The organism is Halorubrum sp. CGM4_25_10-8A (assembly GCF_005435025.1).
GTDB classification, from domain to species: Archaea; Halobacteriota; Halobacteria; order Halobacteriales; family Haloferacaceae; genus Halorubrum; species Halorubrum ezzemoulense.
This window is the reverse complement of the sequence record NZ_SGTX01000010.1, coordinates 54543-111501: the sequence shown is the minus strand read 5'-3', so window position 1 is coordinate 111501 and position 56959 is coordinate 54543. Positions and strand designations below refer to the sequence as shown.

Annotated in this window: 49 protein-coding genes and 1 tRNA gene (2 of these 50 only partly in view); 34 read left to right on the top strand and 16 right to left on the bottom strand. The window is 70.5% G+C overall.

Going from position 1 to position 56959, the window contains the following annotated elements; genetic code table 11:
- The 6 genes from EXE52_RS11930 to EXE52_RS11905 form a co-directional block, all read left to right on the top strand.
- Positions 1 to 530, top strand: the 3' portion of a protein-coding gene (locus EXE52_RS11930; protein WP_094553228.1) for a PLP-dependent cysteine synthase family protein. 388 nt of this gene lie to the left of the window's left edge; only the last 530 of its 918 coding nucleotides appear in the window; the start codon falls outside the window, past its left edge; its stop codon occupies positions 528 to 530.
- 55 nt (positions 531 to 585) lie between these two features.
- Positions 586 to 993, top strand: coding sequence for a hypothetical protein (locus EXE52_RS11925; RefSeq protein WP_086216715.1), 408 nt, complete (start codon positions 586 to 588; stop codon positions 991 to 993).
- Positions 993 to 1565 (top strand): MOSC domain-containing protein, encoded by a 573-nt coding sequence (locus EXE52_RS11920; protein ID WP_089307591.1) that lies wholly within the window; start codon positions 993 to 995, stop codon positions 1563 to 1565. Before EXE52_RS11925 ends, EXE52_RS11920 begins: the two co-directional genes overlap by 1 nt.
- A 103-nt stretch (positions 1566 to 1668) precedes the next feature.
- Positions 1669 to 2781, top strand: a complete 1113-nt coding sequence (locus EXE52_RS11915) for a DUF3179 domain-containing protein (protein ID WP_086216713.1) — start codon at positions 1669 to 1671, stop codon at positions 2779 to 2781.
- Positions 2771 to 3406 (top strand): hypothetical protein, encoded by a 636-nt coding sequence (locus EXE52_RS11910; RefSeq protein ID WP_089307592.1) that lies wholly within the window; start codon positions 2771 to 2773, stop codon positions 3404 to 3406. Before EXE52_RS11915 ends, EXE52_RS11910 begins: the two co-directional genes overlap by 11 nt.
- An 81-nt stretch (positions 3407 to 3487) precedes the next feature.
- Entirely contained in the window at positions 3488 to 4705 is a 1218-nt protein-coding gene (locus tag EXE52_RS11905) for an MFS transporter (RefSeq protein WP_089307593.1), read from the top strand.
- A 48-nt stretch (positions 4706 to 4753) separates the two neighbouring features.
- On the opposite strand, the gene EXE52_RS11900 is transcribed toward EXE52_RS11905, so the two are convergent.
- A complete protein-coding gene (locus EXE52_RS11900; RefSeq protein ID WP_089307594.1) occupies positions 4754 to 6865 on the bottom strand; it encodes a peroxidase family protein in 2112 nt (703 codons plus the stop codon).
- 180 nt (positions 6866 to 7045) lie between these two features.
- On the opposite strand from EXE52_RS11900, the gene EXE52_RS11895 reads away from it, so the two are divergent.
- Entirely contained in the window at positions 7046 to 7831 is a 786-nt protein-coding gene (locus EXE52_RS11895; RefSeq protein WP_049929439.1) for a PHP domain-containing protein, read from the top strand.
- A gap of 225 nt (positions 7832 to 8056) precedes the next feature.
- Here the strand turns inward: EXE52_RS11895 and EXE52_RS11890 are convergent, their stop codons facing one another.
- Positions 8057 to 9295, bottom strand: a complete 1239-nt coding sequence (locus EXE52_RS11890; RefSeq protein ID WP_089307595.1) for a mandelate racemase/muconate lactonizing enzyme family protein — start codon at positions 9293 to 9295, stop codon at positions 8057 to 8059.
- Positions 9296 to 9391: 96 nt separating this feature from the next.
- On the opposite strand from EXE52_RS11890, the gene EXE52_RS11885 reads away from it, so the two are divergent.
- Positions 9392 to 9871, top strand: a complete 480-nt coding sequence (locus EXE52_RS11885; protein ID WP_049929441.1) for a TRAM domain-containing protein — start codon at positions 9392 to 9394, stop codon at positions 9869 to 9871.
- Between the two features lie 39 nt (positions 9872 to 9910).
- On the opposite strand, the gene EXE52_RS11880 is transcribed toward EXE52_RS11885, so the two are convergent.
- Together EXE52_RS11880 and EXE52_RS11875 are read right to left on the bottom strand one after the other, a co-directional pair.
- Entirely contained in the window at positions 9911 to 11035 is a 1125-nt protein-coding gene (locus EXE52_RS11880) for a geranylgeranyl reductase family protein (protein ID WP_049929442.1), read from the bottom strand.
- A 58-nt stretch (positions 11036 to 11093) separates the two neighbouring features.
- A complete protein-coding gene (locus tag EXE52_RS11875; protein WP_089307596.1) occupies positions 11094 to 13340 on the bottom strand; it encodes a thioredoxin domain-containing protein in 2247 nt (748 codons plus the stop codon).
- Positions 13341 to 13481: 141 nt separating this feature from the next.
- Between EXE52_RS11875 and purD the strand changes: the two genes are divergently transcribed.
- Complete coding sequence (gene purD, locus EXE52_RS11870) at positions 13482 to 14765, top strand: phosphoribosylamine--glycine ligase (RefSeq protein WP_086216811.1); 1284 nt, start codon at positions 13482 to 13484, stop codon at positions 14763 to 14765.
- A gap of 75 nt (positions 14766 to 14840) precedes the next feature.
- Positions 14841 to 15389 (top strand): DapH/DapD/GlmU-related protein, encoded by a 549-nt coding sequence (locus EXE52_RS11865; RefSeq protein WP_049929445.1) that lies wholly within the window; start codon positions 14841 to 14843, stop codon positions 15387 to 15389.
- A 23-nt stretch (positions 15390 to 15412) separates the two neighbouring features.
- Here the strand turns inward: EXE52_RS11865 and EXE52_RS11860 are convergent, their stop codons facing one another.
- Complete coding sequence (locus EXE52_RS11860) at positions 15413 to 15712, bottom strand: DUF5798 family protein (protein WP_049929446.1); 300 nt, start codon at positions 15710 to 15712, stop codon at positions 15413 to 15415.
- A 127-nt stretch (positions 15713 to 15839) separates the two neighbouring features.
- Here EXE52_RS11860 and surE point away from each other — a divergent pair, with 127 nt between their 5' ends.
- The gene (surE, locus tag EXE52_RS11855) at positions 15840 to 16634 is read left to right on the top strand and encodes a 5'/3'-nucleotidase SurE (protein ID WP_049929447.1); all 795 of its coding nucleotides are present in this window, start codon (positions 15840 to 15842) and stop codon (positions 16632 to 16634) included.
- 13 nt (positions 16635 to 16647) lie between these two features.
- On the opposite strand, the gene grpE is transcribed toward surE, so the two are convergent.
- Positions 16648 to 17325: a nucleotide exchange factor GrpE gene (gene grpE, locus EXE52_RS11850; RefSeq protein ID WP_089307598.1), complete on the bottom strand. Its 678-nt coding sequence runs from the start codon at positions 17323 to 17325 to the stop codon at positions 16648 to 16650.
- Between the two features lie 440 nt (positions 17326 to 17765).
- Between grpE and EXE52_RS11845 the strand changes: the two genes are divergently transcribed.
- The 3 genes from EXE52_RS11845 (at position 17766) to EXE52_RS11835 (ending at position 19683) form a co-directional block, all read left to right on the top strand.
- Positions 17766 to 18704 (top strand): DUF1028 domain-containing protein, encoded by a 939-nt coding sequence (locus EXE52_RS11845; RefSeq protein ID WP_089307599.1) that lies wholly within the window; start codon positions 17766 to 17768, stop codon positions 18702 to 18704.
- A gap of 80 nt (positions 18705 to 18784) precedes the next feature.
- On the top strand, positions 18785 to 19108 hold the full coding sequence (locus EXE52_RS11840) for a BolA family protein (RefSeq protein ID WP_089307600.1): 324 nt from the start codon (positions 18785 to 18787) through the stop codon (positions 19106 to 19108).
- Positions 19109 to 19155: 47 nt separating this feature from the next.
- Entirely contained in the window at positions 19156 to 19683 is a 528-nt protein-coding gene (locus EXE52_RS11835; protein ID WP_086220323.1) for a hypothetical protein, read from the top strand.
- Positions 19684 to 19707: 24 nt separating this feature from the next.
- Here EXE52_RS11835 and EXE52_RS11830 read toward each other — a convergent pair whose 3' ends face one another.
- The gene (locus EXE52_RS11830) at positions 19708 to 20340 is read right to left on the bottom strand and encodes a hypothetical protein (RefSeq protein ID WP_089307601.1); all 633 of its coding nucleotides are present in this window, start codon (positions 20338 to 20340) and stop codon (positions 19708 to 19710) included.
- 283 nt (positions 20341 to 20623) lie between these two features.
- On the opposite strand from EXE52_RS11830, the gene EXE52_RS11825 reads away from it, so the two are divergent.
- A complete protein-coding gene (locus EXE52_RS11825) occupies positions 20624 to 22033 on the top strand; it encodes a class II fumarate hydratase (protein ID WP_086216726.1) in 1410 nt (469 codons plus the stop codon).
- 18 nt (positions 22034 to 22051) lie between these two features.
- Here EXE52_RS11825 and EXE52_RS11820 read toward each other — a convergent pair whose 3' ends face one another.
- Positions 22052 to 22435 (bottom strand): ACT domain-containing protein, encoded by a 384-nt coding sequence (locus tag EXE52_RS11820; protein ID WP_089307602.1) that lies wholly within the window; start codon positions 22433 to 22435, stop codon positions 22052 to 22054.
- A gap of 81 nt (positions 22436 to 22516) precedes the next feature.
- Between EXE52_RS11820 and sucC the strand changes: the two genes are divergently transcribed.
- The 5 genes from sucC (at position 22517) to EXE52_RS11795 (ending at position 28961) form a co-directional block, all read left to right on the top strand.
- On the top strand, positions 22517 to 23662 hold the full coding sequence (gene sucC, locus EXE52_RS11815; RefSeq protein WP_086220948.1) for an ADP-forming succinate--CoA ligase subunit beta: 1146 nt from the start codon (positions 22517 to 22519) through the stop codon (positions 23660 to 23662).
- On the top strand, positions 23659 to 24528 hold the full coding sequence (gene sucD / locus EXE52_RS11810; RefSeq protein ID WP_049929456.1) for a succinate--CoA ligase subunit alpha: 870 nt from the start codon (positions 23659 to 23661) through the stop codon (positions 24526 to 24528). The genes sucC and sucD overlap by 4 nt, the downstream gene beginning before the upstream one ends.
- 78 nt (positions 24529 to 24606) lie before the next feature.
- On the top strand, positions 24607 to 27153 hold the full coding sequence (locus EXE52_RS11805; RefSeq protein WP_089307603.1) for a GAF domain-containing protein: 2547 nt from the start codon (positions 24607 to 24609) through the stop codon (positions 27151 to 27153).
- Between the two features lie 80 nt (positions 27154 to 27233).
- Positions 27234 to 27554 (top strand): hypothetical protein, encoded by a 321-nt coding sequence (locus EXE52_RS11800; protein ID WP_049929458.1) that lies wholly within the window; start codon positions 27234 to 27236, stop codon positions 27552 to 27554.
- Between the two features lie 84 nt (positions 27555 to 27638).
- Positions 27639 to 28961 (top strand): tRNA (N(6)-L-threonylcarbamoyladenosine(37)-C(2))-methylthiotransferase, encoded by a 1323-nt coding sequence (locus EXE52_RS11795; protein ID WP_089307604.1) that lies wholly within the window; start codon positions 27639 to 27641, stop codon positions 28959 to 28961.
- 164 nt (positions 28962 to 29125) lie between these two features.
- On the opposite strand, the gene EXE52_RS11790 is transcribed toward EXE52_RS11795, so the two are convergent.
- From EXE52_RS11790 to EXE52_RS11770, 5 genes are all read right to left on the bottom strand, one after another.
- A complete protein-coding gene (locus EXE52_RS11790; protein WP_241988246.1) occupies positions 29126 to 30145 on the bottom strand; it encodes a sensor histidine kinase KdpD in 1020 nt (339 codons plus the stop codon).
- A gap of 126 nt (positions 30146 to 30271) precedes the next feature.
- A complete protein-coding gene (locus tag EXE52_RS11785) occupies positions 30272 to 32344 on the bottom strand; it encodes a long-chain fatty acid--CoA ligase (RefSeq protein ID WP_089307606.1) in 2073 nt (690 codons plus the stop codon).
- A gap of 76 nt (positions 32345 to 32420) precedes the next feature.
- Complete coding sequence (locus tag EXE52_RS11780; protein ID WP_089307607.1) at positions 32421 to 33410, bottom strand: hypothetical protein; 990 nt, start codon at positions 33408 to 33410, stop codon at positions 32421 to 32423.
- Positions 33411 to 33500: 90 nt separating this feature from the next.
- Positions 33501 to 34343 (bottom strand): translation initiation factor eIF-2B, encoded by an 843-nt coding sequence (locus EXE52_RS11775; protein ID WP_049929463.1) that lies wholly within the window; start codon positions 34341 to 34343, stop codon positions 33501 to 33503.
- A 79-nt stretch (positions 34344 to 34422) separates the two neighbouring features.
- On the bottom strand, positions 34423 to 35157 hold the full coding sequence (locus EXE52_RS11770; RefSeq protein ID WP_089307608.1) for a DUF726 domain-containing protein: 735 nt from the start codon (positions 35155 to 35157) through the stop codon (positions 34423 to 34425).
- Between the two features lie 261 nt (positions 35158 to 35418).
- Here EXE52_RS11770 and EXE52_RS11765 point away from each other — a divergent pair, with 261 nt between their 5' ends.
- The 5 genes from EXE52_RS11765 (at position 35419) to EXE52_RS19035 (ending at position 39530) form a co-directional block, all read left to right on the top strand.
- Positions 35419 to 35895, top strand: a complete 477-nt coding sequence (locus tag EXE52_RS11765; protein WP_049929465.1) for a hypothetical protein — start codon at positions 35419 to 35421, stop codon at positions 35893 to 35895.
- 400 nt (positions 35896 to 36295) lie between these two features.
- On the top strand, positions 36296 to 37234 hold the full coding sequence (gene mch / locus EXE52_RS11760) for a methenyltetrahydromethanopterin cyclohydrolase (RefSeq protein ID WP_049929466.1): 939 nt from the start codon (positions 36296 to 36298) through the stop codon (positions 37232 to 37234).
- Between the two features lie 21 nt (positions 37235 to 37255).
- Positions 37256 to 37783 (top strand): hypothetical protein, encoded by a 528-nt coding sequence (locus tag EXE52_RS11755; RefSeq protein ID WP_049929467.1) that lies wholly within the window; start codon positions 37256 to 37258, stop codon positions 37781 to 37783.
- A gap of 78 nt (positions 37784 to 37861) precedes the next feature.
- Positions 37862 to 39055: a potassium channel family protein gene (locus EXE52_RS11750; protein ID WP_049929468.1), complete on the top strand. Its 1194-nt coding sequence runs from the start codon at positions 37862 to 37864 to the stop codon at positions 39053 to 39055.
- The gene (locus EXE52_RS19035) at positions 39039 to 39530 is read left to right on the top strand and encodes a nuclear transport factor 2 family protein (RefSeq protein WP_089307609.1); all 492 of its coding nucleotides are present in this window, start codon (positions 39039 to 39041) and stop codon (positions 39528 to 39530) included. The genes EXE52_RS11750 and EXE52_RS19035 overlap by 17 nt, the downstream gene beginning before the upstream one ends.
- Positions 39531 to 39545: 15 nt before the next feature.
- Here EXE52_RS19035 and EXE52_RS11740 read toward each other — a convergent pair whose 3' ends face one another.
- Entirely contained in the window at positions 39546 to 40757 is a 1212-nt protein-coding gene (locus EXE52_RS11740; protein ID WP_089307610.1) for an iron-containing alcohol dehydrogenase family protein, read from the bottom strand.
- 127 nt (positions 40758 to 40884) lie between these two features.
- Between EXE52_RS11740 and gyrB the strand changes: the two genes are divergently transcribed.
- From gyrB to EXE52_RS11720, 3 genes are all read left to right on the top strand, one after another.
- The gene (gene gyrB, locus EXE52_RS11735) at positions 40885 to 42801 is read left to right on the top strand and encodes a DNA topoisomerase (ATP-hydrolyzing) subunit B (protein WP_089307611.1); all 1917 of its coding nucleotides are present in this window, start codon (positions 40885 to 40887) and stop codon (positions 42799 to 42801) included.
- Positions 42798 to 45293 carry a DNA gyrase subunit A gene (gene gyrA / locus EXE52_RS11730; protein WP_089307612.1) on the top strand — a complete coding sequence of 832 codons (2496 nt, stop codon included), beginning with the start codon at positions 42798 to 42800 and terminating at the stop codon, positions 45291 to 45293. Before gyrB ends, gyrA begins: the two co-directional genes overlap by 4 nt.
- Before the next feature lie 317 nt (positions 45294 to 45610).
- Entirely contained in the window at positions 45611 to 47641 is a 2031-nt protein-coding gene (locus EXE52_RS11720; protein WP_089307613.1) for an AMP-binding protein, read from the top strand.
- 35 nt (positions 47642 to 47676) lie between these two features.
- On the opposite strand, the gene EXE52_RS11715 is transcribed toward EXE52_RS11720, so the two are convergent.
- Positions 47677 to 48147, bottom strand: coding sequence for a redoxin domain-containing protein (locus EXE52_RS11715; protein ID WP_049929476.1), 471 nt, complete (start codon positions 48145 to 48147; stop codon positions 47677 to 47679).
- 149 nt (positions 48148 to 48296) lie between these two features.
- Between EXE52_RS11715 and EXE52_RS11710 the strand changes: the two genes are divergently transcribed.
- From EXE52_RS11710 to EXE52_RS11700, 3 genes are all read left to right on the top strand, one after another.
- Complete coding sequence (locus EXE52_RS11710) at positions 48297 to 49214, top strand: hypothetical protein (protein WP_089307614.1); 918 nt, start codon at positions 48297 to 48299, stop codon at positions 49212 to 49214.
- A gap of 154 nt (positions 49215 to 49368) precedes the next feature.
- Positions 49369 to 49644, top strand: coding sequence for a twin-arginine translocase TatA/TatE family subunit (locus EXE52_RS11705; RefSeq protein WP_049929478.1), 276 nt, complete (start codon positions 49369 to 49371; stop codon positions 49642 to 49644).
- Positions 49645 to 49696: 52 nt separating this feature from the next.
- Positions 49697 to 49769 (top strand) — tRNA-Arg (locus tag EXE52_RS11700).
- A 163-nt stretch (positions 49770 to 49932) separates the two neighbouring features.
- On the opposite strand, the gene EXE52_RS11695 is transcribed toward EXE52_RS11700, so the two are convergent.
- The gene (locus tag EXE52_RS11695; RefSeq protein WP_089307615.1) at positions 49933 to 50631 is read right to left on the bottom strand and encodes a DUF1405 domain-containing protein; all 699 of its coding nucleotides are present in this window, start codon (positions 50629 to 50631) and stop codon (positions 49933 to 49935) included.
- A gap of 108 nt (positions 50632 to 50739) precedes the next feature.
- On the opposite strand from EXE52_RS11695, the gene EXE52_RS11690 reads away from it, so the two are divergent.
- The 3 genes in view from EXE52_RS11690 to EXE52_RS11680 are tightly spaced (at most 27 nt apart) and all read left to right on the top strand, a layout consistent with a single transcriptional unit that may run on beyond the window.
- Positions 50740 to 54525, top strand: coding sequence for an ATPase, T2SS/T4P/T4SS family (locus EXE52_RS11690; protein ID WP_089307616.1), 3786 nt, complete (start codon positions 50740 to 50742; stop codon positions 54523 to 54525).
- A gap of 27 nt (positions 54526 to 54552) precedes the next feature.
- Entirely contained in the window at positions 54553 to 56589 is a 2037-nt protein-coding gene (locus EXE52_RS11685; RefSeq protein WP_086220380.1) for a type II secretion system F family protein, read from the top strand.
- On the top strand, positions 56579 to 56959 hold the 5' portion of the coding sequence (locus tag EXE52_RS11680) for a hypothetical protein (protein WP_089307617.1). Its footprint extends 147 nt past the window's final position; only the first 381 of its 528 coding nucleotides appear in the window; it begins with the start codon at positions 56579 to 56581; its stop codon lies off the right edge, out of view. The genes EXE52_RS11685 and EXE52_RS11680 overlap by 11 nt, the downstream gene beginning before the upstream one ends.

Here is a 56959-nt window from a genome sequence, read left to right as displayed (position 1 = left end):
CCGTCCAGCTCCGCCAGTTCGAGAACTCCGCCAACCCCCGCGCGCACTACGAGACGACCGGCCCGGAGATACTCGATCAGGTGGGCGACCGCACCGTCGACGCCCTGGTCGCCGGGGTCGGCACCGGCGGGACGATCACCGGGATCGGCCGCCGTCTCCGAGAGGCGTTCCCGGACGTCCGGATCGACGCCGTCGAGCCCGCGGACAACGCCGTCCTCTCGGGCGAGGAGCCGAGCGCCGACGACTTCCAGGGGATGGGGCCGGGCTTCGTCTCGCCGAACCTCGAGGTGGACCTGATCGACGAGGTCCACACGGTCGAACTCGGCGACGCCGAGACCGAGTGCCGCAGGCTCGCTCGCGAGGAGGGGATCCTCGTCGGCCAGTCGTCGGGCGCGTCGAACCTCGCGGCGAAGGTCGTCGCGGCCGAACTGCGCGAGAGCGGCGCGTTCGTCGGCGAGGAACCCCTCGTCGTCACCGTCTTCTGGGACAGCGGCGAGCGGTACTTGACGGCGGGGACCTTCGGCGAGTGACCGCGCCGCGGCGGTCGACCCCGGTGTTGATTAGCGTTCGGCGCCCAGATCGGGCGTGAACACGCGCGCCGAATCGGAGACGGAGCCGCCCGACCGCGACCCGGCCGACGGCGGTCCGACGGGGGGCTCGGACCGCCGCTTCGACGGACCGTGGCTCGCCGCGATAGCGGCGACCGTCGGAGCGTGGACGGTCCTGTACGCGGTCGACTGGGCGCTGCTGACGCCTGCGACCCCGGTTGGACCGGCCGTCGCCTTCGCGCACAGCTACCTGCTCGCGCCCCTGGCGACCGCAACGATCCTGCTCGACGCGCTCTCGCTCGCCGAGCGACGCGTCGCCGACCTGGGCGTCTTCAAGTGGATCTACGCGCTGGCCGCGCTCCCCGCGCCTCCGGTCGCCGCGCTCTACTACGCGCACCGCGAATGGCTGAAGCCGGACGACACGACGCTTCTCGGGGAGCCCTGATGCCGGCGGACCGGCCACCCGAATCGACCAGCGCGGACGCGACCCCCGGCGCGGTCGCCGGCCTCGTGACGGCCCCCGAGGGCGGCGCCCCGCCGGTCCGTCGCGAGGCGGTCGAGGTCTGTCCCGACGGCGTGGAGGGGGACCGCTACCGCCGCGGCGACGGCCACTTCCAACTCGACGGCTGCGCGGTCACGCTCGTCGCCGGGGAGGCGCTGACCGCGGTCCGTGAGGCGACCGGCATCGACGTGCGCGACGGCCGTCACCGTCGCAACGTGGTCGTCGAGGGGTTCGGCGCGGAGATGGACTCGCTCCTCGGCGCGACCGTCGCGGTCGGCGACGCCCTCCTGCGACCGACCCGACGGAGACCGCCGTGTGCGCACCTCGAGGAGCTCGCCGGCGAGGACGGCCTCGCGTCGGCGCTCCGGAACCGCGGCGGCCTCTGCTGTGACGTGGTCGAACCGGGGTCCGTCGCCGTCGGCGATCCGGTGACGGTGCGGGAGGCCGACCCGCGGACCGCCGGCGCGGCGATCGCCGACCGGTTGCGGGAGCGATCGTCGAGCGGTCACGAGTAGCGACCCCGCCTCGTCGGGCATCGGACTGCCGCCGGAGATCGGCTGTGCGTGTGAATTACACCCGCGCTGCGGATTTTATACGCTCGAAGCCGGAGACGACGACATGTACCGAACCCGTCGCGCGGCGCTGGCCGGGATCGCGGCGGTCGGCGGGGCGTCCCTCACCGGCTGCCTCGGGGGCCGAGCGACGGACTCCGTCACCGGAGGCGCTGAGGACACGGGTGCCGGAGCTCCCCCGCCGACCGTCGACGCCGGCTATCACCTCGCGTACGAGGCCGACACCCTCGTCTCCGAGTCGCTCGACGGCGGCGTCGGCAAGGATGGGATCCCTTCCGTCGACGACCCCGCGTTTCGGCCGATCGCGGAGGCGGATATGGCTGGCAACGAGCCGGTGTTCGGCGTCGTCCGCGGCGGCGAGGCGAAGGCGTATCCACGTCGCATCCTCTCGCACCACGAGATCGTCAACGACGAGGTCGGCGGCGAGTCGGTCGCGATCACCTACTGCCCGCTCACCGGGACGGCACAGGGGTTCCGTCGCGGCGACACGACGTTCGGCGTGTCGGGCCGGCTCGTGAACTCGAACCTGATCATGTACGACCGCGCCACCGACAGCTGGTGGCCGCAGATGCTCGCCACCGGGGTCGACGGGTCGATGGCCGACGAGACCCTCGACGAGTTCCGCGTCGTGTGGACGACCGCCGGCGAGTGGGCGACGCGACATCCCGACGCTTCCCTCATGACCGAGGAGACCGGCTACGTCCGCCGCTACGACAGCGACCCGTACGGGAGCTACGCGCCGCTGAGCGGGTACTACGTGCGGGACGGGACCAGGTTTCCGCCGCTCGCGTCCCCCGAGGACGGCCACGCGAAGTCCGTCGTCATCGGGGCGCGGACCGCGACGGGCGCGGTCGCCTTCGACAAGACCACGCTGCTCTCGGAGCGAGTGCTGACCGGGACCGTCGGCGAGGGCGGCCCCGCCGTCATCGCCGTCGCCGACCCTGCCCTTTCGACGGGGTACGTCTACCGGAACCCCGACGAGGTCGCGGTCGAACCGGACGGCGACGAGTACCGAGTCGACGGTGAGGGCGGGTTCGAGGCCGCGGACCTGCCGCTCGAACGGCTCCTCGCGTTCGACGCGATGTGGTTCGCCTGGTACGGCTTCTACCCGGACACCGCGTTCGTCGGGGAGCACACGCGAGCGGGCTATGGGGGCTGAGACCGCCGCGCCGGCCGCGTCGCCGCGCGCGTGGCTCGCCGGACTCGTTCGCCGGACGGTGTTCGCCGTCCGCGCCGCCCTCGGTCGGCGCGACGGCCGGGCGACCGCGGGTGCCGTCACCGGCGCCTATCTCGTTGCCTACCACCTCGGACTCGGCCACCTCGGTCTGCGCGCCGGCGCGGTCGAGTCGGCCGGGACGCCGCGGTTCGACCTCGTCGTCGCCGCCGACCCGGTCGCGCTCGCGACCCGGCGCGTCGCGCCGTTCCAGTACGAGCCCGTGGCGCTGCTCTCCGCGGGACCGGTCGAGTACCTCTTCGCTCCCGTCAACGCCGCCCTCGGGCTCGCGCTCGCGGTGCTCGTCGGCGTCACGCTCGCCGTCTCGGTTGTCGCGTGGCGCGGCCCCTCGGCCTGTCGGATCGGCGCCGGCGCGGGGGTCGCCGCGGGCCTTCCGGGGATCCTCTCCGGGGTCGCCTGCTGCGGCCCCGCGTTCCTGGCGGTGATCGGCCTTCAGGCCTCGGCGGGACTGCTCGCCGCGTTCCGGTGGTTCATGCCGGCGTCCGTGGCCGGGCTCCTCCTCACGCTCCTGTGGGTCGGGAGCCGGGTCGACCCGGGGGCCGTGGGCTGACCTCGCCCGACCGGCTCACGGCCTGCTGGAACCGAAAGTGTTGACGGCCGACCGCCCCGATGAGTCGCCCGTGACTGTCGGATGAACTGGCGGTACCGCCACACGGTGTTGACGCTGTGTATGCTGGCGTTCTTCGTGACGTACTTCGCGCGGCTGGCGATCAGTCCAGTCGTCCCCCTCATCATCGACGACTTCGGTGTCTCGAACACGGCGGTCGGGGTGGCGCTCTCGGGGATGTGGTTCGCCTACGGCCTCTCGCAGTTCCCGAGCGGGATCCTCGCAGACCGGTTCGGCGAGCGTCGGGTGATCCTCGTCGCCGTCGGCGGCACGACCGCGATGAGCCTCGCGCTCGCCGTCGTACCGGTCTTCCCCGCGTTCGTGCTGGCGGCGGTGCTCCTCGGGCTCGTGGCGGGGCTCCACTACGCGGTGGCGACCACGCTGCTCTCGCGGACGTTCGACGACCTCGGCACCGCGGTCGGGATCCACTCGCTCGGCGGCCCGCTCGCCGGGCTCGTGGCGCCGGTCGCCGCGACGTGGGTCGGCGTCCGCTACGGCTGGCGGCCCGGGGTCGCGCTGGCCGCGGTCGTCGGGGTTCCCATCTTCCTCCTGTTCGCGCGGCGGGTCCGGCCGACCGAGCCGCGGCGCCCCGACCAGCCGATGGCGGAGCGGCTCCAGGTCGGCCCGCTGCTCGAACTGGTCGGGCGCCGTGAGGTGCTCGTCCCGCTCGTCGTCGCCACGCTCGGCACGTACGTCGCGCAGGGCGTCATCTCTTTCCTGCCGACGTTCCTCGTGGAGCTCCGGGGGTACGACCCCGCGTTCGCCGGCGGCGTCTTCTCGGCGTTCTTCGTCGTCCGCGCCGGCGCGCAGGTCGGGCTCGGCCGGCTCTCTGACCGGCTGGGCCGCGACACGAGCATCGCCGCGGCCCTCCTCAGCGGCGCGCTCGGCCTCGGAGGGCTGGTGGCGCTCCCCGACCTCGTTCGGCTGCCGGTCCCGGTCGGGCTGCCGGCGCTGCCGACGGTCGGCGGGCTCGGGATCGTCGTGCTGCTCGCCGGGCTCGGGTCGAGCTTCTTCTCCGCCATCGACCCGCGATTCATGGACGCCCTCGGCGACGCGGAACGAGGCGCCGGGTTCGGCCTGATACGGACCGTCTACACGGTGATCGGCTCGGCCGGCTCGGTCGGCGTCGGGCTCGTCGCGGACCTGTTCGGCTGGGGCGCGTCGTTCGCCGTCATCGCCGGCATGTCGGGGGTCGCGTTCCTCGTCATCTCCGCGAACGCGCTCGTCGGCGAGCGGCGGTGAGGGATGGCGCGTCGCCGAGGTACTACCCGTTAGCCGACGTACGGCCGCCTAACCGACGTACCGCCGCCTCGTCGTGCGCTCGCCGTCGGGGGCGTACACGGTGACGACCTCGCCCTCGTCGTCGAGCGCGGGCACGTCGCGGCCGAGGTAGTGGTCGGTCGCCGTGTCCGCGCCGGCGCCGACGTGAACCGTCAGGGTCTCGTCGGGCCCGAGCGTCGCGTCCGGGAGGTCGTCGCGCTGGCCGTCGAGGTCGATGACGTACCCGGTCAGGTCGATCGGCTCCGCCGCGGCGTTCCGCAGGGTCACCGACTCGTCGAGCGCGTCGCCGGTCACGTCGCCGGCGTCACCGTTAGCTCCCGCATCGCCGCCGCTCCCCTGGCCCGCGTCGACGGCCTCGATCACCAGTCCGTCGGGGTTCGCCTCGGCCGCGAACGCCGTGATGTCCGCCAGCGTGTACCCGTCGGTCGCCGTCGGCTGCGGGAGGCTCGGCTCCCAGCCGTCGGGCGCGGCGTTGGGGTAGGCGGTCTCGTCAGCCTCGATCAGCCCGATCAGTGTCTCGGCGACGATCCGACTGCCGACCGCGCCGAGTCGCTCGCCGTCCTGCTGATAGTCCGCCTCGGCGAGCACGTAGTACCAGAGCGGCGAGTCGGGGTCTGCGCCGCGACCGTGCGCCCGCAGCGCCTCCATGATCGCCGATTCGTCGCCGAACGCCTCGTTGCGGATCGGATCGTACCCCATCCGCGCGGCGACGTCCTGTCCGGAGGCCAGGCCGAGCGCCTTCCCGCGCCGGAGGTTCCGGACGGCGAGCGAGGAGTCCCCGGCGATCGGGAGGTTGAACAGCGTCGGCGCGAGGAGGGGCTCGATCTTCCGCGAGGGCTGGTAGTCGCCGTCGCCGGTGTCGAGCAGCCGCGACCAGTCGACGACGAGGTCACTCGGGACCGGTCGGCCGCCGCGGAGGTTCCGCCCGTCCCCGGGGCCGGTCGGGAACAGCGGCACCTCGCCGACCTCGTCGTTGACGTCGAACGCGTGTCGGATCATGCTGTGGCCGAAGCGGTACGCGGCGCCTCCGAACTCGACCGGGATCGCCGGCGTGCGCCCCGGCGGCACGAAGTGTTGTCGGCCCCGCTCCTCGATGTCGGCCAGGACGTAGCGGTCGCAGATCCGGGGGAGGAAGTCGCGTCGCACGACCCACTGGTAGTGCCACCTGACGAGTCGCTGCGCGGCTTCGAGGACGGACTCGCCGTCCTCGACGAGCGACGATCCGGGACCGCGGAGGTGGTCGACGACGCGGTTGTGGAAGTTCACGAAGGCGAGCTCGAGCTGCGAGACGACGACGTTCTCGTCGTTCCGCGGGTCGCCGATCAGCGCGATCCCCTGCTCGTTCCGCTGGAGGTCCGTCCCCGGGAGCCCCGAGAGCCCGCCGCCGTCCTCGGCGTCCGGCGCGACCGCGTCGCCGGTGAGAAGCTTTCGCTCGTCCGTCTCGTGGTCGTAGAGGAACGGTGCCGCCTCCGCGTTCGTCCGGTACAGCGAGTCGAGGTCGAGCGCCGGCGTCCGGAAGTTCCGCAGCGCGGCCGGGTCGTTGCGCCGGTCGATGTCGGAGGTCGGGTCGAACGTGAGGTCGTGGTCGACGAACTGACCGAAGATGCCGTAGCCGGCCGGCGTCTCGGCGTCCCCGACCGGGTCGTCGGGCGACTCCATCATCGGCGCCCCCGCCTCGCCGTCGGCGCCGCCGAGCGTCCGGAGTAACTCCTCGTCGCGGTCGTACGGGTCCAGCTCGGGGAACTGCGTGTGGAACCGGTGGCTCCGGACCGGGCCCGCGGCCGTACACGCGGCCTCGTTCATCCCGCGGTGGTCGCTCCCGCCGTGGAGGGCGACGCTGCGCGCGTTCACCGAGAGGTGGAGCGCCGCCTCGCTCCCGTCCGGTCGCCGCCGCCGTCGGACCGGCTCCTCGGTCCCGCCCCGCGCGGGGTTCCGCACGGTGAACGAGACCTTGTCGAGGTCGGCGCCGCCGTCCGCTTCGAGGACGAAGTTCCCGTCGTCCTCGGTCATCCAGTGGCCGATGCGGTCGCCGTCCTCCCGTTCGCCGATGACTATCCGCCCCGCCAGCGGCCGGGAATCGCCGTCGACGACGCGACATGTTATCTTGTCGGTAGCACCCATGGGTTGATGTGACACACATAAGTATCAAAAAATTATCTAAATGAACTTTCAACTCGTTTCCCGGATTATATTGCTGGCTTCGCTCCCGTCGGTCGGGCGACGCGCGCTTGACGGGCCTCCGCACGCCAGCCGTTCGCACGCGACCCGAACATTCGAGTCCGCCCGAGACGAACTGCCGTCGTGTACGACTACCACGCCCACACGAACTACTCGGACGGGGCGTTCCTCCGGTGGATGGTCGAGGCCGCCGCGGACGCCGGGCTCGACGGGATCGGGCTCGCAGACCACTGTAACGTCTCGCCGGCGCCGAACGCGCGGGAGCACAAGCGCGCGTTCGGGTTCAACCTCGACCTGACCTACGAGCGGCGCCGCGACGCGATCGAGTCGGTCCGCGACGACGTCGACGTCGACGTGTTCGACGCGGCGGAGATGGACTACGACCCCGAACACGCGGACGCGATCGCCGAGTTCCTCGACGAGGCGGACTTCGATTACGCCGTCGGCAGCGTCCACGACCTCGACGGCGTCAACGTCCACACGCGCTCGCACTTCGCCGACAAGCCCGAGGCGGAGCGCCGCGAACTCGTCGACCGGTACTTCGAGAAGCTGGTCGCCCTGGTCGAGTCGGAGCTGTTCGCGATCGCCGCGCACCCGGACTTGGTCGAGCGCAACCCCCACCTCCGCGGGTTTGCGACCGAGGACCACTACGCCGCGGTCGCCGAGGCGTTCCGCGACTCGCGGACCGTCCCGGAGATCAACGCCGGGCGGCTGCTCGACGGCTACGGCGAGTTCCACCCGGCCCCCGCCTTCCTCGACCGCCTCGTCGACGCCGGCGTCGACGTGAGCGTCGGGACCGACAGCCACGAGCCCGACGTGATCGATCCCCGGGTACAAGAGATCGAGACGGAACTCGACCGTCGCGGGCTGGAGCCGGTCCCCCTCGACCGGATCGTCGCGGACGCCTGACGCGGTCGCTCACGCCCTCGAGAGAGCGACCTTCGAAAACGCAGCTATTTCCTCGTTTGATTTCGGCTTACGCCTCGTCAAACAGCGCAGCGCTTCGCGCTGCTGGCTCGCCCCGGCTTACGCCGGATCGAACGACGGGAATCGGAGATTCGCTCGCCCGACGAAGCTACGCTTCGTCGAACACCGATAGGCTCGCTCCGCTCTCCTATCGAGTTCGACTTCGGCTTACGCTTCGTCGAACAACGTCTCGCCCTCGACCATGTGGTCCTCGACGGCGTCCATGTCGAGCGTGACGCCGAGGCCCGGCTCCTCCGGCACCTCGATGTACCCGTCCTCGATCACACTCTCCTCGACGAGGTCCTCCCACCAGCCGAGCTCGTAGGAGTGGTACTCGATGGCGAGCGAGTTCGGGATGGCGGCGCCGACGTGCGCCGCGGCCATCGTCGCGACCGGCGAGGCGACGTTGTGCATCGCGACCGGCACGTAGTACTGGTTCGCGATGTCGGCGATCTTGCGGGTCTCGCGCATGCCGCCGACCTTCGGCAGGTCGGGCGCGACGATGTCGACCGCCTGGTTCTCGATGAGCCGGCGGAGCTCGGTGACGCGGTAGCGGTTTTCGCCGACCGCGATCGGCGTGACCGTGTTCTTCGTGACCTCCTCCTGGACTTCGAGGTTCTCCGGCGGGACGGGGTCTTCGAGCCACCACACGTCGTGCTCCTCGATGGCGTCCGCGAGGCGCTTCGCGGAGCCGCCCGAGAACGTCCAGTGGCAGTCGAAGGAGACGTCCGCCTTGTCCTTCACGCGCTCGGTGACCTTCTCGACGATCTCCGCCTTGTGGCGGATCTCGCCGGGGCGGAGGTGGCGATTCGCGCGGTCCTTCTCGTGGCCCGAGGGGACGTCGAGGTCGAACTTCAGCGCGTCGTAGCCGAGTTCGTCGACGACGCGCTCGGCCTCGTCGGCGCAGGCCTCGGGGTCCGCCTCGTCCTCGGTGTGACAGTCGCAGTAGACGCGCATCTCGTCGCGGTACTTCCCCCCGAGCAGCTGGTAGGCGGGCACGTCGAGAATCTTGCCGGCGAGGTCGTGGAGCGCGACTTCGATGCCGGAGATGGCCGTGACCGTGACGCCCTCGACGGAGCCCTCGCCGGACATCTTCTGGATCAGGTGCTCGTAGAGGCGGTCGATGTCGAGCGGGTTCTCGCCGATCACGAACGGCTTCATGCGCTCGATCAGCTCCGGGACGCCGGCGCCCCAGTACGCCTCGCCGGTGCCGACCACGCCCGCGTCGGTGTAGACGCGGACGAGCGTCCACGGGAAGTTCCCGTCGACCATCGTCGTCTGGACGTCCGTGATCTCGACGTTGCGATCGCCGCCGCGCGTCCCCGTGGTCCCCATCGTCTCGGCGGAGAGCTCCCGCATCGTGTACTCCGCGTTCGGGTCGTGGAGCGACTCGTAGTTCCGGCTCATACCCCCCGATTTATTCGGAACAGGGTAAACGTTTACCATCAGGCGTGGGACGCCTGAACAGGTGGCTTTTCATCCCCGTGCGCGCAACGGGTGGGCATGGTCGAAATCACGGATTCTCTCGCGTGTCTGTACACGGGTCGGGTCGAGTCCCGCGGCGACGACTACGTCGTCACCGTCCCCGCGTCGGAGATCGAACACGGAAGCGTCAGCGTCGGCGAGACGTACCGGATCGCCGTCCTCGACCGCTCCGACGGCGAGCCGTCGGCGGCGGCCGACGACGGGGCCGCGTCGTCCGTTCCCGACGCCGACGCCGACGCCAGCGGCCCCCCGTCCGACGGGGGCGATCGACCCACCTCTCGCGGGGCCGCCGGGGCCGTCCAACCCGACCCGCCCGTCTCGGAGGGAGAGGTCCGCGAGGTGACGATCGAGACGCTGGGCGACAAGGGCGACGGGATCGCGAAGATCGAACGCGGTTACGTCGTCATCGTCCCCGACGCCGAGCCCGGCGAGGAGCCGACCGTCGAGATCACGAGCGTCCGGGAGAACGTCTCGTTCGCGAACGTCGTCGAGGAGTAGCGCCGCGCTGCGAGGTCGCGAGACCCTTCGAGGCCGCCGTCACGCGTCTCTCTCTACGCGGCCTTCCTCGGGCGGCTCGGCCCGCGAGAACAGCGCCCGGAGGTTCGACGGCGAGAAGAACGAGGACGGCTCGTCCATGTGGACGCCGATCTCGCCCGAGAGCGCCCGCAGCCCGACCCGCTGGACCGGCTCCGGCAGCGAGTAGCACCGCCGTATCGCCTTCCCGAGCCGGATCTCCGTCGACAGCTCCTCGCGCCACTGCGACTCGTAGTCGGCGAGCGTCGCCGGGTCGCGCGGGTCGATCGCCGCCGCGGCGACGTCGGCCGCGCGCATCCCGTATAAGATTCCGCCTCCGGTGAACGGCTTCGTCTGCGCGGCGGCGTCGCCGATCAGGAAGCCGCGGTCGCTCGTCGTCCGCGCCGGCGGTCCCACGGGGATCGCGCCCGAGCAGCGACGGTCCGTCGTCGCGCCGTACGCGTCCGTGAGCCGGTCGAAGCCCGCCGACACGTCCTCGCTCGGCGGCGCCGCGAGCCCGTACTCGACGCCGGCGTCGCCGCGGGGGATCCGCCACGCGAAGAACGTCGGCGCGGTGAGGTGGACGTCGACGTAGTCGCCCGCGTCCGCCGCGTCGTCGAACGCGAGGACGCCGTGGAGCAGTTCGTCCGGCTCCGGGAGGTCGAGCGCGCGGCGCACCCGCGAGGTCGGACCGTCGCACCCGGCGACCATGCGCGCCTCGAAGCGCTCGGTGGCGCCGTCCGCGAGGCTAGCCTCGACGACGACGCGGTCGCCGCGCTCGTCGACCGAGACGACGGTGTGGCCCTCCCGGAGGTCCGCGCCCGCGTCCTCGGCGAGGTCCGCCAAGGTCCGATCGAGGCCGACCCGGTCGATCACGTTCGACACGGGCTCCCGCTTGTAGAACGGATAGGGGGCCGACTCCGGCCCGCCGACGTGGAACCGCGCGCCGAACACTCGGTTCTGCCGGAGCCGGTCTACCGCCCCGTCGTCGACGTACTCCCAGAGGTCCGTCGAGACGTGGCCGGAGCAGGCCAGCGGTTCGCCGACGGTCCCCGACTCCAGCAGGAGGACCTCGCGTCCCGCCTCGGCGGCCCGGCGCGCGAACCGCGACCCGGCCGGCCCCGCTCCGACGACGACGAAGTCGTACACGCCCGTAATCACCGTCCCGAGACGGCTAAACGGTTCCGGCTCCCGACCGGTTCGCGGATCACTCGTCGCCGCCGAGCCACGCGAGCGCCGCGTCGAGGTCGGTCCGGGGCGGCGAGCAGGCGAACCCCTCGCAGACGTAGGCGGTCGGCTCGCCGTCGGTCGCGTCCCGGTCCGCCCAGATCGGCGGGGCCTCGACCATTTCAAGGCGGTCGAGCCACTCGTCAAGCCCCGCGTCCGTGGCCGGGCGCGGCGCGACGAGCGCGCCCGGCAGGTACCGCTCGCCGAGCGTCTCGCGCCACTCGTCCGGCACCTCGTCGGCGGCGACCGTCACCTCGATCCCCCCGGTCTCGACGAGGTCCGCGGCCCGGACGAGCGAGGCGTGTTCGAGCGGACCGCCGCGGATCCGGTCGGCGTGGGTCGTCACGACGCGCTCGGCGATCTCCCGGAACTCCCCGCCGGTCCGGAACCCGTCGAGGAGCGCGAGCGTCTCGGCCGCGACGCCGAGGCTCGACGGCGTCGACCGGTCGGTGAACTCCTGCGGCCGGGCGATGAGCGGGCCCGCGTCGGCGCGCTCTCCCGCCCCGCCGGTCCCGTCCCCGTCGAGGTCGCGCGTGAAGTATATCGTATCGTCGTCCGCGTCGTAGAACTCCGCGACGAGCGCGTCGGCCAGATCTAAGGCGAATCCGAGCGCCTCCGGGTCGCCGGTCGCGGCGTAGGTGTCGAGCGCGCCGCGGGCGAGGAACGCGTAGTCGTCAAGGTACCCCGGCCCGCGCACGTCGCCGTCGAGCCAGCGCCGGGCGAGCGCGCCGGTCTCGGCGTCGGGGTCGTAGAGCCGGTCGCGGCAGAAGTCGAGTGCCTCGCGGGCGCTCTCGGCGTACGGCTCGCCGAGAGTGTCCCCGGCCCGCGCGAACGCCGAGATCGCACGCCCGTTCCACGCCGCTAGCACCTTCTCGTCGCGGGCGGGCCGCGGTCGCGACTCGCGGGCGTCGAACAGCGCCGTGCGCGCCTCGGTCAGCGTCTCGCGGACCGCCTCGGGCGACTGCTCGCGGTCCGCGGCCAGCTCCGCGACCGACGCCGCGACCGTCGGGACCGTCGTGCCGCGCTCGAAGTTCCCGCCGGGCCGGATCCCGTACCGCTCCTTCGCCAGCGACGCCGCCGGCTCGTCGAGGACGGCGTCCACCTCCTCGGGCGTCCAGACGTAGAAGGCGCCCTCCACGTCCTCGCCGTCGCTCGCGCCCTCGCCGTCTCCGCGGCTCGCATCCCCGCCGTCCCGGCGGCTCGCGGGCTGTCGGCTCCGCGCGTCGAGCGTGCTGAAGAAGGCGCCGCCCTCGTGTCGCAGCTCGCGGTCGAGGAACGCTAGCGACTCGCTCGCGACGCGAGCGTACCTCGGGTCGCCGGTGAGCCGGTAGCCGTCGAGGTAGACCATCGGTAGTTCGGCGTTGTCGTACAGCATCTTCTCGAAGTGGGGGACGGTCCACTCGCGGTCGACCGCGTAGCGGTGGAACCCGCCGCCGATCTGATCGTACATCCCCCCGTCGGCCATCCCGTCGAGGGTTCCGGTCGCGGCCGACAGGAGCGCGTCGCGGCCGCGGCCGGCGTACGCCCGCATCAGGAGGTCGATCCGGCCCGGCATCGGGAACTTCGCGCCGCCGCTCCCGAAGCCGCCGTGTTCCTCGTCGTAGCCGCGCAGCGCGGCCGCAGCGGCCGTGTCGAGCAGGTCGTCGCCGGGCGGCGAGGGGCCCCCCTCCTCCGAAGCCGGCGGTTCCGGCGTCGGCACCGACTCCAGCTCGTCGCGCGCGCTCTCGGCCCACTGGTCGGCGCGCCGCTCCATCTCCTCGCGCTGCTCGGGGTCGCTCCACGAGTCGGCGATGCGCTCGCAGAGCTCGCGGAACCCGGGCTGGTTCCGCCGCGGCTCGGGCGGGAAGTACGTCCCGACGTAGAACGGCTTCCCCTCGGGCGTACACCACGCCGAGAGCGGCCACCCGCCCCCGCCGGTGACGAGCTGGGAGACGGTCATGAACGTGCTGTCGACGTCCGGGCGCTCCTCGCGGTCGACCTTGATCGGGACGAACGAGTCGTTCACGACCGCCGCGACCGACTCGTCCTCGAAGCTCTCCTCGGCCATGACGTGACACCAGTGACACGAGGAGTAGCCGATGGAAACGAACACCGGCGCGTCGTGCTCGCGGGCGCGCTCGAACGCCGCGTCCCCCCACGGCTGCCAGTTGACGGGATTGTCGGCGTGCTGTCGGAGGTAGGGACTCGCCTCCCCGTCGAGGCGGTTCCGCTCGGTCGGCTGTGACATGGGCCCGGTTCGGCCCGGCGCGACAAAAGGCGTCCGGGGCGCGCCGAGCGCCGCCGCCCGCGACGCGGGTATCCACGAACAAGCACATATCGGGCCGCGGAGAGAGTAAGGTTTACACTACCGTGCGGTCACCCGTCGGGCATGACGGAGACCGTGCTGCTTGTGGGGGGCGGCGGCCGCGAACACGCGCTCGCCCGAGCGGTGGCTGACGACTGCGCGCTGTACGCCTGCGCGAGCGTCCGGAACCCGGGGATCCGGCGCCTCGCGGACGGGTTCGAGTCGATCGACGAGACCGACGCCGAGGCCGTCGCCGAGTACGCGACCGCGGTCGGCGCGGACCTTGCGGTCATCGGCCCGGAGTCGGCGCTGGAGGCCGGCGTCGCGGACGCCCTCGACGACGCCGGCGTCTACGCGTTCGGTCCGCGGGCCGCGGAGGCCCGCCTGGAGACGGACAAGGCGTACCAGCGGGAGTTCATGGAGCGGAACGCGATCCCCGGCTGCCCGGACTACGCCGTGTTCGACGACACCGAGGCGGCCTGCCAGCACATCGACGAGTACGACGGCGACCTCGCGGTCAAGCCCGCCGGGCTCACCGGTGGCAAGGGCGTGAAAGTGATCGGCGACCAAGTGACGGCGGCGGAGGCCAAGGCGTACCTCCGCGATTCCGACTACGACCGCGTCGTCCTCGAGGAGCGGCTCGTCGGCGAGGAGTTCACGGTTCAGGCGTTCGTCGCGAACAGAGACGTGCGGACGACCCCCGCGGTCCAGGATCACAAGCGCGCCTACGAGGGCGATGAGGGACCGAACACCGGCGGGATGGGGTCGTACACCGACACCGGCCGCTCGCTCCCGTTCATGGCCGAGGGCGACTACGAGGCCGCGGTCGACGTGCTGGAGGCCGTCGTCGACGCGCTCCCCGACTACAAGGGCGTCCTCTACGGACAGTTCATGCTCACCGACGAGGGGCCGAAGGTCGTCGAATTCAACGCGCGGTTCGGCGACCCCGAGGCGATGAACACGCTGCCCGTCCTCGACACGCCGTTCGTCGACGTGCTCGCCGCCGCTCGCGACGGCGACGCGCTCCCGGAGCTCGACTTCTCCGGCGAGGCGACCGTCTGTAAGTACGCGGTCCCCGACGGCTACCCGACCGACCCTGACGCGGGCGCGGCGATCGCGGTCGACGAGGAGAGCGCGGGGGACGCGCTCCTCTACTACGCCAGCGTCGACGAGCGCGACGGCGGGCTGTACACCACCACCTCGCGTGCGTTCGCCGTCGTCGGCCGCGGTGACTCGATCGCGGCCGCCGAGGCGCAAGCGGAGGACGCCCTGGCCGCCGCGGGCGACCGCGTCCGCATCCGCCACGACATCGGGACCGCCGACCTCGTCCAGCGCCGGATCGACCACATGGACGAGCTGCGACCCTGAGCCGGCCCGGCCGCTCGGTCGGCGGGTCGGCGGCCCGGAGCGACCCTTTTATCCTCCCCGTCCGAACGGCGTGACGTGACAGACGACGACCCAGACGCGACGCGCGAGGATTTGTCCCGAAGCGACCGCCTCGACAGGTTCCCGACGCCTGGCGTCCGGAACTCCCTGTGGTCGTGGCCGGACGCGAAGTCGCCGCTCGCGGTCGTCCGCAACTACGTCGTCATCGTCCTCGCGCGGATCTGCCCGAGCCTCCGGCTGAAGAACTGGCTGCTCCGGCGGATCGGCGTCGCGGTCGGGGAGGGCGTCTCGTGGGGGCTGGAGTCGACACCGGACGTGTTCTGGCCGGAGCGGATCCGGGTCGACGACGACGCGATAATCGGGTACGACGCCACGCTGCTGTGTCACGAGTTCCTCCACGAGGAGTACCGGCTCGGCGACGTTGTCGTTGAGGAGCAGGCGATGATCGGCGCTGGGGCGGTCGTACTCCCCGGCGTCACGATCGGTGAGGGCGCGCGCGTCGCCGCGAACTCGCTCGTCGCGGAGGACGTGCCGCCGGGCGCGACCGTCGCGGGGGTCCCGGCCGAGGTCGTCTCGCGGTCGGACCCGGCCGCGAGCGACGACTGACCGGGGGGCTACGCGGCAGCGGTTTACACGGCGTCGTCGTCCGCGTCGCCGCCGTCGCTCGCGGTCCCTTCCTCCTCCGCGTCGGTGATGTGTGCCTCGGTGCTCACCCGTTCGAGGTCGACGCCGACCTCCTCGGCGACGGCGTCGAGGACAGCCCGCTGCTCGGCCATCTCGTTTTCGAGCGTCTTGACGCGCTCAGAGGTGTCTATCACCGTCTCCTGCGTCTCGTCGACCTCGTCGCGGAGCTCGCTGATCTTCTTGTAGGTGCGCTCCGCGCGGTCGGCGAGCGTCTGGATCTTCTTCGCGGTGTCCCCGAATCCCATACCGACGCGTCGGTCCGGCGATACGTGTGCTTTTCCGTTCGGTGCGGCCCTCCCGAACCGTCGGTTCGCCGACCGCCGCGACCCCGACCGACGGTGGACTTTTGCCCGACTCGCCCCTGATACGGGTATGAGCGTGGACCGGATCCTCCTGACCAACGACGACGGCGTCGACGCCGCGGGACTGCGCGCGCTGTACGACGCGCTCGCCGAGGAGTACGCGGTGACCGTCGTCGCGCCCGCGGCCGACCAGTCGTCCGTCGGCCGTCTGCTCTCCGAGGACGTGGCCGTCGAGGACCACGAACTCGGATACGTCGTCGACGGCACCCCCGTCGACTGCGTCGTCGCGGGGCTCGACGAGCTTGTCCCGGAGGTCGACGCGGTCGTCGCGGGCTGTAACGAGGGCGCGAACCTCGGGGCGTACACGCTCGGGCGGTCGGGGACCGTCTCGGCGGCGGTCGAGGCGGCGTTCTTCGACGTGCCCGCGGTGGCGGCCTCGATGTACGTGCCCGGCGGCGACGATTGGTGGAAACGCGAGTTCGAGGGCGCCGACTTCGCGCACGCGGCCCGGGCGACGCGGTTCCTCGTCGACGAGGCGGTCGAGGCGGGCGTGTTCGACCGCGCGGACTACCTCAACGTCAACGCGCCGATCGCGGACGAGGACCGCGCGCCGCTCCGCGTCACGACCCCCTCGACGTGGTACGGGCTGCGCGCGGAACGGAACGGGGACGGTCGCGTTGGGTTCTCCGATCCGATCTGGGGCCTGATGAACGACGACGACGTCCCGGACCCCGTCGGCACCGACCGGCGCGCCGTCGTCGACGGCGAGGTGTCCGTCTCGCCGCTATCGGTCCCCCACGCCGCCGAGCCGGAGGCGGGCCTCGACGAGCTGGCGGAGGCCTACGAGGCGACGGTGCGGTCGTGAAAAGCGGGCCGCGCTACTCGCCGTCGTCGGTGCTGACGGTCACCTTCGCCTCGCTCAGGACGCGGTCGCCCATCTCGTAGCCGGGCTCGTACACCTCGTGGACGGTCCCCTCCGGGCGCTCGCTATCGACGCGGAGCATCACCTGATGGCGCGCGGGGTCGACCTCCTCGCCCGGCTCGGGGTCGATCGCCTCGACGCCCTCCTCGGCGAGCACGTCGTCGAACTTCTCCAGCGTCGACTCGACGCCGGGGCGGAGGTCGCTCCCCTCGTCTTGGTCGAGCGCGCGCAGCAGGTCGTTCCGGACCGGCGTGAGCCGCTCGACGAGCGCCTCCGAGGCGCGCTCCCGGATGTCCTCCTGCTTCCGCTTCGCGCGCTCCTTGTAGTTGCTGAAGTCGGCCTTCACGCGGGCGAGCTTGCTCGTCAGCTCTTCGACCTCCTCGTCGCGCTCGCGGAGCGCCTCGCGGGTCTCGGCGAGGTCCGCCTCCAGCGCCGCCACCTCGCGGGCGAGCGCCTCGTCGTGCTCGGCGACGGCCGCGGCCAGTGCCTCGCTCTCGGCGCGGGCGCCGCCGTCGTCGCCGGCGGCCGACTCCCCGCTCGCTCCGTCGGCGGTCGCCTCCGCCGTGCCGTTCGCTCTCGCCGCGTCGCCCTCGTCGTCGGCGGACTCGACATCGACGGCGTCGTCGTCGCTCATACCCGATGGAAGTCGGTCGGCGGGGATAAGCGTTCAGAACCGCGGCGAGGTCGACCCAGCGCTCCACGATCTCGTCGGCGAGGTCGTCAACGCCGAACACCTCTCCGACGCCGCGGTCGGCGCCGACTAGGCCCCGAGCGTCACGGCGCTGACGGGGATCGCCTCCATCGCCGTCGACGACGGCAACGAGCGGTAGACCGTCGGCGGGTGGGGCGCGGCCTACGAGGGCGTGGAGGCCGACCGGATCCACGTGACCGGCGCCGCGGCCCCGACCTGGGCCGAGCTAGCGGAGTGACGCGAATCGGGGCGGCGGAGTGACGCGAATCGGGGCGGCGGGGGCGACACCGATCGAAGTGGCGACGTGACGCCGCCCGAAGCGCTCGACTCTGGCTCGCGCGACGGGCGGATTTATGCTCGTCGCCACCCACGATCGGTTCCGTATGCCACCTCGACCCTCGACGTTCTCGATCGCCGCGCGCGATCTGGAGACGGACGCGGTCGGCGTCGCGGTCCAGTCCAAGTTCGTCGGCGTCGGCGCCGTCGTCCCGTTCGTCAGCGCCGACGCGGGCGCGGTCGCCACACAGAGCTTCGCGAACGTCGCCTACGGCCCCGACGGGCTCGACCTGCTCCGCGAGGGGCACGCCCCCGCGGAGGCGATCGACCGGCTCACGGGCGCCGACGACGAGGCGCCCTCGCGGCAGGTGGGGATCGTCGGCGTCGACCCCGAGGAGCCCCCGGCGGCGTTCACGGGCGACGAGTGTCACGACCACGCGGGCGACCGACAGGGTGACCACTACACGGTTCAGGGGAACATCTTGGAGAACGCCGACACCCTCGACGCGATGGCCGCGGCGTTCGAGGAGACCGACGGGGGGCTCCCGGAACGGTTGATCGCCGCGCTCCACGCGGGCAACGAGGCCGGTGGCGACAAGCGCGGCGAGCAGTCCGCGGCGCTGTACGTCGCGAAGCCCGAGGGCGGCTACGACGGCAGGAACGACCGCTGGGTCGACGTGCGCGTCGACGACCACGAGCGGCCGATCGACGAGTTGGAGCGCGTGTTCAAGATATACGACGTGACACTCCTCGAACGCGAGGCGCCCGACGAGACGCGGGAACTGGCCGGCGAGACGGCGGTCGCTGTCGGGTCGGCGCTCGCCGACCTCGGCTTCTACGACGGCGAGCCGACCGCGGAGTTCGGCGAGGACGCTCGCGACGCGCTGGAGTCCTTCCGCGGCATGAACAACTTCGAGAACCACTCGCTCGCGGTGTTGGAGGACGCCGTCGCACGCGGGTGGGAGGAGACGGCCCCCGGTGACGACGCCGAGTCGCGGCTCGTCGACGCTATCTGGAACGGGCTCTCGCGGCTCGACCGCGTCTGAGCGCGCTCCCCTTGCCAGAGCGCGTTCGCCCCGCCGGACGTGGCCGGTCGACTTTTGCCCCTCCGCAACCGAGCGGGACCATGCCGATCGAACCCGACAAGGTGGCCGACCTCATAGAGGCGGACCTCCCCGACGCGGTCGCCCGGGTCACCGCGCCCCGGATCCACAACGACGAGGACGAGGACGCCCACTTCGCGGCCGTCGTCGTCTCGCCGGCCTTCGAGGGCGAATCGCTCGTCGACCAGCACCAGCGCGTGTACGACGCGGTCGGCGATCACATGACGCAGTCGGTCCACGCGTTGGAAATCAAGACGTACACGCCCGAAGCGTACGTGGAGCACGGCGACGGTGCGCTCGCCGGTGACCTCCGCGATGCCGGGCTGCTCCCCGTCGACGAGGCCTGAAACCGCGCCGCGTTCCCGCCGACTTCCCGCTTCCACCCTCCATGCCGATGCGATCCGAACTCGTCCGCGCCGTCCGCGGGGTCCTCGCCGCGGTCTCGCTGCTGGCGTTCGTCGCGCTCTTTCTGGCCGTCGAGGCGCGCGTCACCTCTGCGACCGTCCTCGGCGGACTCGCCGCGGTCGCGGTCGCGGCGCTGTTCGCGGCCGCCGGCCGCTCCGGGATCCGGCGGCTGCTCGGCCGGGGGGATTCGGGTTCACGTGGAACAGCGGAACGGACCGCCGAACGCGACGCGTGGCTCGACGAGCCGGTCGACGATACGGCGTGGACTGACCGATCCGACCGTGCTGGCGACGACCCCGAGACCGACCGGCCGCTCGCGAGGCTCGAACCCGCGCTCGACGACGCCTGGAACCGGTGGTCGGACGCCGCGCTGACGCTCGGGCTGGCCGCGCTGGGAGTCGGCGCGCTCGTGCTGCTCGCGACCTATCCGGGCGACGATCCGCCGCTCGGGCTGCTGTTGCTGGTCGCGTTCGGGATCAACGGGGCGCTCGTCACGCTCCCGTTCGTTTTTAAATAAGGGAGTGCGGCGTCGGCGTTTCGGTCAGCCGTCCTCGCCGGTCTCGCTCGCAGTCGGCTCGTCGAATTCGGCCGCGGAGTCGTCGACCTCGTCGTCGTCGTCGCCGGCACCGTCGTCATTTGCGGCGCCGGCGCCGCCCGCGACGCGGTCGGCGACCAGTTCAGCGAGCGGGTCGACCGTGACGGTCAGGCGGGCGACGAGGAACACCACTGGGACGAGCGCGACGAACAGGAAGGCGGCGTCGTACGCCCACGCGGCGCCGTTCAACACGGGGACCGCGACGCCCGCGAGCCCGCGGTACGCGACGAGCACCGCCCCGAAGACGACGAGCCAGTGGACCACGCCACCCGCGTTCTCGGCGATCCGGTCCGGGCGAGCGTCCCCCTCCGCGTCGGCCTCGCCGAGCGCCAGGCGCGTCAGCAGCGCGAACTTCGGCGCGGCGTACAGGAGGATTCCGGCCACCGCGAGCGCGACGACGCCCGTCGCGACCGCGGCGAACGTCACCGGCGCGAACGGGACGAGCCGGTCTACCCCCGGTAGCAGCGTCACGAGCGAGAGCACGCCGACGACCGCCAGCGCGCCGATCAGCAGTCTGCTCGTCGACCGGACCGTGTCGCGGTCGAGCGCCGTTCCGATCGCTGAGTCGTTCGAGCTCATTGGCGCTCGGCCGTTGCCGCCGGACCGGCATATAACGGGAACGCCGTCGCCCCGAGTTGAACCGGTTTTAGTCGAGTTAAATTCCCGGCCGAGAGCGGCCGATACATCTCAAGTGTGGCGCCACAGGCGGTTTCGTGGCGGCGCTCGCCCCATCGGGCCAGTCGACGGAACCCTCGTAAAAGTCGTGCTTCTCGGTGGCAATTGTGTTGCTACCGTACCGCACGATTTCACGTGGGTGACGCCTTCCAGTACCTTTTACAGCGTCTCGCGGGAAGGCCGAGGCATGGGAGACGACTACCGCACGGAGGAGGACAGCCTCGGCGAGATGCAGGTGCCGGCGGACGCCTACTGGGGCGCGCAGACCCAGCGCGCCGTCGAGAACTTCCCCGTCTCGGGGATCGGGATGAGCCGGCGCTTCATCCGCGCGCTCGGCGTCGTCAAGAAGGCGGCCGCGCAGGCCAACCGCGACCTCGGGCTCGTCGAGGACGACACCGCGGAGGCGATCGTCGCCGCCGCCGACGAGGTGATCGCGGGCGAGCACGACGACCAGTTCCCGGTCGACGTGTTCCAGACCGGCTCCGGCACCTCCTCGAACATGAACGCTAACGAGGTGATCGCCAACCGCGCCGCCGAGATCGCGGGCGCGGAGATCGGCGACAGGGTCGTCCACCCCAACGACCACGTCAACTACGGCCAGTCCTCGAACGACGTGATCCCCACGGCGATGCACGTCGCCGCGCTGGAGGCCGTCGAGAAGGACCTCGTGCCCGCGCTGGAGACGCTCCACGCCGAGCTGGAGGCCAAGGAGACCGAATTCGACGGTGTCGTCAAGACGGGCCGGACGCACCTCCAGGACGCCACCCCCATCCGACTCGGCCAGGAGTTCGGCGGCTACCGGACGCAGGTCTCGAAGGGGATCGAGCGCGCCGAGGCCGTCCAGTCGAACCTCCGCGAACTCGCCCTCGGCGGCACCGCGGTCGGGACCGGGCTCAACACCCACCCCGAGTTCCCGGAGCTGGCCGCGGAGTACATCTCCGACGAGACCGGGACGGAGTTCCGCGAGGCGGAGAACCACTTCGAGGCGCAGGCCGCCCACGACGCGATGGCGGAGGGCCACGGCGCCCTCCGAACGATCGCGGGTAGCCTCAACAAGATGGCCAACGACCTGCGGCTCCTCGCCTCCGGCCCGCGCAACGGGCTCGGCGAGGTCGAGCAGCCGGAGAACCAGCCCGGCTCCTCGATCATGCCCGGGAAGATCAACCCCGTCGTCGCCGAGTCGGTCAACCAGGTCCACAAGCAGGTCGTCGGCAACGACGCCGCCGTCTCCGCGGGCGCCGCGCGCGGCGAGATCGACCTGAACCTCTACAAGCCGGTCATCGCCCACAACTTCCTCGAATCCGCGAAGCTGATCGCGAACGTCGCCGAGACGTTCGGCGAGCGCTTCGTCGGGAAGCTGGAGGCGAACGAGGAGTTCGCGCGCGAACGCGTCGAGCAGTCGATGGCGCTGGCGACCGCGCTGAACCCCGCGATCGGCTACGATAAGGCCAGCAAGGTCGCGAAGACGGCCCTGAAGGAGGGGAAGAGCGTCCGCGAGGCCGCGGTCGAGGCCGGCTACCTAACCGAGGAGGAGGCCGACGAGGTGCTCGCCCCCGAGGCGATGACCCACCGCGTCATCCTCGGCGACGAGGACTGAGCCGCCCGCTCGGCGACCTCAGTCGGTGACTTCGCAGCCCAGTGCTTCCAGCCGCCGGACGGGCGCGGCGCGGTCGTCCCGCTTGACGAACACGTGGTCGGTCGCGTACGACGAGACGACGAACACCGAGGCGTCGACCTCGGCGAGCGCCGTCGCGACCGCCGCGAGGAACCAGACCAGCTCGAAGGGGAGCTCGGGCTCGAAGGTAAGGCGCTTCCACCCGGGCTCGACCGCGTCGGTCGCGACGGCGTCCGCCTCGTCCTGGTCGACCACCACCGTCGTCTCACCGACCTCCCGGACAGTCGCGAACGCGCCGGGGTGTTCGCCGTCGGTCCGGCAGACCGCGTACGTCTCCGCCGGGACGCTGACCGTCCCGTTCCGGAGGAATTCGGCGGGATCCATGGGGGTAGCAGACGCCCGATGCCAAAGGAGGCGCGCCGAATCGGAACCATTTAAGCCGGTGTCGGTACCGATCCCACACGGATGAAACTTCACGAATATCAAGCGAAGTCTCTCTTCGCCGACGCCGGGATCCCGGTTCCGGACTCCCGGCTCGCGACGAGCGTCGACGAGGCGCTCGACGCTGTCGACGAGATCGGGTACCCGGCCGCGATCAAGGCGCAGGTCCACGTGGGGGGCCGCGGCAAGGCCGGCGGGATCAAGATCGCGACGGACCGCGAGGAGGCCGAGCAGTACGCCGACGAGATCCTCGGGATGGACCTGAAGGGATACACCGTCGATCAGGTCCTCGTCGAGGCCGGCGTCGACTTCGTCGACGAGCTGTACGTCGGCGTCACGATGGACCGCGGCGAGGGGAAGCCGGTCCTGATGGTGTCGACCGAGGGCGGCGTCAACATCGAGGAGGTCGCCGAGGAGAACCCCGACGCGATCGCGCGCGAACACGTCGACCCCGCGTTCGGCCTCCACCCGTACCAAGCCCGGAAGGTCGTCTACGAGGCCGGCGTCGACGCCGACGTGGCGCTCGACGTGGCCTCGATCCTCTCGACACTGTACGACCTCTACGAGGAGAACGACGCCTCCGAGATCGAGGTCAACCCCGTGATGATCACGGGCGACCGCGACGTGATTGCCGCGGACGCCGTGATGAACATCGACGAAGACGCGCTGTTCCGCCAGTCCGACCTGGCCGACATGGCCGAGGCGTCCTACGAGGACGACCTCGAACGCAAGGCCGGCGAGTACGGCTTCGACTACGTCCGCCTCTCCGGGAACGTCGGCATCATCGGCAACGGCGCCGGGCTCGTGATGACGACCCTCGACCTCGTCGACTACTACGGCGGCGCGCCCGCGAACTTCCTCGACATCGGCGGCGGGGCGAAGGCCGAGCGCGTCACGCAGGCGCTCGACATGGTGTTCTCGGACGACAACGTCGACGCCGTCGTCTTCAACATCTTCGGCGGGATCACCCGCGGCGACGAGGTCGCCAAGGGGATCAACGAGGCCCTAGAGCAGTTCGACGAGATCCCCAAGAAGGTGGTCGTCCGGCTCGCCGGCACGAACGCCGAGGAGGGGATGGATATTCTGAACACCGACCTCGTCGAGGTCGAGAAGACGCTGGAGGACGCGGTCCAGCGCGCGGTCGCGAACGCGGAGGAGGTGACCCAATGAGCATTTTCGTCGACGACGACACCAGAGTGGTGGTCCAGGGGATCACCGGCGGGGAGGGGAAGTTCCACGCCGGCCAGATGATCGAGTACGGCACCAACGTCGTCGCCGGCGCGGTGCCCGGCAAGGGCGGACAAGAGGTCGACGGCGTCCCCGTCTACGACACCGTCGACGAGGCCGTCGAGGCCGAGGACGCGGACGCCTCCGTCATCTTCGTGCCGCCGGCGTTCGCCGCCGACGCGATCTTCGAGTCGCTGGACACGGACCTCGACCTCGCCGTCGCGATCACCGAGGGGATCCCGACGCAGGACATGGCGAAGGTGAACAAGCGCCTGAGCGAGACCGACACCCGTCTCATCGGTCCGAACTGCCCCGGGATCATCACGCCCGGCGAGGCGAAACTGGGCATCCTCCCCGGTAACATCTTCTCCGAGGGGAACGTCGGGCTGGTCTCTCGATCCGGCACCCTCACCTACCAGGTCGTCGACAACCTCACCGAGCGCGGGCTCGGCCAGTCGACGGCGATCGGCATCGGGGGCGACCCGATCATCGGCACGTCCTTCGTCGACGCCCTCGAAGCGTTCGAGGCCGACACCGACACCGACGCGGTCGTGATGTGCGGCGAGATCGGCGGCGAGGACGAGGAGCAGGCCGCGAAGTTCATCGGCGAGCACATGGACACGCCGGTCGCCGGCTTCATCGCCGGGCGCACCGCGCCGCCGGGCAAGCGGATGGGCCACGCGGGCGCCATCGTCTCCGGCTCCGGCACCGGCACCGCGCAGTCGAAGATCGACGCGCTCAACGACGCTGGCGTCCCCGTCGGTGACACCCCCGAGGAGGTCGCCGACCACGTCGAGGACTTCCTGTAAGGGCCCCGCGGTCGGCGGTCTTTTCAATTTCGGTATCGGGAGCGAAAGCTAAAACTACCGGTAGGGAAACACACGCACATGAATTCTGAACCCGGCGACGCCTCTGCGGGGACCGGAGCGGCCGCGTCCGACGCGCCGGGATCGAACGCCGACTCGTCCCGATGTGTCCTGTTCGTCGACGACGAGCCGGGGGCGGCTGACCTCGCGGCCACGCACGTCGATCGGCTCGTGGACGGGATCGAGACGCTGACGCGGCTGTCGCCGGACGAGGGGCTGGAGGTGGTCCGCGACGGCCGCGTCGACTGCGTCGTCAGCGACTTCGACATGCCTGGATCAAACGGGCTCGAGTTCCTCGAATCGGTCCGCGATGTCGACCCCGGGCTCCCCTTCGTGCTGTTCACCGGGAAGGGGAGCGAGGAGATCGCGAGCGACGCCATCTCCGCTGGGGTGACGGACTACCTCCAGAAGGGGGCCGGTCGCGACCGCTACGAGATGCTCGCGAACAGCGTCGCGAACGCGCTCGGCCGCCGCCGGGCAGAGCGGGACCTCCGTGAGGTGAACGCGAAGGTCACGGCGATCCACGAGTTCGCGGCGGAGCTGGCATCGGTGACCGACGTTGCGACGGTGTTCGACCGGACGGTCGACGCGGCCGAGGACATCTTGGAGTTCGACCGCTGCGTCACCGCCCGCCGCCGCGGCGATAAGGTCGTCCCGGCCGTCCTCTCCGAGAGCGTCAGCGAGGAGGAGGTCCGGGCGTTCGACATCGGCGAGGGGGTCGTCGGGACCACGGTCGCGGAGCAGGAGACGATGGTGGTCGACAACCTCAGCGTCGACCCAGCGGACCCGGACGAACTGGAGGACCCCTCGTCTCCGGGTCGGTCGTCGGTCGGAGCCGACCGCCGAACCGGGTCGGAGGTGGCGGACCCGGTCGCCGACGACATCCGGTCGGCGATCAGCGTCCCGATCGGTTCCCACGGGGTGTTACAGGCCGTCTCGAACGGGTACGCCGCGTTCGACGAGCGCGACGTCGAGTTTGCGGAGCTGCTGGCGGCCCACTCGGCCAACGCCATCGAGCAGATCGAGACGGAGAACGCGCTCCGCCGGGAGCGAGATCGGCTGACGGCGCTGTTCCACGACCTCCCCCTCCCGGCGGTGCGCACCGTCGCCCTCGACGGGGGCGGCCGTCGCCTCGACGCCGCCAACGAGGCGTTCCGGGAGACGTTCGGCTACGGCGCCGACAGCGGGTACGAGGAGGTCTGCGACGAGGTCATCCCGGACAGCGCCGAGCGGTTCGAGCCGGAGGCGGTCCTCGAACGCGGCGAGCCCTCGCGGCTCGAAGTGCGCCGGCGGACCGTCGACGGGATTCGCGATTTCATCCTCCACGTCATCCCCGTCAAGCAGTCGGACGAGACGGTCCTCTACAGCGTCTACGCCGACATCGACGACCAGAAACGCATCGAGCGGACGCTTCGGCGGCTCCACGCGACGACCCGCGAGATGTTCGGCGGCGACTCGCGGGCGGAGATCGCCGAGGTGGCCACCCGCGCGGCGATCGACACCCTCGGGTTTCCGAGCAGCGGGGTCCGGCTGTACGAGCCGGAGACGAACGTCCTCCGCCCGACGGCGATAAGCGAGGAGGCCACCGCGGCGTTCGGCGACCGCCCCGCGTTCGGTCCGGGCGACGGCCGCGTCTGGGAGGCGTTCGAGTCCGGCCAGCCGATCGTGGTCGACGACCTCGACACGGTCGACACCGCGGTCGGGTACGGCGAACACCGGAGCCTCCTCGTCGTCCCGCTCGGCGAACACGGGGTGATGCCGTTGGGGTCGCGGGAGCCGGAGTTCTTCGACGCGACGGACGTCCAGTTGGCCCGCGTCCTCGCCGCGAACGTCACGGTCGCGCTCAACCACGCCGAGCGGACAGAACAGCTGCGCGAGCGGGACGCGGCGCTCCAGCGGGAGATAGACCGGCTGGAGAAGTTCGCCGGGCTGGTCTCTCACGACCTCCGGAACCCGCTCAACGTCGCGGCCGGCCGGACGGACCTGGCTCGGGCGCTGACCGACGACGCGGCGGTCCTCGATGAGCTCGATCGGGTGGAAGACGCCCACGACCGGATGACGCAGCTGATAGACGACCTCCTCGCGCTGGCGCGGCAGGGTCGGACGGTCGACGACATCGAGCCCGTCCCGCTGGACGAGGCGGCCGAACGCGCGTGGCGCACCGTCGACACGGCGGGCGCCACGCTCGACGCGTCGGCTGCGACGGACGCGGTCGACGCCGACCCGGAGCGGCTCCGGACGCTCCTCGAGAACCTGTTTACGAACAGCGTGGAACACGGTTCCACGAGCAGTCGGGCAACGCCCGACGACGGCGTCGAGCACGGCTCGGACGACGCCGACGACCTCACGGTCTCCGTCGGATCGCTCCCGGACGGCTTCTACGTCGCGGACGACGGACGCGGTTTCGACATCGACCCAGAGGCGGCGACGGAGTACGGGCGATCGAGTACCCCGGACGGGACGGGGTTCGGCCTCGCGATCGTGCGAGAGATCGCGGCCGCTCACGGCTGGGAACTGTCGGTCGACGACAGGGACGGCGCGCGGTTCGAGTTCCGCCCTGAATCATAGTATATAAAAAGACGGTTGGCGTGCGCAGGGTGCGCACAGGCGGGCCACGGTTATGCGCGATTCGCCCCTGTAAGTAACGTATGGACGACGGAACCCGCGAGCTGCTCGAACCGCTCCCGCCGAGCGCCAAACTGGTCTACTACGTGCTCGACGCGGAGGGCCGGTTCGACCAGACCGGCCTCGCCGAGGAGACCCGCCTCTCGACCCGCACCGTCCGGTTCGCGGTCGAGAAGCTCACCGAGGTCGGCCTCGTCGAGGAGGGGCTGTGCCCCCGCGACGCCCGCCGGTCCGTCTACCAAGCGGTTCCGCCGGCCGAGCGCGACCCCGTCGACGAGCCGGAGGCGACCGCCGACTCGGCCTCCGAGGCCGACGCGCCGACTGCCGCGGTCGCGGAAGACTGACGCGGAACGGGGCCGACTCGCCGGGCCGCCGACGCCCCGATCCGTCGCGCTTTTGCCCTCGGGACCGATAGTAAGGACACTCCGATGGCGACGTACCACATCGAAACGTACGGCTGTAGCTCGAACCGGGGAGAGAGCCGGGAGATCGAGCGCGCCCTCCGCGACGGGGGGCACCGCCCGGCCGACGGCCCGGACGACGCGGACGTCGCCATCCTCAACACCTGTACCGTCGTCGAGAAGACGGAGCGGAACATGCTCCGCCGCGCCGAGGAGCTGTCGGAGACGACGGCCGAACTCGTCGTTACTGGCTGTATGGCGCTGGCACAGGGAGAGATGTTCGCCGAAGCCGACGTCGACGCCGAGATCCTCCACTGGGACGAGGTCCCCTCGTACGTGCTCAACGGCGAGTGCCCGACGGTCACGCCCGACGCCGAACCGGTCCTCGACGGCGTCGTCGGTCTCCTCCCGATCGCGCGCGGCTGTATGAGCAACTGCTCGTACTGTATCACCAAGTTCGCCACCGGCCGGGTCGACTCCCCGTCGGTCGAGGAGAACGTCGAGAAGGCCCGGGCCTTGATCCACGCCGGCGCGAAGGAGATCCGCGTCACCGGGCAGGACACGGGCGTCTACGGCTGGGACGACGGCGACCGGAAGCTTCCCGAGCTGCTCGACCGCATCTGCGACATCGACGGTGACTTCCGGGTGCGGCTGGGGATGGCGAACCCCGGCGGCATCCACGGCATCCACGAGGAGCTGGTCGACGTGTTCGCCGAGAACGAGGAGCTGTACGACTTCATCCACGCGCCGGTCCAGTCCGGTTCCGACGACGTGCTCGAAGACATGCGCCGCCAGCACCGCGTCGAGAAGTTCCGCGAGGTCGTCGACACCTTCGACGACCGGCTCGACCACTGGACGCTGTCGACCGACTTCATCGTCGGGTTCCCCACAGAGAGCGAGGCCGACCACGAGCGCTCGATGGACCTGCTCGCCGAGGTCCGGCCCGAAAAGATCAACGTCACCCGCTTCTCGAAGCGTCCCGGCACCGACGCGGCCGACATGAAGGGGCTCGGCGGGACCGTCAAGAAGGAGCGGTCGAAGGCGATGTCCGAGCTGAAGATGGAGGTCGTCGGCGAGGCGTACGAGTCGATGGTCGGCGGGACGTTCGAGGTGCTCGTCGTCGAGGAGGGGACGGGCGACTCGGTCAAGTGCCGCGACGGCGCCTACCGACAGATCATCGTCCAGAACGCGACCGATCGCGGCGTCGAGGTCGGCGACTTCCTCACCGTCGAGGTGACCGGCCACAACACGGTGTACGCGTTCGGCGACCCCGTGACGGAGTCGACACCGGCCGACGGCGACTCGGTCGAGCGCGACGAACAGCCGGAGTCCACGCCGTCGTCGGCCTAACGCCACGCGAACGGCGCGCTTCTCCCACGCCTAACGAACTGACCGCGACCTCGGTGTCCAGCGAACGGCTCGCGCCGCCACGCGGTCGACGCGGCGCCCGAACCGACCGAGATCGCTCCCGCACGGGTCGCACGGCCGCTACTCCGAGGCTTCCGACCTCACTCTCACCGCCGATCCTCTCCGGAGTCGACGCCGGCCGAGCCGTCCGAATCCGGCCGATCGGGGAGGCGGATCCGGACCGCCGTTCCCCCCGGCTCGTTCTCCGCGAACTCGACCGTTCCGCCCGCCCGGTTCACGGCCCAGTAGATCAGCCACAGCCCGACGCCTTCGGTGTGTTCGAGCGGGGTCTCCTCGGAGTTTCGGAGCGTCCGCCGCTCGATCCGCGGGATGCCGCGTCCGTCGTCCGCGACGACGAGGTGTACCGCATCGTCGCGCCACACGCGCACCGTCACGGTCACGTCGTCGTTATGTTCGACGGCGTTCCGCAGCGCCTCTTCGAACGCGACCCGGACGGACGGATGCGTCCGGACGACGCAGCGCTCCGGCAGCTCCGTGCGGATCGTCGCGTCGGGCGCTTCGGCGGTCAACTGCGCCACCTCCTCCTCGACGACGGTGACCAGGTCCACCGAGCAGCGCGCGTCGGTCTGCCAGATCGACGCGAGCCGTCGCGTCCGCTCGCTCGTGTCGAGGAGCGACTCCAAGTGGTCGCGGATCGTCGCCACCTGCGCTCGGGTCTCCGGGCTGTCGTCCGCCGCCTCGATCTCGGTGAGGTACCCGAGCGCCACCGAGAGCTCGTTCCGGATGTTGTGGCGCAACACCCGGTCGTTGATCGAGAGCAGCGTCGCGAGCTCCTGCGCCTCGGTGAGCTGTTCGTCCGCCTTCACCGCGTAGAGGCTCCCGCGAGACCCGACCGCCGCGCCGAGGCTGGCGGCGAACGAGAGCAGAAAGGGGAGCTTGAACGCGTGGTGTCCGATCAGCCAAATGAGCCAGACGATGGCGGCGAGCCCGGTGAACCCGAGTGCGGTCCCCGCGCCGATCCGGACCGCTCGCCACTGGCCGGAGCGAGAGATCCCCCAGCGCGGGAGGTCGCGAACGGTGTAGAAGGCGACGCCCGAGAGGCCGAGTATCAGCACCGATTCGAGTGCGATCCCCACGGTCGGGCCCGCGTGAGTCAGGTGGAGCACACCGAGGCCGAAACAACACCCCCCCAGAGCGGCGAAGCCGTATCGGGGCGGTACGTGGGGACCCATCGCCGAATTTACTCTCTCGCGACGGATATCGGTTTCTAGTTCTGCCCGGTTCCGGCCGCTCTACTCCTCGTAGATGACCTCGACCTCGTCGGCGAATCGGTCTAAGATGTTCCGTCGCTTCTTCTTCATCGTCGGCGTGAGCAGGTCGTTCTCCTCGGTGAACTCTTCCTCGACGAGCCGGAACTGCTTGATCTTCTCGTACGACTCGAACTCCTCGTTCACGCGGTCGACTTCCTCCTGAATCCGCTCGCGGACGCGGTCGTCGCGGCAGACCGCGGCGCGCTCCGCGGGCAAGTCGATCCCGTTGGCCTCGGCCCACGCCTCGACCCTCTCGAAGTTCGGCACGATGAGCGCCGAGACGAACTTCCGGCCGTCGCCGAGGACGACGCACTGCTCGACGAACTCGTTGGCGGCGAACCGGTCCTCGATCGGTCCGGGGGCGACGTTCTTCCCGGTCGAGAGCACGAGCAGCTGCTTCGCGCGCTCGCGGAACGCGACGTAGCCGTCGGGGCGGAGCTGGACGATGTCACCGGTGCGAAACCACGGCTCCGCGGCGGCGGCCTCCGCGTCTCCGGGGCCGTCCCCGCCGACGCCGACGCGGTCGTCGGCCGGGGTCCCGGCGGTGACGGCGTCGGTCGGGAGGTCGTCCGCGTCGACGAACGCGTCTGCGGTCGCGTCCGGCCGGTTCCAGTAGCCGTCCGTCACCTGTGGCCCCCGGACGAGCAGTTCGCCGACGTCGCCGGCCAGGTCCGCGACCTCTTGTCCCACCACGGAGCCGTCGATCGCGATCTCGGTGTCGACCACCGGCGGCCCGATGGTGCCGACCTTCGGCTTCTCGGGCGGGTTGACGCAGATGACGGGCGACGTCTCCGTCAGGCCGTATCCCTCCAGTATCGGCAGGTCCATCGCGTGGTACAGCGCGCACAGCTCCGCCGACAGCGACCCGCCGCCCGAGATGAAGAAGTCGATGTTCCCGCCGATCGCCTCCCGGACCGACGAGAAGACGAGCCGATCGGCCACCGCCCGCTTGGCGTCGAGTAGCGGACCGGGGGCGTCGGCCTCGTGGTGGTCGCGGCCCACGTCGACCGCCCACTCGAAGATGCGCTCCTTCACCGGCGACTCGCTCGCCTGCTCGCGGATCGCGTCGTACAGCTTCTCGTAGACGCGCGGGACGCTGGTGGTCGTCGTCGGGCGGACGAGCCCGAAGTCCTCGCGGAGCGTGTCGGGGCTCTCCGCGTACGCGACCGTCGCGCCCGCCGCGAACATCATGTAGTGGCCGGCCATCCGCTCGAAGACGTGCGCGAGCGGGAGGAACGACAGCGTCGTCGACTCGGCGGAGATGCCGGGCACCTCCGGGTCGCGGTCGGGTCGGTCCGCGAACCGCCGGTAACACTGGGAGACGTTGTCCCGGAAGTTGCCGTGGGTGAGCCTGACCCCCTTCGGCTTCCCGGTGGTCCCGGAGGTGTAGATCAGGCTGGCGAGGTCGTCGACGCCGACCGCGTCGAGCCATCCCTCGTAGGCCGCCTCGTCGAACGCCGCGGCGCCGCGCTCGTGGACCTCGCCGAGGGTGTACACGTCGTCCACGTCAGCGTCGGCATCGTCCCCGAGGTCATCGGTGTCGACCTCGTCGAGGGTCACGATCCCGTCGAGGTCGTGTTCGAGGTCGCCGCGCACCGCGAGGACCTCGCGGAGCATCTCGCGGTTCTCGGCCACGACCACGGTCGCCTCGGGGTCCTCCAGCAGGTAGCGCAGCTGGCTCGGGGACGACGAGGCGTACACGGTCGTCACGACGGCGCCAGCGGCCAGCGCCGCGAAGTCGGTCTGAGCCCACTCCATGCGGGTCTGCGAGTACATCGCCAGTCGCGTGTCGTCGTCGACGCCCAGCTCGCGCAGCCCGGTCGCGAGGTTCCGGACGATCCCCCGCATCTCCGCGTACGTCACGTCGGCGTACTCGCCCGCGGGGGCCTCCGGAACCACCCCGGACGCGACGAGCGACCGGTCGTGGACTCCCCCCTTGTACCGCTGTGCGATCCGGTCAGCGTGCCGCTCCGCGGTGCGTTCGAACGTCGCGGGGAGCGTCTCTCGGGCGATGGCGTCGTCCGTGAACGCTCGTTCCGCCTCCTGCCAACTCATACCCCCCAGACCCGCCCTACCTTCATAAACAATCCGGTAGTTTGGAGTTTCCGCCGGTCCGGGGCGCCCGGGAGAGTCAGCGGCCGCGGGCGATTCGTCCCCCGACGCGGTCCTTATCGGCACGGATCCGGTCTGCGACCTCCGCGATCTGGGCCAACACCGGGTACCGCGGCCCGTCGGTCGGGCCGTAGAGGTAGGCGTAGAACGGCCGTTCGCGGTCGGCGTCGAGCGGCGTGCGCGGCGTCAACGGGGGATCGTCTAACGAGCGCTGTCGGTCGGCGGCGAGGTCGTCGCACTCCCCTTCGAGTTCCGTCAGCCGGCTCCAGACGTCGACGGCGGCCTCGGCCTCGCAGCCGGGTCGGACCCCGTCTAAGTGACCGAGCAGCCGGCGGCGACGGCGGTCGATCGCCGACAGCGCCGACTCCCTGTCGCCGATCGCGTCGATCTCTTCGTCGATCGCGTCGGCGAGGCGTTCGCGTGCGTCGACGGCGCGGCGGCTCCGGTCGACGAGCGCCGACTGCGCGGCGCCCGAGAGCCCCCCGTCCGACGCCAGCGCGGTCACGGCGTCCGGACCGAGTTCGGCCGCCAGGCTCTCCGCGGGCGTCTCGTCGTACTCGGCCCGGTAGTGAGGGAGCGACAGCACGGTGTCGTCGTACGCGGCCATCACCCGTCTGAGGCTGACGCTGCTCCCGGGCGATCCGCCGCCGGGGCCGCGCGCCCCGTCGCCGGGAGCGCCCATTCCGCGGAGCGAGCCGGCCGGCACGCCGGACGGCGTCGAGTCCGTCGCGGCCGAGATGGTGTCGATGTCGGCCACGCGGTCGGCGAACGACTCGAACGCGTCCCGCTCGTCGAGGACGCGGCGTCGCTCGCGGTGACAGGCCGCCTCGGCGTCCCGGACGTACGCGAACGCGACCAGCGCGGCGAGACCGACGATCGCGACCGCCGTCAGCACGCCCGGATCGGTCGCGACCGCCCACAGGTCGCACCAGCCGCTCGAACACCCCGCCGCCGTCACCCCCTGATCGGGGATCTGAAACACCGTCGTCGAACCCGTACGAACGCTCATTACGCCTGTTAACACGGTACACACACAAAGCGCTTTTGTCCGCTCGACGGGGTTCGCCGGCAGCGCTCGTCTTCTCGCCTCGTCGGGCCCTCAGTCCCGGACGCCGTCGTCGGTGATCACGGTGTCGATCATCCCGATCGGGGTGGCGTCGTAGCTCGGGTTCTCGATCTCGACGTCCTCGACGGGTTCGCGCATCACCTCGACGGCGTCGCGGAACTCGTTCTCGAACCGGAACTCCTCGATCGTCTTCGCGCCCGAGCCGACCGCGGTGACTGGGACGCCGAGCTCGCGCGCCGTGACGACGAGGGGGAACGTGCCGATCCGGTTGTAGTAGGTTCCCCCGGTAATACAGGTGATACCGAGCAGGACGCGGTCGCAGTCGCGGAGCGCGTACCCCATCGCGCTGTCGACGACCATGCGGACGTCGACGCGGGACACCCCGGCGAGAATCCGCGCGGTCTTGCGGCCGAGCGTCCGCGGGCGCGCCTCGGTGACGTAGACGGTCAGGTGCGCCCCGTCGCGCGCGGCGTTCTCGATCGCCTCCAGCACCGTCGTGGAGTAGTCGTGGACGAGCAGCGTGTCGCCGTCCTCGATGTGCTCGGCCGCGTTGGCGGCCGCCTCGCCCTTCGCCGTCTCGATGTCGTCGACGACGCGGGCGATCACGTCCTCCAACAGCTGCTTCGCGCCCTCGACGCTCGTCGCCTCGCCGACGATGGATCGCTCGACCTCGCGCATCGCGTTGTGGAGCGCGGCGTGGGAGGGGTTCGACCGGCGCAGCACGCCCGCGTTGTGTTCGAGGTCGCGCTCGAACTCGTCGACGGTCACGTACTCCCGGTCTAACAGGTCCGCGAGCGACCGCGTCGCCTTCACGGCCACCGCGGACGTGCTGTGGGTCCGCATCGCCCGGATCTCGGCGACGGTCTCGTCGATCATGCCCGAAGGGTCGACCGCGCCGGTAAAAGGGGTTCCGGGGGCGAGTCGGCGGCGAGGCGCCCCGGAGTGCGCCGTCGCACTACTCGAACCCGATCCGGCCGATCGCGCGCGACAGACTGCCCGCGTCCGGTTCGAGGTACGAGTAGTGGTCCGCCACCAGATCGCTGACGTCGATGTCGGCGTAGCCGTCCGGCGCGGTCGCGGCGCCGGACAGCCCGCCGTGGCCGACCGCCCGGGTCCGGTCGGAGGCGCGGTACACCCACCCGAGGACGCGGTCGTTCCGGCTGTGGAAGTTGTAGAGGGGCGCGTCGAGCGCCCCAATTGCCGCCCCGTACGCCCCGTCGGTCCCGACGCTGTCGTGCGGGATCGCCCCGCCGAACAGCGACACCGACGCGAGGGCGTCCGTTCGCCCCCTGTCCGCGAGCTCGCGCAGCGCCGCTCCGGTCACGCGAGCGCCGAGCGAGTGCGCGAACACGTGGGCCGGACGGCCGTCCTCGTCCGCCCACGCCGTCAGCCAGTCGGCGAGCGGGGCGGCGTTGGCGTCGGCGGTGCGCTTCGCCGGTCCCCAGTCGTCGTTCGACGACCACGAGTAGCCGATCACGGGCGGGACGCTCGCCGCCGCGTCGTCGCCGCCCGCCGAGTCCGACGCCGCCGCCAGCCCCAATCGCGCCGCGTACGCCTGATCGCGGGCCGACTCTGCGTCCGCGCCGAGGCCGTGGACGTACAGGACCACCGCGTCGCTGCCGCCGAACTCCCACGACCCCGAGCGCGTCGTCGGCTCGTCGGCGTCGAGCCGCCCTCGGGTGGAGACCATCGGCTGTGACTCGGGCGCCTCGTACCCGCCGAAGTCGCCGTCGAGCGCGTTGGCGACGTACAGTCCGCCGCCCCCGAGGAGACCGACGCCGCTCGCGACGCCGTAGAGGAGCCGGCGGCGGGTAACGGGGCCGGACGAGTCGTCCGATGCGTCCGAGCTGTCAGGAGTGGTATCGGATGAGATATCGAATCGTCGGCCCGAGCGATCAAATAGCTGACGCGGCGGCGACGGCTGTTTATAAACGGGTCCCCTACGAGACGTATGAGCTACCCGGTCACGTACTACTGTCCCCACTGCGGGACGCTCGTCGCGCTCGAACGCGAGGGGTACCTCGCGGACAAGTCGGTGACGCCGTACCCGCTGGAGGGGTGGACATATGTCGCGCCGACCGAGCCGTTCGACGCCGACGAGGCGACCGAAGACGGCGACACCGCCGACGCCGACGGCGTCCGGTTCGTCTGCGGCGAGAGCGACGGCGTCGAGTGGGACCCGCACGACGGCGTGCGCGGCACCGATGTCGGCGGCGACGAGCCGTACCGCGAGCCGGACGCCGAGGGCGTCGGCTGCGGCGAGGCGTTCTACCTCTCGTTCGTCCGCTACGACGAGGGGCGCGAGATCGACCCGCGGGCTGAGTCTGCCCCCGTCGAGATCAACCCCGATCCGAGACCGAGCGGGCCCCGCGGTCCGAGCGGCCCCGGCGAGGCCGGCGGCCCGAGCGACTCCGACGGCTTCTGGTGACGACTCGGAACGCTCGCTTATATCCGGCTCACGAAGCATTTCGGTCGAACGCTCCCGAAATCGCGCTCGCTCAATTCTAAATAGTCGCTGGTGGACCGGCGACGGACACCGGCAAAGCCCCACCGGAAGACGTTCCTGCTCGCTTTGCTGCGCGGGCTGCGACTTCCGTGCTCCCGCTCGCTTCGCTCGCGGGAACGCGCAGCACCGCAGCCTCACACCTCCCCAGCCGCGTCGCTCGCCGCGGGCGAGCGACTCCCTCGCGCGTGCTCCTCACGCCCTGCGGGCGTTCGGAGGCACGCGCCACCGCCTCGGTTGTTTATAAGTAACGTCCACCGGATCTCTTGCGACGCCCCGAGTCGAACAGCCAAACCCCTTAAACGGGGAGCGAGTACGCTCGTCTATGGAAAGCATCAATCGGACCGCGATCGAGCTGGTCGACGAGGCGCTCGACTTCGCCGGCGAGCTGGACGTCGTCGGCTACGAGCTGGACAACGGCGCCACCGTCGTCGACTTCGGCGTCGACGCGGCCGGCGGCGTCGAGGCGGGACTCCTGCTCGCGGAGATCCAGACCGCCGGGCTCGCGAACCTCCAGACGCGAATGGGCCGGCTCGCCGGCGCGCCGCGCCAGTACGTCGAGCTGTCGACGGACCACCCCGCGGTCGCGCTGCTCTGCTCGCAGAAGGCCGGCTGGGAGCTGACGACCGAGGGCGGCTTCGAGGGGCTGGGTTCCGGCCCCGCCCGCGCGCTCGTCGGCCGCGAGACCGAGTTCGAGCGCGTCGGCTACTACGACTCCTCCGAGTTCGCCACGCTGGCGGTCGAGTCGACGGCGCTCCCCGACGAGGAGGTCGCCGAACAGGTCGCCGAGCTGGCCGAGGTCGACACCGACGGCGTGTTCCTCCCGACGTTCGCCACCGGCTCGACTGCGGGCTCCGTCACCACCGCGGCCCGCGCCGCTGAACTCGCCGTCTTCCGCCTGTTGGAGGTCGGCTACGAGCCCACGGACGTGCTCCACGCCTCCGGCTCCGCGCCGCTCGCGCCCCCGACCCGCGACGAGACCGAGGCGATGGGCCGGACCAACGACGCCTTGGCGTACGGCGGCGAGGTCCACCTCCAGGTCGCGCGCGACGACGACCGCTTCGGCGAGATCGTCTCGACCGCGGGCGAGGAGTACGGCACCCCCTTCGTTGAGGTGTTCGAGGACGCCGACTGGGACTTCTACGACGTGCCCGAGAGCGTGTTCGCCCCGGCGCGGGTCACCGTCGACGTCGTCGACGGCCCCGTCTACACCGTCGGTGAGACCGACGAGGAGCTGCTCGCCGAGTCGTTCGGCTACCGCTGACGCCGCGAGCGTCCCCGACTGATGCGACTCAAACCCGTCCCCGAACCCCCGGCCGACCTCGACGCCCTCCGCGAGTACCAGCGCGCGGTCCCGCTCGTCCCGGGTACCGCCGACGACTGCTGCGCCCGCCTCCGGCGGCGACGCGACCTCCCCGACCGTCAGACCGCGAACGACTGGCTCGCGTTCCTGCGCGCGCTCGACCTCGCCGAGGACACCTCTCGGGGGTTCGTCCGCGCCGACGCCGAGCCGACGCCGGAGCGCGTCCGCGAGGGGCTCCGAGAGGAGGTCCTGTTCGGCCCCGAGGCGCTCGCGGCGCTGCGGGAGGCCTCGACCGACGACCCGCTGACCGCCCCCGACCTCTTCGCCGCGACCCGCGACCGAGTTCCGCGGCACGACAGGGCCCGCGATCCCGACTGGGAGGCGACGTGGCGGGGCCGCGCGGCCCGGCTGCTGGGATGGCTCGCGCTCGTCGACCTCGCCGCGCCCGTCGGCGACGGCACGGAATCGCCAGAGGATGCGCCGGGCTACGTCGCCGGCGACGCGCTCTGACGCGGCGGTCGTCTCCTCCGCTCCGACCGTTCGAACTCCCGCAACAAGCCTTTTACTCGGTGCCGGAGAGGGAGTCACATGGGACGATTCGACGAGCGCACGGTCCGCTACGAGCCGACGAGCGTCAAGGACCTGCTCGTCGAGATGAAGGACACCGCGGAGCTGTTGATCGATCTGTCTTATTCGGCGGTTCTCCACGCGAGCCCGACGGTCGCGCACGAGGTCGTCGAGCTGGAACACCGGATGGACGTGCTCCAGATGCGCGCCCGGATGAGCCTGATGCTCGCCGCGCGGAACCCGAACGAGGCGGAGACGCTCGCGCCCGTGCTCGGCGTCATCGCGGCCGCCGACAAGGTCGCCGACGCCGCGGGCGACATCGCCAAGATCGTCACCGAGGAGATCGGGCTCCCCGAGGCGATGCGGGGCGCGCTCTCCGCGGGCGTGGAGACGCTCGTCCGCGGGACCGTGCGGGGCGAGTCCGCGTACGCCGGCCGGACGCTGGACGATATCGACCTCGAATCGGAGACCGGCGTCCGCGTCATCGCGGTCCGGCGCGACGAGGACTGGATCCTCAACCCCGGACCGACCACCCGGTTAGCGCCCGGCGACGTGACTCTGCTTCGGGGGCCCGAAGCGGGCGTCGAGGACGTGTACCCCGAGCTGAGCGGCGACCCGTTCGAGCCCGAGCCCGCGCCCGAGCCGGCGATCGACGACTTGGAGCGCGCGGTCGACTCGATCGTGTTGATGAAGAACCTCTCCGAGCTCGCCGTCGACCTCGCGTACGGGTCGGTCCTCTTCGACAACGAGGAGCTGGCCGAGGAGGTGAGCAACCTCGAGATCGAGGTGGACGCGCTCCAGTCGCGGTTCGAGGCGTGGACGCTCCGCGCCGCGGCCGAGGCCGACGACCCGGTGTCGCTGCGGGGACTCATCCACCTCGGCGTCGCGACCGAGGAGATATCCGACGCCGCGCTGGCGATCACCGAGGGAGTCCTCCGTGACCTCGACGTCCACCCGGTCGTGGAGATGGCGGTCCAGGAGTCCGACGAGATAATCACCCGGACCGTCGTCGTCGAGGGGAGCGAACTCGACGGGACCGCCGTCGCCGACGGCGTGCCCGCGACCGACATCTCGACGAGCGTCCTCGCGATCCGCCGCCCGGACGAGGGGTGGCTGGTCGGCCACGACATCGACACCACGCTGCGGGGCGGCGACGTGATCATCTCGAAGGGAACCCGGACCTCAGCCGAGGAGTTCGATGCCCTCGCGGCGTGAGGCGGACGACGCAGAGCGCGGAGCGAACGCCCCCGACAGCGGAGCGAACGCCGACGCGGACAGCAGAGCGAACGCCGACGCGGACAGCAGAGCGAACGCCGACGCGGACAGCGGAGATCCGGCGGGCGAAAGCGCCGACCCCGCCGCGCTCGCCCGGGCCTACTACGACGCGATCGACGCCGGCGAGTACGAGCGGCTCGCGTCGCTGCTCGACCCCGAATTCGTCCAGCGGCGCGGCGACAGAACGTTCGAGGGACGCGACCGGTTCGTCGCGTTCATGCGAGACGGGCGGCCGAACACCGACACGACCCACGCGGTCGACCGCGTCTATCCGTCGGGTCCCGGCGTCGCGGTCCGCGGCCGCCTCCGTGACGTTGACGGCGACGTGCTGTTCGCGTTCGTCGACGTGTTCGAGACCGAGGCCGGGCGGTTGACCTCGCTTGAGACGTACGGGGCCGAGTCGTCCGACGGATAGGCCGTCTCCCCGGCCTTACCACGCCGCCCGCAACACGCCGAGTATCTCCTCGGGAGTCGCGTCGAGGTCGGCCGGCGCGCGCTCCATCGGCGGGTCCTCGGCGACGAACTCGGCGATCGCCGGGAGGTCGTCCTCGTCGGTCTCGGGGAGATCCCGGAGGCGGCTCGGGACATCGAGCGCGTTCCGGACCTCGGCGACGGCCGCGACGACATCCTCGGCGATCGCTGCCTCGTCGCGGCCGCCGGTCCGGATCCCGAGCCCGGCGGCCAGCGCCCGCCGGCTCGCGTCGACCTCGTCGAAGAGGTACGCCAGCGCGTGCGGCGCGACGACGGCGTGGATCGCGCCCTGCTGAACCTCGTATCGCCGCGCGAACCCGTGGCCGAACGCGTGGATCACGCTGATCTTGGAGTCGAGCTGGACGAGCAGCGACCCCACGACCGCGCGGTCCATCGCGTCCTCGCCGCCCGGTCGGTCGCCGGCCACGCGGGGGAGCGCGTCCGAGAGGAGGCGGAGTCCGTGGACCGCGGCCGCGTCGCTCACCGGGGAGGCGTCGCGGGCGTACGGCGTCTCGATCCCCTTGTCGAACCCGTTCATCGCCGACCCGGCCAGCACCGAGGCCGGCGTCGTCTCGAACAGCGCCGGGTCGGCCACGTCGACGATCGGCCACGCGCCGCTCCCGCTGACGGTCACCGGCTGTCCGGTCGGCGACTCGTCGGCCGAGAGGACCTCCAGCGAGCCGCCTGTCGAGACGTCCGCGCCCGCGAATGTCGTCGGCACGACGACAGCCGGGAGGGCGGGGCCGCTCTCAGGCGCAAGGTCGCCGAGCGCGTCTGCGCCGGCCTCCGCGTCGCCGCGGAGGGCGTCGAGATCCCGGCCGTCGGCCGCGAGCAGCGTCGCCTGTCTCGCGACGTCGACGCTGGCGCCGCCGCCGACCGCGACGAGGACGTCCGCGTCCGCCTCGGCCCGCGCGTCGAGGAGGTCGTAGGCGGTCTCGACCCGCTTGTCTGGCGTTGTCCCGTCGAAGACGCCGACGAGTCGGTCGCCGAGGCCGTCTCGGACCGGATCCATCAGAGCGTCGTTCGCGCCGGTGTTCGAGCCGCAGACGACGAGCGCGCCGTCGAGGCCGCGATCGCCGAGCCAGGCGCCGAGGTCGGCGACTCGTCCCCGCCCGTACCGGATCTCGCAGCCGCGGTGAACGTGGTCGAAGGAGTCCGCGATCGGTAGCATCGGCGACGGGTACGCGAGGGCGCGGTTTGTAGCTGTGGGAGAGCTAGGCACACGTCGCCGTCGAGGGCTCACACGCGCGCGTGCGCCGGGTTTATAACCCGACAGCGACTAGCGAGTGTAAGTTCCTATGTCAGAGCAGAGCGAATACGGAGCCGGCCAAATTCAGGTCCTCGAAGGCCTGCAGGCCGTCCGTAAGCGACCGGCGATGTACATCGGGTCCACGGACGGTCGGGGGCTCCACCATCTCGTCTACGAGGTCGTCGACAACTCCATCGACGAGGCCCTCGCGGGCTACTGCGAGGAGATCGAGGTACGGATCCACGACGACGGCTCCGTCTCCGTCAGCGACGACGGGCGCGGCATCCCCGTCGACACTCATGAGGAGTACGACCGCCCCGCGCTCGAGGTCATCCTGACGGTCCTCCACGCCGGCGGGAAGTTCGACTCCAAGTCGTACCAGGTCTCCGGCGGGCTCCACGGCGTCGGCGTCAGCGTCGTCAACGCCCTCTCCGAGCGGCTCGAGGTCGAGGTCAAACGTGACGGCGGCGTCTTCCGCCACCGGTTCGCGCGCGGCGAACCCGACGAGGACGGCTTCGAGCGCGTCCGCGACATGGACGCCGGCGAGTCGACCGGGACCGAGATCCGGTTCTGGCCCGACGAGGAGATATTCGAGACGACGGAGTTCCAGACCTCCACGCTCGCGAACCGACTCCGCGAGCTCGCCTTCCTCAACTCCGGTGTCGAGATCCGCCTGGCCGACGACCGCGACGACAGCGAGGAGACGTTCCGCTACGACGGCGGCATCCGCGAGTTCGTCGAGTACCTCAACGAGACGCGCTCGCCGATCCACGAGGAGGTCATCTACTTCGAGGGCGAGACCGACGGCGTCCACGTCGAGGTCGCGATGCAGGCGACCGAGGAGCTCCAGGGCTCCGTCCACGCGTTCGCCAACAACATCAACACCCGCGAGGGCGGCACCCACCTCACCGGCTTCAAGACCGCCCTCACGCGGACCGTCAACGACTACGCCAACGAACAGGGACTCGTCAACGACCTCGACGCCAACCTCAAGGGCGAAGACGTCCGCGAGGGGCTCACGGCGGTCGTCTCGGTGAAACACCCGGACCCGCAGTTCGAGGGGCAGACGAAGACGAAACTCGGCAACAGCGAGGTCCGCGGCGTCGTCGAGTCCGCGACCCACGAGAAGCTCGGCACCTTCTTCGAGGAGAACCCCGACACCGCCGAGAAGGTCGTCCACAAGGCCGCGGAGGCGGCGCGCGCCCGGAAGGCCGCGAAGAAGGCGGAGGAGCTCACCCGCCGCAAGTCGGCGCTGGAGTCGACCGCGCTCCCCGGTAAGCTGGCGGACTGCCAGACCCGCGACCCGACCGAGGCGGAGCTGTTCGTCGTCGAGGGCGACTCCGCGGGCGGCTCGGCCAAGCAGGGCCGGAACCGCGAGAACCAGGCGATCCTCCCGCTGAAGGGGAAAATCCTCAACGTCGAGAAACACCGCCTCGACCGCATCCTAGAGAACGACGAGATCCGCGCGCTGATCACCGCGATCGGCGCGGGCATCGGCGAGGAGTTCGACCTCGACGACGTCCGGTACAACAAGATCATCCTGATGACGGACGCCGACGTCGACGGCGCCCACATCCGGACGCTGCTCCTCACGCTCCTCTATCGGCACATGAAGCCACTTCTGGAGGCCGGCTACGTGTACGCGGCCCAGCCCCCGCTGTACCGCGTCCGGTACCGCGGCGAGACGTACGACGCCATGACCGAGGCGGAGCGCGACCGCATCGTCGAGGAGGAGTGCGACGGCAACCCCACGCAGGTCCAGCGGTTCAAGGGGCTCGGCGAGATGAACCCCGACCAGCTGTGGGACACCACGATGGACCCGACGAACCGCCGGCTCAAGCGCATCACCATCGACGACGCGGCCGCCGCGGACCGCATGTTCAACGTGCTGATGGGTGACGCGGTCGAGCCGCGCAAGCAGTTCATCAAGGAGCACGCGACCGAAGCGGAGTGGGTGGACATATGAGCTCGGAGACTCCCGACGCCGACCCCGGCGACGTCCGCGCAGCGCAGGTGACGAACGCCCGCATCGAAGACGAGATGGAGCAGTCGTACATCGACTACGCGATGTCCGTCATCGCGGGTCGCGCGCTCCCCGACGTGCGCGACGGGCTCAAACCCGTCCACCGCCGGATCCTCTTCGCGATGAACGAGGCGGGCGTGACGAGCAACTCCGCGCACCGCAAGTCCTCCTCCGTCGTCGGCGAGACGATGGGCGATTACCACCCGCACGGCGACAGCGCCATCTACGACACCCTCGCCCGGATGGCGCAGGACTTCTCGATGCGCTACCCCTTGGTCGACGGGCAGGGGAACTTCGGCTCCGTCGACGGCGACCCGCCGGCCGCGATGCGGTACACGGAGGCCCGGATGGCCCCCATCGCCGAGGAGCTCATGGCGGACATCGAGCGCGACACCGTCGACTTCCAGGCGAACTACGACGACCGCCTCGAGGAGCCGGAGGTGCTGCCCGCGGCGTTCCCGAACCTGCTCGTCAACGGCTCGTCGGGTATCGCCGTCGGGATGTCGACGAACATCCCGCCCCACAACCTCGGCGAGGTGATCGACGCCACCGTCGAGCTGATAGAGACCCCCGACGCGACCGTCGAGGATCTGATGGAACACGTCAAGGGGCCGGACTTCCCGACCGGCGCGAACATCGTCGGGCGGAACGCGGTCCACAAGGCGTACAAGACGGGGCGCGGACGGATCCGCGTCCGCGCGGAGTTCGAGGTCCACGAGGAGGAGGGACGGATCGTCATCAGCGAGCTCCCCTTCCAGCAGAACAAGTCGCGGCTCGTCGAGCGCATCGCCGAGGACGTCAACGAGGGCGCGATCGAAGGGATCCGCGACCTGCGCGACGAGTCGGACCGCGACGGGATCCGGATCGTCGTCGAGCTCAAGCGCGACGCGATGGCGGAAGTCGTCAAGAACCAGCTGCTGGAGAGCCACCTCGAACGCACGTTCGGCGTCATCAACCTCGCTCTGGTCGACGGCTCGCCGCAGGTGCTGGACCTCAAGCAGACGCTCGAACACTACGTCGACCACCGCCGCGAGGTGGTGCGCCGGCGCTCCGAACACGAGCTCGCCGAGCGCGAGGACCGCGCACACATCCTCGAAGGGCGGCTGAAGGCCCTCGACAACGTCGACAGCGTCGTCGAGACGATCCAGGACTCCGACGACCGCGACGCCGCGAAGGCCGCGCTGGAGTCGGCGTTCGACTTCACCGAGGCGCAGGCGGCCCACATCGTCCGGATGCAGCTCGGCTCGCTCACGTCGATGGAGACGGCGGAGATCGAGTCGGAGTACGAGGAGGTGAAGGCGCGTATCGAGCGGCTGGAGACGATCCTCGCCGACCCCGCCGAGCTCGATCAGGTGATCGTCGACGAGCTTCAGGAGATCAAAGCCGAGTACGACGACGAGCGCCGGACGAGCTTCATCGAGGACGCGGGCGACGTGACCCACGAGGACCTCATCCCGGAGGAGGAGTGCGTCGTCGTGATGAGCGAGGACGACTACATCAAGCGGATGTCGCTCGACACGTTCCGCGCGCAGAACCGCGGCGGCAAGGGGATCATCGGCACGGGGCTCAAAGAGGGCGACCGCGTCTCCTCGGTGTTCGCGGCCAACTCCCACGACTACCTCCTCGTGTTCACGAACCACGGTCAGATCTACGAGCTGAAGACCTACGAGATCCCGGAGATGTCCCGCACGGCGCGCGGGAAGTCCGCGGTCAACCTCCTCGACCTCGACGACGGCGAGGAGATCGAGTCGGTCGTCAACACCGAGGACTTGGACGACGACGAGTACCTCACGATGGTCACCCGCGGCGGCTACATCAAGCGGACCGCGGTCGACGAGTTCGGGAACATCCGCTCGACCGGGATCCGGGCGATCCGGCTGGAGGACGGCGACGAACTCGTCGACGTCGAGGTGACCGACGGCGACACGGACATCGTCATCGGCAGCCGGGACGGGATGGCGATCCGGTTCGAGGAGTCCGAGGCGCGCGCCATGGGCCGGACGGCCCGCGGCGTGATCGGCATCGACCTCCGCGAGGGCGACGCCGTCGCGGGCGTCGCCGCCATCGACGACGAGTACCACAACTGGGTGCTCACCGTCACCGAGAACGGCTACGGGAAGCGCTCCGACCTCGACGAGTACCGCCCGCAGTCGCGGAACGGGAAGGGGCTCGTCGACATCAAGACCGGCGACCGGAACGGCGAGGTCGTCGCCATCGAGGCGGTGACCCACGGCGACCACCTGATCGCCATGAGCGCCGACGGTCAGATCATGCGGACCCGCGTCGAGGAGGTATCGACGGTGAGTCGCAACACGAAGGGCGTCATCGTGATGAACCTCGACCCCGACGACGAGGTCGCCTCCGTCGACATCGTGCCCGAGTCGATCCACGCCGCCGCGGACGGCGACGACGAGGCGGAGACGGACGACGAGTAGGCACCGCGCTCGGCGGCGTCCGTTCACTTTTCAGGCGCCACCGGTCCTCTGTGCGGGCTTGAACTTCCGTCGCGACGAGCGATGCCCACGGAACGACGCAGCGACCTCGCCGCGGGAATCGGTGCGCTCGCCGGCGCGACTGCCGGCTGCCTCGGACGGAACAGTGCCGAGCCGAGCCGCCTCGACCTGCCGGTCCGCGACGACGGCGACGCACCGGTGGACGTGGCGGGACCGTCGAGGTCGCGGGCGAGTACGCACACCTCCGGCGAGTCCTTCAGGAAAGTTACTTACTGTCGCCGCGAAAATCACCGAGCGAGATGGACGAGTACGAGGGGATAGACGAGGTCGTACACGAACCGAGCGAGGCGTTCGCCGAGTCGACGAACGTCGCCGCGTTCATGCGCGAGTACGGGATCGACGACTACGAGGAGCTCATCGAGCGCACCACCTCGGAGGTCCCGGGCGAGCCCGCGTCGGGCGTCGACTGGTTCTGGGACGAGATCGTCGACTATCTCGACATCGAGTTCTTCACCGACTACGACGCGGTCCGGGACGACGCCGACGGGCCGCAGTTCTCGGACTGGTACCTCGGCGGCGAGGTCAACGTCGCGCACAACGTCGTCGACCGCCACGCTGCCGTCGACTCGCCGAACCGCAACCGCGTCGCGCTGATCTGGGAGGGCGAGCCCGGAGACGTCCGAGAGATCACGTTCCACGAGCTCCGCCGGCAGAGCGACCGCGTCGCGAACTACCTGACCGAGGCGGGGATCGAGACCGGCGACACCGTCGGGCTGTATATGCCGATGGTGCCCGAGGTCGTCTCGATCCTCTACGGCTGCCTGAAGGTCGGTGCGATCGCCGTGCCGATCTTCTCCGGGTTCGGCCGCGAGGCGACCGCGACGCGGATCGACGACGCGGAGCCGTCCGTCCTGTTCACCGGCGACGGGTTCTACCGCCGGGGCGACGGCGTCCGGCTGAAGGAGACCGCCGACGAGGCTGTCGCCGACGCGGGTCACGTCGAGGACGTGGTCGTGTACGACCGGCTGGGGGCGACGCCCGCGGCCGACTCCGCTGACAGCGGGAGCGACGTCGACCCGGTCCCGTGGAACGACGAGCGCGACCGAACTTGGGACGAGGCGGTCGGCTCGCAGCCGTCGTCGTTCGAGACGAAGCGGCTCCCGAGCGACCAGGAGTCCATGCTGCTGTACTCCTCGGGGACGACGGGCGAGCCGAAGGGGATCGTCCACACCCACGCCGGCGTCCTCACGCAGTGCGCGAAGGAGATCCACTTCGGCTTCGACCAGAAGCCCGCTGACCGGTTCTTCTGGGTCTCCGACATCGGCTGGATGATGGGGCCGTGGACGCTGATCGGCAACCACGCGTTCGGCGGCACGGTGGTGATGTACGAGGGCGCGCCCGACCACCCGGAGCCCGACCGCTTCTGGGAGCTGATCGACCGGCACGGGATCACGCAGTTCGGCATCTCGCCGACCGCGATCCGCGCGCTCCGAAAGCACGGGGACGAGTGGGTCGACGAGCACGACCTCTCCTCGCTCCGTATCCTCGGCTCTACCGGCGAACCGTGGGACCCAGAGTCGTGGCGTTGGTTCCACGACGCGGTCGGCGGGGGCGACTGCCCGATAATCAACATCTCCGGCGGGACGGAGATCTGCGGCTGCTTCCTGATGCCGATGCCGAACCAACCCCTCAAGCCCTGTACCCTCGGCGGGCCGGGACTCGGGATGGACATCGACATCGTCGACGAGTCGGGCGAGTCGGTGCGGGAGTCGGGCGAGCGCGGCTATCTCGTCGCGCGCGACTCCTGCCCGTCGATGACGAAGTCGCTGTGGTCGGGCGACGAGCGCTACCTGAACGAGTACTGGTCGACGTGGCCCGACCTGTGGGACCACGGCGACTTCGCGCAGAAGGACGAGGACGGCTTCTGGTTCCTCCACGGCCGCGCCGACGACGCGCTCAACGTCGCGGGGCGGAAGGTCGGCCCGGCCGAGATCGAGGGCGTCCTCATCGACCACGACGCGGTCAATCAGGCTGCGGCCGTCGGCGTCCCCGACGACACCACCGGGACCGCGGTCGTCGCGTACGTCGTCCTCGAACCGGGCGCCGACCCGAGCGACGACCTCCGCGAGGAGCTCCGGGCGCTGGTCGGCGACGAACACGGCAAGCCGTTCCGGCCGCGCGAACTCCTGTTCGTCGAGGCCTTCCCGAAGACGCAGTCGGGGAAGATCATCCGTCGCGCGATCGAGTCGGTGTACAACGACGAGGACCCGGGCGACCTCTCGTCGATGGAGAACCCCGAGGCGCTCGACTCGCTGCGCGACCCGGCCTGAGCGCGGCCCGCCCGACCGCTCGGTCCGCCCTCCGGTCAGGCGGCCGCGTCCGCCACCGCCTCGGCGAGCGCGTCGTAGTCCGGCTCCTGCCCGGCGTTGTCCGCGAGCCAGCGATACGTCACAGTCCCGTCGGCGTCGATCACGAAGACCGCGCGCTGCGCGACGGTCTCCACGCCGTAGTGTGCGAAGTCCTCGACGACGTCGTACGCCTCGACCGCGCGGTGGTCCGGGTCGGCGACGAGCGCGAACGGGAGGTCGTACTGAACGCGGTAGGCGACGAGCGCGTGCGGGAGGTCGGTGCTCACGCCGAACAGCGTACAGTCGTCGCGGTCGAACCCGTCCCGTAGCGCCTCCATCTCGTCGGTACAGGTGTTCGAGAAGGCGGCGGGGAAGAAGGCGAGCACGACCGGCTCGTCGCCGACGTGCTCGGAGAGTTCGAACGGCTCGATGTCGCCGTCCACGACCGATCCGGTGAAGTCTGGGGCGTCGTCGCCGACGTCTGGCATACCGGGTCGTCGTCGGCCGGGCGTATCACCGTTTCGGCGGCGGCACTCGGCCGCCGGCTCGGGTACCGACTCGCGTCGTGTGACGCCGGAGGGCGCCAGATCGGCGAGCCGGGGGGAGAATTAAGTGTACCACCGACGCAGGACAGGTGATGTCCGGCCCTCCACGCCGCCTCTCACGTCGAACGGTGGCACTGCTCACGGCGACCGCATCGCTGACGACGCTGTCGGGCTGTTTCACGGACGACGGCGGAGACGCCCCCCGCGCGGAGACGGTGCTCAGGCTCGACGAGGCCTCGCTGGTCGGCGTCTCAAACGAGTTTAGCACCCCAGTCGACTTCGTCGGACACGCGGGACGGACGGCCGTCCGGACCGCGATCGACGGCGGAGAAGGGACCGTCGACGGGTACTACGGGCCCGGCGTCTCGGCACCGTACGTCGTCACCGACGGCCCCGAGTACTACCGGATCGAAACCGAGACGGTCGATTCCGTCGCGGCACCGGGCTACGCGTACACGGTGGAGGTCGACGCCGTCGACTCCTTCCTCCTCGGTCCCCCGTCGAGCGTCCCCTTCGCGGATCTCCCGGACCACGACCGGGACACGGTCCTCGACGCGCTCGGGGACGCGTCGCTCGTCCACGCCCCGCACTACCCGCCGTTCGGGGTCAAGTTCGCGTACGCGTCCGCCGAGCGGCGAGAGCGCTCGCTGTTCGTCCCCGGGAACGACGACCAGCGGGTCGAGTGGGACGGCGAGCTGCTGCGGTTCGCGTTCGACGGGGAGCGGTCGGTCGAGGTGCGGACCGTCGCCGTCCGCGCCGACCGCGTCGCCTCGTCGCAGCGCGACTTCCGCCGGGCCGTCGGCGAGGAGCGCGGCCGATCGATCGACGACCCGACCGCGGACCAACGCGCGGTCCTCGACGCGGCGATCGACTCGGAGCACGCGGAGGCCCCGCCGCACTCCGACGCGTTCGCGGCCGTCATCGACGCGATCGCGACGGAGGAGGGCGTCGCTCCGCTCGTCCGCTACGACGGTGACTGGTACTTCGTACGGCTCGTGCGTCCCGACTGATTCGGTCCTCTCGGGTGCTGACGACAGATCTCAGCCATTCGCTTACCGAGCGGCGGCGCCGTTCGCTCGCGTTCGCTGCGGCCGTGCGCGGCGCCCGCGCCGACCCGATAAGGCAAAAAGACTATAGTCGCCACAGGGCTAGAGCGGAGTAGAGATGATAAGTGCGATTCCACTGATCGGCGGCATTCCGGCGGGCCCGGAGCTCCTCATCATCCTGCTCGTTCTGGTCCTGCTGTTCGGGGCGAACAAGATCCCGAAGCTCGCGCGGTCGACCGGCCAGGCGATGGGCGAGTTCCGGAAGGGGCGCGAACAGGTCGAAGAGGAGCTGAAAGACATGCAAGATGGCGAGCAGGCGGACTCGACGCTCGACGACGAGGACGACGAGTTCGACGACCTCGAGACCGAGACCGACAAAGAAACCAGCGCGTAAGTCGTCCCCGACGCCGACCGATCACCGCGGTCCCGTTTTCTCCTCCCGTCTTGGGCGCGTGGCCTAGCGGACAGGGCGAGAGGTTCCTAACCTCTCGATCACGGGTTCGAATCCCGTCGCGCCCGTTCCTTCGCCTCGCTCGGCCACGGGCGCGACTGGCTCCACGCTCGCTCACTGCGTTCGCTCGCGTGGATCCCGCCGCGCCCTTTCGTACCGCTTGCGCTCGGATCAGCGTATCCTGTTTGTGATTTAACACCGTGTAGGGGATCTACCGTTTCAGACGATGTACTACGCCGGTCCCTTACCCACCCGACAGAACGAGCGCGCCGCGAGCGTGACGGCACCGACCGCGATTGCGAGCGTCGCGGCGGTGAGGCCCGGGCCGGGCTCGTACAACAGGGGCGGGTGATATCCGAGTCCGTAGTCGACGACGGCGTTCGCGACGCCGAGCCCCAGCGCGGTCGCGAGCGCCCCGCGGGTCGTGCGGCCGAACGCAGGGAACAGGAGCGCGAGCCCGACGAACAACAGGTGCGTCCCGATCACGCCCCAGTAGTAGATCAGCGCGTCGGGCGCGGAGACGTACTGACCGACGGCGAGGTTGAGCGACACCAGCGGCCAGAGCCCGAACTGGACCAGCCAGACGAACGCGACCGTGTGGAGGTACGCGAGTCCGCGAGAGGTGGGCGCGTCCGCGGTGACGCTGCCGCCGCGTCGGACGGTCGGGACGACGCTGGCGAGGACGCCGCCGCCGAGCGCGACCGCGACCGCGGAGTCCGCGTACAGCGGCCAGAGGACGACCGGCACCTCGTCCGCGCTCGGCGCGTAGTACCCGACTCCGACCGCGAACATGAACGCGGTGAACGCGCAGACGACGGCGAGGCTCCGCGGGGTTCCGAGCAGTTCCTCGGCGATCGCCGCCCGGACGCGCCGCCTGACCGCGCGCTGACGCAGTCGGCGGAGTCGCGGGAACCTGTCGGAGCGTGACACGACGGAGGGTCGGCGCGCGGGGGACTAAAATCCGCCCGTCCGCGGTCGATTATCAATCGCGGTGTTTTGCGAGACACCTTTTTCAACGGACCGCGCGTTCCCGGAACTATGAGCGACGAGGATGTCGAACGATCCGCCCTCCAATCTGACACCGGGGGCGGTCGATCGGCGTCCGACGGGTCCGGGTCAGCCGATTCGGACGCGGACCCTGCCGAACCGGAGACGCGAGGCGCTGAGGAGGTATCGACGGACGAGACGGGCGATGCGGACGAAACAGACGAAACGGACGACCGAGCGTTCGAGAACGTGATTTTCGAGGAGGGGGACGGACCGAACGACTGCTCGCCGGTCGTCACCGACCGGTACACGTGGCGGACGCTGCTCGCTGATCGCGGGGACGAGGACGCAGCGGCGCGGGTGTACGCGGACGTGCCGGACGCGCCGGTAGTCCCGGCGGACGCCGTCGCCCTCCACCTGCCGGACGGCGTCGACGGGGTTATCCGAACTGCCGGGGTCGACGAGCCGTTCGCGGCGGACGGCGAGACGGCCGTTCCCGGACACGGCACTCCGGATCGAGGGACGCTCGTCGTCGGTCCCGACGCGGTCGTTCTTAGCGGTGCCACCGTCGTGCCGACCGGCGATCGGCGGGTGACCCCGCCCGCAGCCGCCGCGGGTGAGGACGAGACCGAAGGCGAGAGAGACGGTGCCAACGGCGACGGGAGAGGCGGCGACGGCACCGACGACGCAGAAAGAGAGGGGGTCGATGCCGACGCCGACCCGGACGACGCGACGTTCTCCTTCGAGGACGAACGCGACGGCGTGGAGGCGACATCGAGTCCCGGTGCCGAGACCGCAGCGGCCGCGGAACCGATCCCACGAACCGTCTTCGACCGGTCGGTCGGTCGCGAGGGCGTCTCCGGCGTCGTCGTTGCGCATGGAGCCGATGTCGAGTCGGTCCCGTCCCGCCCGCCGACCCCCGAGGAGTGGGACCGAGTCGCGTTCGATCCGGCGACGCTGCTCGGCTTCGACCCGAGTGAGACGGACTACCGCTTCCGCGCCGCCGCGGCGGTCGGCGACGCCCTCTGGGACCTGTGCGCGGCCCGTTACGACCCCTACTCCGTCCCCGTGTTGAAAGGGTACTACACCTGGGACGACTACCGCGAGGAGTTCTTCCTCGACGAGGACGGGAACCGGCCGACCGAGGAGAACGAGGAGGGAGAGGACGAGCCGCTGTCGTTCACCCACGAGGACAAGACGGAGGCCTTGGGTTTCGACCCCGACCGCACGGAGGAGCTACTCGGCGCGGGCGGCGAGGCCGCGGCCGACCTCGCGGACCTCGTCGACGAGCGCACCGTCGACGTCAACCCGGATCTCGACGAGGACGCCTTCTTCTCGACCGACGGGGGTCACACCACCCTGACGAACCGGTACGACCTGGAGAAGGCGGTGCCGATACAGAAGAAGACGCACTTCCGCGAGGAGGAGCGCTACTGGGTGAACAAGCCGTACGCGTTCGTCATCGTCTTCCGGTCGCGGAAGGAGAACGAGGCGAAGTACTACGTCGTCCAGCCGTACCGGACCGAGATCGAGGCGGACCTCACGGAGTTCCTCACCGGCAAGCTCCGGACCTCGATCAAGTACGCCGACGAGTCGATCGCCGGCGGCGACGAGTCGTTCCGCGAGGAGGTGATAGTCGAGGAGGCGCGCACGCTGCTCGACCGCTACGGGCTCTACGAGGACGAAGGCGACGAGCGGGGGATCGCGGACACGCTGGTCGACCGGTTCGGCATCGACCCGACAGAGGGGATCGCCGGGCGGATCGCGGAGTCACTGGGGTACGAGCCCCCGGTCGAGTCGCCGGCGAACCCGCCGGAGATCAGCGCCCGCCCCGAGCCGGCCGTCCTCGCGGAGGACGCCCGGACCCTCTCGGCGCACCAGGTCGAGAAGCTGTTGTACTACCTCAAGCGGGACTTCGTCGGCTACGAGCGCATCGACCCGATCAAGTACGACATCAACGTCGAGGACATCTCCTGTGACGGCTACAACTCCCCCGTCTTCGTCTACCACTCCGAGTACGAGCAGATCATCTCGAACGTCCACCACGGCACCGACGAGCTGGACGACTTCGTGGTGAAGCTCGCCCAGCGGTCAGGAAAGGGGATCTCGAAGCGCCGGCCACAGGTAGACGCCACCCTCCCGGACGGCTCGCGCGCGCAGCTCACGCTCGGGAGCGAAGTCTCCGACCACGGGACCAACTACACGATCCGCCAGTTCAACGACGTCCCGTTCACCCCGATCGACCTGATCAACTGGAAGACCTTCTCGCTCGACGAGATGGCGTTCCTCTGGCTCTCGATCGAGAACCACAAGAGCCTGATCTTCGCCGGCGGTACCGCCTCCGGGAAGACGACGAGTCTGAACGCCGTCTCCCTCTTTATTCCCTCGAACGCGAAGATCGTCTCCATCGAGGACACTCGCGAGGTAGAGCTCCCCCAGCGCAACTGGATCGCCTCCGTCACCCGTCCCTCCTTCTCCGACGACGACAAGGGCGACATCGACGAGTTCGACCTGCTGGAGGCCGCGCTCCGGCAGCGACCGGACTACATCGTGATGGGCGAGATTCGCGGCGAAGAGGGGCGGACCGCCTTCCAGGTGATGTCCACGGGGCACACCACCTACACGACGTTCCACGCCGACTCCGTGGGCGAGGTGCTCAAGCGGTTCACCACCGACCCGATCAACGTCTCGAAGACGATGTTCACGGCGCTGGACCTGGTCTCCATCCAGACCTCCACCCGCGTTCAGGGCAAGAAGGTGCGCCGGAACAAGTCGATCACCGAGATCAACCACTACGACGCCGAAAACGACGAGATCAACGTCCAAGACGTGTTCCAGTGGCAGGCAGAGACGGACGAGTTCCTCCAGATGGGCGACTCGAACACGCTCGAAGACATCATGTTCGACCGCGGTTGGAGTCGGGCGATGCTAGACGAGGAGCTTCGCAAACGTCGGGTCGTGTTGGCGTACCTCATCGACCGCGGACTCAACAGCTACGCGCAGGTGGCGGCGACGTTTCAGGCGTTCATCAACGACCCGGAGACGGTGCTGGCGCTGATGGCCAACGACGAGCTGGAGCGGTCGCTGGAGGACCTCCGCGAGATGGAGTCGGTGCTCATCAACGTCGACCGCGAGAAAGAGAAGCTGGTCCCCCGTCCGACGCCGGACGCGGCCGGCGAGAAGGAGGCCGCGGAGATACTCGACGCGGCCGAGGACCTGTTCGAGACCTATCGGGGCGACGTGCCGGACTCCGTCGCGGACGCGCTCCTCGAGATGGACCACGCCCGCGACATCGAGGCAGAGTCGACGGGCGACCGCGAGGCGCTCGTCGAGGCGGCCACGGAGGCGACCGCGGCCGACGGAGCGCCGAGCGGCTCGGACTCGGGCCGAAGCGATCCCGTGGAGACGGACCCCGACCCCGCCGCCGACTCCTCGCCGGAGCCGCCTACCGACCCGAGTCACGCCGATTTCGAACGGACTCCAGAAGCGAGCGCCGCTCCCGCCGACGACGGCTCCGGCGCGCCGGGGGACATCGACTTCGGCGAGCCGTTCGATGACGGGGTCGACGTACTCTCGGCCCCGTCGGCGCGGTCCGAGGGGGACGCGTCGACCGACGTGGGCGAGGGGTTCAGCGCCGCCGACCCCGAAACGGACGAGACCGCCGACGCGGAGGCCGACGGCGGCGCGGTCGGTTCCGGCGGCGAGGCGGACTCCGATGACCGTGAGTCGGAGTCCGACGACGCGGAGAGCGCCTCAGCCGACGACGCCGACGGCGCGGCGACCGACGACATCGACGACTGGGGGTTCGGCGCCGTCGAGCCCGCGGAGGAGGGGTAGCGCCGTGTCCGTCGCGAGGGCCGAGCCGTGAGCCTCGACGTGGACGCGGGCGACGGCGGCGTGGACGCGAACGTGCTCGCAGAGCTGTGTTACCCGATATTCGAGCTGCTGTTCGACGCCGACGGCGACTTCGTCGCGGACGTGGAGCGCAAGCTGGCGGAGGCGCGGATGCCGGACCAGGTCGAGATGTACGTCTCGCTGGCGCTGGCCGTCGGCCTCCTCGTCGGCGGGGCGCTCTGGGCGCTCGGCACGCTGGTCGGCTACGGCGTGTTCTCGCTCGGGCTGATCGATCCGGAGGCGCTCTCGCTCGGGATCCCCGCGCCGACGCCGGGCGTTCAGGCGACGCTGCGCTCGCTCGTCGTGCCGACGGCCGTGCTTCTCAGCGGGCTCGTCTTCGGCTCGATCGGCTTCGCGGTGGGATTCGGGGGACTCGTCGCGGTCCCGTACTCGCGGGCCTCCTCGCGGAAGCGCGAGATCAACCTCCTGCTCGCGGATTCGGTGTCGTTCATGTACGCGCTATCGGTCGGCGGGCTCAACCAGCTCGAGATCCTCCGCGCGATGGCGACCGCCGAGGACACCTACGGGGAGGTGTCCCGCGAGTTCCAGAGCATCGTCAACGAGACGGAGTACTTCGGGACCGACTACCGAAACGCGATCCGCCAGCAGTCGCTGGAGACCCCCTCCGACGAGCTCTCGCAGTTCCTCGCCGACATGCTCTCTATCGTCAACTCCGGCGGCGACATGGAGGGCTTCCTGAAGGACAAAAAGGAGAAACACCTCCGCACGTCGAAACAGGAGCGCGAGATGACCTTAGAGACACTGGAGCTGTTCGGCGAGATGTACATGACGCTCTCCCTGTTCCCGCTCCTCCTCATCATCATCCTCGTCATCATGGGGATGATGGGCGAGGCCGACGACCGGCTCCTGTACGTCACGGTGTACCTGCTCATCCCGCTCGTCGGCGTCGGCTTCCTCGTCTTGGTCTCGACGGTGAAACAGGACGACCCGGGCGACGGTTACCTCCAGCCCGACGGCGGGAGCGAGCGGCTCCGGCAGACGAGTCGGGAGGGGCTGCTCCACTTCGGGCTCGTGGAGTCGTTCGTCGGGAGCTTCGGGGTCTTCGACCGCATTCGCGACCGCGAGGGGACCCACAAGACGAGGGAGATCCTCTCGGCGCCGCACATCTTTCTGCGCGAGAACCCGCTGTACACCCTCGCGTTGACCGTGCCGGCGGCGCTCGCATTGGTCGGCGTCGCGGTCGCCGCCGGCTCGGCGCCGACGACGGTCGACGGTTGGATCGCCCGGCCGGTGTGGTCGGCGTTCGTCTGGCTCTACGTGCCCGCCTACGTCGTGATGATCCCGCTCGGGGTATTCTACGAGTGGCACCAGCGCTCGCGGCGGGCGGTGACCGGGAAGCTCTCGGAGACGCTCCGGAAGCTCTCTTCCGCGAACGACACCGGGCAGACGCTGCTCGAATCCGTGCGCACGGTCTCGGACACGTCGACCGGGAAGCTCGCGGAGGAGTTCGAGGTGATCCACGCGAAGGTGAACTACGGCATGAGCCTGCGCGACGCCTTAGTGGAGTTCAACAACTCGTACGCGGTGCCCCGGCTCGCCCGGACGGTGAAGCTGATCGCCGAGGCGCAGGAGGCCTCCTCGCAGATCACGGACGTGCTGACGACGGCCGCGCAGGCCTCGGAGAACCAGGACGATATCGAGCGCGAGCGCAAGTCGCGCACCCGGATGCAGGTGGCGATCATCGTGATGACGTACATCACCCTGCTTGGCGTGATGGCCATTCTCCAGACCCAGTTCATCGACGTGATGGGCGATCTGGTCTCCCAGAGCGACGGCGGCGGGAGCGCCGGCGGGGCGGGGTTCGGCGGCGGCGGCGGCGTCGACCCGGACGTGCTCTCGATGCTCTTCTTCCACGCGGTGACGATCCAGGCGATCCTCTCGGGGTTCATCAGTGGCTACATCCGCGACGCGGAGCTCGTCTCCGGCGTCAAGTACGCCGTGGTCCTGATGACGCTGGCGCTGGGGGTGTGGATCTATGTCGGATGACCGCGCGCAGACGGTCCTCGACTTCGTCGTCGGGATGTCGGTGTTTCTCGTCGCGGTCGGGTTCACGTTCGCGTTCGTCCCGTCGCTTCTGGAGCCGTACGCCGTCGGTGAGGGCGCGACCGTCATCGTCGCCGAGCGCGGCGCCGCGCGGCTCGCGGAGTCGTCGCTCGTCGGCGCCGGGTCGACGGCGACGCTGTCGCACGCCTGTACGGTCGCGTTCTTCAACGGGACGGACCCGGCGACGGCGGCGGATACGTTCGGCTGCGACTGGACGGCGAACGCGGACGACCTCCACGCCGAACTCGGCGTCGACGAGGTCCGCGGGCTCAACCTCACCGTGACGCGGAACGGGACCGTGGAGTCGATCGGA

What these genes read in the sequence shown, in the direction of transcription:
- EXE52_RS11890 (WP_089307595.1), bottom strand. Translation starts at nt 9,295, where the DNA reads ATGAGCCGGAACTACGAGTCGCTCCACGACCCGAACGCGGAGTACACG.
- EXE52_RS11825 (WP_086216726.1), top strand. Translation starts at nt 20,624, where the DNA reads ATGGGAGACGACTACCGCACGGAGGAGGACAGCCTCGGCGAGATGCAG.
- EXE52_RS11840 (WP_089307600.1), top strand. Translation starts at nt 18,785, where the DNA reads ATGCCGATCGAACCCGACAAGGTGGCCGACCTCATAGAGGCGGACCTC.
- EXE52_RS11920 (WP_089307591.1), top strand. Translation starts at nt 993, where the DNA reads ATGCCGGCGGACCGGCCACCCGAATCGACCAGCGCGGACGCGACCCCC.
- EXE52_RS11715 (WP_049929476.1), bottom strand. Translation starts at nt 48,147, where the DNA reads ATGCCAGACGTCGGCGACGACGCCCCAGACTTCACCGGATCGGTCGTG.
- EXE52_RS11775 (WP_049929463.1), bottom strand. Translation starts at nt 34,343, where the DNA reads ATGATCGACGAGACCGTCGCCGAGATCCGGGCGATGCGGACCCACAGC.
- EXE52_RS11845 (WP_089307599.1), top strand. Translation starts at nt 17,766, where the DNA reads ATGCCACCTCGACCCTCGACGTTCTCGATCGCCGCGCGCGATCTGGAG.
- EXE52_RS11805 (WP_089307603.1), top strand. Translation starts at nt 24,607, where the DNA reads ATGAATTCTGAACCCGGCGACGCCTCTGCGGGGACCGGAGCGGCCGCG.
- EXE52_RS11830 (WP_089307601.1), bottom strand. Translation starts at nt 20,340, where the DNA reads ATGAGCTCGAACGACTCAGCGATCGGAACGGCGCTCGACCGCGACACG.
- grpE (WP_089307598.1), bottom strand. Translation starts at nt 17,325, where the DNA reads ATGAGCGACGACGACGCCGTCGATGTCGAGTCCGCCGACGACGAGGGC.
- EXE52_RS11710 (WP_089307614.1), top strand. Translation starts at nt 48,297, where the DNA reads ATGTCCGGCCCTCCACGCCGCCTCTCACGTCGAACGGTGGCACTGCTC.
- EXE52_RS11835 (WP_086220323.1), top strand. Translation starts at nt 19,156, where the DNA reads ATGCGATCCGAACTCGTCCGCGCCGTCCGCGGGGTCCTCGCCGCGGTC.
- sucC (WP_086220948.1), top strand. Translation starts at nt 22,517, where the DNA reads ATGAAACTTCACGAATATCAAGCGAAGTCTCTCTTCGCCGACGCCGGG.
- purD (WP_086216811.1), top strand. Translation starts at nt 13,482, where the DNA reads ATGACGGAGACCGTGCTGCTTGTGGGGGGCGGCGGCCGCGAACACGCG.
- EXE52_RS11765 (WP_049929465.1), top strand. Translation starts at nt 35,419, where the DNA reads ATGAGCTACCCGGTCACGTACTACTGTCCCCACTGCGGGACGCTCGTC.
- EXE52_RS11900 (WP_089307594.1), bottom strand. Translation starts at nt 6,865, where the DNA reads ATGGGTGCTACCGACAAGATAACATGTCGCGTCGTCGACGGCGATTCC.
- EXE52_RS11740 (WP_089307610.1), bottom strand. Translation starts at nt 40,757, where the DNA reads ATGCTACCGATCGCGGACTCCTTCGACCACGTTCACCGCGGCTGCGAG.
- EXE52_RS11750 (WP_049929468.1), top strand. Translation starts at nt 37,862, where the DNA reads ATGGGACGATTCGACGAGCGCACGGTCCGCTACGAGCCGACGAGCGTC.
- EXE52_RS11875 (WP_089307596.1), bottom strand. Translation starts at nt 13,340, where the DNA reads ATGTCACAGCCGACCGAGCGGAACCGCCTCGACGGGGAGGCGAGTCCC.
- mch (WP_049929466.1), top strand. Translation starts at nt 36,296, where the DNA reads ATGGAAAGCATCAATCGGACCGCGATCGAGCTGGTCGACGAGGCGCTC.
- EXE52_RS11785 (WP_089307606.1), bottom strand. Translation starts at nt 32,344, where the DNA reads ATGAGTTGGCAGGAGGCGGAACGAGCGTTCACGGACGACGCCATCGCC.
- EXE52_RS11885 (WP_049929441.1), top strand. Translation starts at nt 9,392, where the DNA reads ATGGTCGAAATCACGGATTCTCTCGCGTGTCTGTACACGGGTCGGGTC.
- EXE52_RS11780 (WP_089307607.1), bottom strand. Translation starts at nt 33,410, where the DNA reads ATGAGCGTTCGTACGGGTTCGACGACGGTGTTTCAGATCCCCGATCAG.
- EXE52_RS11820 (WP_089307602.1), bottom strand. Translation starts at nt 22,435, where the DNA reads ATGGATCCCGCCGAATTCCTCCGGAACGGGACGGTCAGCGTCCCGGCG.
- EXE52_RS11860 (WP_049929446.1), bottom strand. Translation starts at nt 15,712, where the DNA reads ATGGGATTCGGGGACACCGCGAAGAAGATCCAGACGCTCGCCGACCGC.
- EXE52_RS11705 (WP_049929478.1), top strand. Translation starts at nt 49,369, where the DNA reads ATGATAAGTGCGATTCCACTGATCGGCGGCATTCCGGCGGGCCCGGAG.
- EXE52_RS11690 (WP_089307616.1), top strand. Translation starts at nt 50,740, where the DNA reads ATGAGCGACGAGGATGTCGAACGATCCGCCCTCCAATCTGACACCGGG.
- gyrB (WP_089307611.1), top strand. Translation starts at nt 40,885, where the DNA reads ATGTCAGAGCAGAGCGAATACGGAGCCGGCCAAATTCAGGTCCTCGAA.
- gyrA (WP_089307612.1), top strand. Translation starts at nt 42,798, where the DNA reads ATGAGCTCGGAGACTCCCGACGCCGACCCCGGCGACGTCCGCGCAGCG.
- EXE52_RS11755 (WP_049929467.1), top strand. Translation starts at nt 37,256, where the DNA reads ATGCGACTCAAACCCGTCCCCGAACCCCCGGCCGACCTCGACGCCCTC.
- EXE52_RS11795 (WP_089307604.1), top strand. Translation starts at nt 27,639, where the DNA reads ATGGCGACGTACCACATCGAAACGTACGGCTGTAGCTCGAACCGGGGA.
- EXE52_RS11915 (WP_086216713.1), top strand. Translation starts at nt 1,669, where the DNA reads ATGTACCGAACCCGTCGCGCGGCGCTGGCCGGGATCGCGGCGGTCGGC.
- surE (WP_049929447.1), top strand. Translation starts at nt 15,840, where the DNA reads ATGAGCGTGGACCGGATCCTCCTGACCAACGACGACGGCGTCGACGCC.
- EXE52_RS11800 (WP_049929458.1), top strand. Translation starts at nt 27,234, where the DNA reads ATGGACGACGGAACCCGCGAGCTGCTCGAACCGCTCCCGCCGAGCGCC.
- sucD (WP_049929456.1), top strand. Translation starts at nt 23,659, where the DNA reads ATGAGCATTTTCGTCGACGACGACACCAGAGTGGTGGTCCAGGGGATC.
- EXE52_RS19035 (WP_089307609.1), top strand. Translation starts at nt 39,039, where the DNA reads ATGCCCTCGCGGCGTGAGGCGGACGACGCAGAGCGCGGAGCGAACGCC.
- EXE52_RS11905 (WP_089307593.1), top strand. Translation starts at nt 3,488, where the DNA reads ATGAACTGGCGGTACCGCCACACGGTGTTGACGCTGTGTATGCTGGCG.
- EXE52_RS11720 (WP_089307613.1), top strand. Translation starts at nt 45,611, where the DNA reads ATGGACGAGTACGAGGGGATAGACGAGGTCGTACACGAACCGAGCGAG.
- EXE52_RS11910 (WP_089307592.1), top strand. Translation starts at nt 2,771, where the DNA reads ATGGGGGCTGAGACCGCCGCGCCGGCCGCGTCGCCGCGCGCGTGGCTC.
- EXE52_RS11770 (WP_089307608.1), bottom strand. Translation starts at nt 35,157, where the DNA reads ATGGTCTCCACCCGAGGGCGGCTCGACGCCGACGAGCCGACGACGCGC.